The sequence below is a fragment of the Hamadaea sp. genome (assembly GCF_013362815.1).
In the GTDB taxonomy this organism is placed as follows: domain Bacteria; phylum Actinomycetota; class Actinomycetes; order Mycobacteriales; family Micromonosporaceae; genus Hamadaea.
In genome coordinates this window covers 1-55,529 of the sequence record NZ_JABFVK010000059.1, presented here as the reverse complement: position 1 = coordinate 55,529, position 55,529 = coordinate 1, and the positions used below count along the sequence as shown (strand labels likewise).

Genomic DNA, 55,529 nt, shown 5'->3' with positions numbered 1-55,529 from the left:
GCCGGTGGACCTTCCCCGAGCCCTCCAGGAGCCCGGCGGGGTCGGGGAGGTTCGCACCACCGGCGATGCCCAACGTGACATGCGACGTATGCGGAGTGACCACAAAGGACAGTCCTTTGTAGCCGGTACCGCTGCCGAAGCCGATGTCGCCGCCGTCCACGGTCACCACGGCGTCGGGGTAGACCCGGCTGATCTGCGCGATGATCCGGTGCGCCACCGCGGCGACGTCCGGAGTATGTCGAGCCAATAGGTCGTCAGCGTCGGTCATGGCGTTCATTGTCCCCGCCGTCCCGCCCGCCCGGGTAGGCTCCGGCGATTATGACGGGGCAGATTCCGGACGAGGTCCGCTACCACCGCCGCCGGTACGCCATCGCGGCGATCGACGGAGCCGGCCTGTTCGATCCGGCCGACCACGGGCTGGAGCCGTCGCCGCTGAGCACCGGCTGCTGGCGTGGCTACTGCTGCCGGTACGTCGTCAAAAGCGGCCGGTTGGTGCTCAACCGAGTCGAGATCTCCGTCCACGACACGCAGCTGTACGGCCGCTCCCGTACACCGCAGGCGCGCCCGTGGAACCGGGGAGCGGCCGTCTACGACGTGCCCGACGTCGTGATGCCGTTCACCGGGCGGCTTCTCATCGGGGCGGAGGTCGCCGACATCGCGTACCTGAACATGGGGTTCTGGCCGGCGTGGGGATTCCTCGACGTCGTGGAGCTCATCATCGCGGACGGAGAGGTGACGGCCACCCACGATCGGTCGGTCGATCTGGCGGCTGTACGCGACCGCATCGCCGCGACGGGCACTCGGCCGGAGGCGGGCGAAGCGTCGGCGGACTGGATCAAACGCACCTTCTCCCTCGCGTACGCCTATAGCTGGCCGGACTCCTGACCCGAGCGGACCCGGCGAACGGGCAAAGCCCCCCGAAGGAGCAGCGCCGCCAGCAGCCGTTGTTCGGGATCGGCCAACTCCAGCCCGGCGATCTCCGCCGCCCGGCGTACGCGATGCCGCACGGTGTTGGGATGGACGTGCAGCCGGGTGGCGACCACGGCGACGTCGCCGAATGCATCCAGATAGGACGACAGCGTGGTGGCGAGTTCGCCGTGGTGGGCCGCGTCGTGCGCCAGCAACGCGTCGAGCCCCGGATGGCGCAGCCCGGCCGTGGCGTCGAGCGCCTCCTGCAGGAGGACTGCTGCGCGTACCTGGGCCATCGTGCCGACCGGTCGGTCGGGGGAGCGTAGGAGCACTTGAAGCACCTGGTCGGCTTCGGCTCGGGCATGATCCAGTGCGGCCGTGTCCGCGGTGACGATCGCCGCTCGCACCGGGAAGCCCGACTCCCGGCGTACCGCTTCGGTCGTCTCGGCGGCCCACGTCTGGGCCTGCGCACCGGCGGGGTCGACGTCGAGGCCGGGCAGCATCGCGTACACCCGCGGTCCGACCTGAGCCGTGACCGCACTGCGCCGGAACGCCGCCGCGTGGACGGCGATGATCTCGGCCGCGCGCGCCCGGCGCTACGCGGCACCCGCCGGCTCGCCGTCACCGGGCTGATCCCGGATGTCGCACGCCACGAGCAGCGCCGGACCGGCCGGCAGGCCGAGGTCGGCGGCGACGAGCGCGCCGGGAACCCGGCCGGTGAGCCCGTCGGCGAGCAGGCGCGATCGGGAACCGCGGCTCGTCGCGCCGTGCGCCTGCGCGACGACGTCCTGCGCCGCGAGCCGGGCCGCGCCGATCAGCACCTCGGCCGCGGCGTCGGCGAGGGACCGTCCGCCCTCCTGGACCCAGATCGAGCCCAACTGCCGGCCGCCCGCGTGCAGCCCGATCGCCAGTCGCCGCCGGATGCCGAGTTCCGGATGGTCGGGCACGGTGACGACGTGATCGGGGTTGCGCAGTTCGTCGTAGACGCCCCACTCGCGCAGCAACGCCAGATAGCGCTCAGGCCCCCGGCGGCCGAGAATCGAGCGCAGACGCAGGTCGTCGACCTCGCCCGCGACCGCCGAGTACGCCAAGACGCGACTGCCGACGTCTTCGATGCTCACACTGCCCCCGGTCAGCGTGGCGATCGTCTGCGCGAGCGCGAACAGGTCGCCCGTCTCGTTGGGCAGCGGAACGGGCTCGGCGGTGGCCAGCCCGGAGCGCAGCAACGTCTGCACCTGGTCCCAGCGCGCGTCGGCGTCGACGGTCAGCAGCGCGACTCCGGCGTCTCGGGCCGCCTCCTTCAAGGTGACGCCGCCTTTGACCACGACGGCGGCGGCGCCACGGGCTCCGGCCTGCACGAGCAGCGGACGGGCGTCGGCGCCGCGCGCTCCGACGACGAGCACGACGTCCCCGGGCCGCAGCGCCGGATCGTCATACGGATCGGCCACCACCACGTCGCGTACGCCGACCGCGAGGCCCTTCGGGGCGATCACGACATCGACGAGATGCCCACCCAACGCGGTGATCATCTCCCGGAGCGTTGTCCGTTGCTCCAACCCATCGGCGCGTACGTTGTCCATCAGCACAAACAGTAGCGCCTGTCAGCCGCCTAGCGTGATCAGCGTGATGCGTACCCTCCTGCTGGCGGCCGCCCGTTCCGGCCGTACGCGCCGGGTCGTCGAGCGCCTGCGCCCGACCCGCGCGATGGTCAACCGGTTCGTCCCCGGCACCGCGACCTCCGACGCCCTCGCCGTCACCGGCGAGCTGATCCGCAGCGGCCGGGCCGTCACGCTCGACTACCTCGGCGAGGACACGCTCGACCGGTCGCAGGCCGACGCCACCGTCGAGGCGTACCTGGCGTTGCTGGGCGGGCTGTCGTACGGGGCGCTGGCCGAGGTCTCCGTCAAGCTGTCGGCGGTCGGTCAGGCGCTGCCGGGTGACGGCGAGGAGATCGCCCTGGCCAATGCCCGCCGCATTTGCGCCGCCGCGGCCGACGTCGGCACGACGGTGACCCTGGACATGGAGTCGCATACCACCACCGACTCGACCCTGCGCATCCTGCACAAGCTGCGTACGGAGTTCCCGTGGGTCGGTGCAGTCGTGCAGGCGGCGTTGCATCGCACCGAGGCCGACTGCCGCGAGCTCGCCGCTGCCGGGTCCCGCGTACGGCTGTGCAAGGGGGCTTACAAGGAGCCCGCGACGGTGGCGTACCAGAAGAAGGACGAGATCGACGCGGCCTACCTGCGCTGCCTCGACATCCTCATGGCCGGTTCCGGCTACCCGATGGTCGCCTCGCACGACCCCGCGATCATTGCGGCCGCGCAGCGCATGGCCGGCCAGTACAGGCGCTCGGCCGACACGTGGGAACACCAGATGCTCTACGGCATCCGCGTTCCGGAGCAGGAGCGCCTCGCGGCCGCCGGCTACACGATGCGCGTCTACGTGCCGTACGGCGGCGAGTACTACGGCTACTTCATGCGGCGGCTCGCCGAGCGTCCCGCGAACCTCACGTTCTTCCTCCGGGCGCTCGTCTCGCGGTCGTGAACTGCGGCCCACGAGCGACGGATCTTGTCGCGGTAGATTCTGAACGATGAGCACCATCTTCATCACGGGGTCCACCGACGGTCTCGGTCGCGCACTCGCGTTCCGGCTCGCGGCCGACGGCCACGAGCTCATCCTGCACGGCCGCGACGCCGACCGGCTCGCCCAGGTCACGGACGAGGTCGCGCGGCGCGGGAAGCCGGCCCGGTCCGTCGTGGCCGATCTCGCCGATCTTCAACAGGTACGCCGTCTCGCTGCCCAGGTCCGCGAAGTGGCCGACGGGCTGGACGTGTTCGTCAGCAACGCGGGCATCGGCAGCGGGGAGCCCGACGGCGTGGACCGGCGCGTCAGCGCCGACGGCTACGAGCTGCGGTTCGCCGTGAACTACCTGGCCGGGTTCGCCCTGACGATCGAGCTGCTTCCGCTGCTGCTCGCCGGTCCGCCCGCCCGGATCGTCAACGTCGCGTCGCTCGGGCAGCACCCGCTCGACTTCGACGATCTGATGCTGGAGCACCACTACGACGGCTCGCGGGCGTACGCCCAGAGCAAGCTCGCCCAGATCATGTCCGGATTCGAGCTGGCCGACCGGCTGCCCGCCCGGGAACTGACGGTCAACAGCCTGCACCCGGGCACCTACATGCCGACCAAGATGGTCCTGCAGTCGATCGGGCGGTCGGTCGACAGTCTGGAAGTCGGTGTCGAGTCGGTCCGTCGGCTCGCGATCAGCGGCGACCTCCAGGGAGTCACCGGGCGGTTCTACGACCGGATGCGCGAGGAACGCGCCGCTGATCAGGCGTACGACCGGAAAGCCCGCGCGGAGCTGTGGCGCCGCAGCCTGGAGCTGACCGGCCTGAGCGACCCCTTCTGATCTTGTGGGCTTTGTGGGCCCGGGCGTAGCGTGGGGGTGATCGCCTTCGTGAGGAGGTCCGAGATGCGACGGACCACTTTGCTTGGCGGGCTACTGATCGGCTTGGCGGCCATGATCATCGGCACGCCCGCCCACGCCGCAACCGAGACGGCGACGGTCAAGACCGGCAGCAATCTGCGCGCCGAGCCCAACACCACCTCGCGAATCCTCGCCGGGCTGCCGGCGGGAACCAAGATCGAGGTCGTGTGCTGGGCCTACGGCGAGCCGACCTACGGCACCGACGCCTACGGCTCGATGTGGCTCTACACCAGCCTGGACGGCTGGATACATTCGTTCCTGGTGACGCCGGTCGATGTCGGACCGTGCGCGAGCTCGGGGAATCACGTTGGCCGAGCGCCGGCCACAGGCCCGTTCGTGAACTGCGATCAGGCCATTCTGGCCGGCGCTGCCCCGCTGTTTCGGGGCGAGCCCGGCTATGCGCCGCACCTCGATCGCGACAACGATGGCATCGCCTGCGAATGGGACGAATGATCGGCTAGCCTCGCCGGCGTGAGCCTGGAGCACGTCTATTGGATCGGCGGGGGCAGCGGCGGCGGGAAGTCGACGGTGGCCCGCCGCCTCGCCGCCGATCACGGCCTGCGGTTGTACGCGACCGATGACGTGATGGCCGACCACGCGAGCCGGACCACCGCCGCGGAGAGCCCGTATCTCGCGCAGTTCCAGGCGATGGACCTGGACCAGCGCTGGCTGACGCGCTCGCCGGAGACGATGCTCGCCACCTTCCACTGGTATCGCGGCGAGGCGTTCGGCCTGATCGAGGACGATTTGCGCGCCGAAGCGGGCAAGGTGGTGGCCGAAGGCTTCCGGCTGCTGCCGCACCTCGTCCGGCCGCTGCTGCCCGATGTACGCCGGGCGGTCTGGCTGCTGCCGACCCCGGGGTTCCGGCGAAGCGCGCTGGAGCAGCGCGGATCGCTGTGGAGCATCGCGAGCCGCACCAGTGATCCGCCGAGGGCCCTGGAGAATCTGCTCGCCCGGGACGCCATGTTCACCGAGCGGGTCCGGGCCGAGGCGACCGGCCTCGGGCTGCGCGTGATCGAGGTGGACGGCACGGCGACGCAGAACGAGCTGGTGGCGGAGGTCGCGAGCTGGTTCGGTTTCGCCGGTGGAGATCGGGCCGACGTAGATTGGGCGGTGTGATCCGGCCCGGCCCCCTGGTGCAGAGCGTCCTCGTCTTCCTCCTCGTCGCCCCGTTGATCGTCTTCTGGGCCTGGATGCTCGACGACATGCTGCAGAACCCGCTGCTGACCCGCAACGCGCGTACGGCATGGCTCGCGGCGTTCCTCGCGCTGAACGTCTTCGGGGCAGCCGGGTATTACATGATCCTCTACCGTGGACCGCGCAACTATGGTGGACCACGCAACGGACGGGGCCTTCGATGACGCGGGACGAGTTCGTCGAGCGGCTGACCGCTCAGCTGCGCGCCGACGGCCGCGTACGGGCGGCCTGGCTCGGTGGCAGCCTCGGGCGGGGCACCGCCGACCAGTTCAGCGACGTCGACGTGGTGATCGCGACGGACGACCCGAAGGCGTACGCGGCAGACTGGGACGCCGTCGCCGACCGGATCGCCCCGATCGTGCACCGCCAGCGGATGGGCGACGGCACGAGCACGGTGGTCACCCATGTCACCGGCGACTGGCTGCGCTTCGACGTCACCATCACCCCGCCCGACCGCGTACGCGGAAAGCTGGTACCGCTGTTCGGTGAGCTGGAAGTGCCGGGCGACGAGCCGGTGGCAGTCGATCCGGGCCGCATCGAGCACCTGATCCGGGAGTTCCTCCGGGTGCTGGGCCTGTTGCCGGTCGTCCTCGGCCGGAGCGAGTACGCCGTCGGCGCTTCCGGCGCGGGCCTGCTGCGGACGCTGATCCTGCAACTGATGCTGGAAGACGCCGTCCGCACCGGAGCCGAGCGAGGCGGCGCGCTGCGATTGAAAGGCGTTCTGCCGGACGACCGGCTTTCGGCGTACGCCGCACTGCCGGCCATCGAGGCGACCCGCACCTCCGTGGTGTCGGCGCATCTGGCCTGCTCACGGCTGTTCTTCGCGATCGCCCGGGAGCTGGCCGAGCAGGTCGGTGCGGAGTGGCCCGAGGCGATGGAGAAGGCGTTGCGCAGTCACCTGCGCCGGGAGCTAGGCATCGAGATCGGAACCTGACGGTACGCTGACCGCGTGCCCCCGCCCCCGTTGCTGCTCGCCGTCGACGGCAACAGCCTGCTGCATCGGGCGTACCACGCGGCTCCGATCGGCCGGCTCGTCGACGGGGCGGACCGCCCGGTCTGGGCGTTGCACGGGCTCGTGTTGTCGATCGCCCGGGCGGCGGCGAAGATCCGGCCCGACGCGGTGGTCGTCGGCTTCGACTGCCCGACCGAGTCCGCCCGGCGAGTGGAGTACCCCGGTTACAAGGCCCATCGCCCGGACAAGGCGGCCGACCTGACCGAGCAGCTGGCGACCGCGCCGGAGCTTCTGCGGGCGGCCGGCCTCTGCGTGGTCACACCGACCGCGTACGAGGCGGACGACGTGCTCGCCAGCTCGGCCGAGCAGGCTCGCCAGGCCGGTTGGCGGTCCATTCTCGTGACGAGCGACCGCGACGCGTTCGCCTTGCTCGACGAGACGACGTCGGTGCTGCGCATCCGCAACGGTGGATTCGACGAGGCGGTCGTCGTGACGCCGGAATCCCTGATCGAGGTGTACGGCGTCACCCCCGGCCAATACCGGGACTACGCGGCGCTTCGCGGCGACCCCTCCGACAACCTGCACGGCGTACGCGGCTTCGGCTCGGCGACCGCCGCGCGCCTGCTCGCCGCGTTCGGCAGCGTCGACGCAGCCTGGTCGGCCTGGGACGACGGCGGCGCGGAAGCCGTCCGCAGTGCCGTCGGCGACCGGGCCGCCACCCACTTCGGTACGCCCGAAGCCCGCGAGATCGTCGACCGGAATCGCCGGATCATGGCGATGCGGCACGACCTCACGATCCCGGCGCTCGACGGCGTGCGCCTGCCGCTGGATCTGGCCGTGATGCGGCGGGCGCTGTCCGGCCACGGGATCTCGCTCGGCCCGTCACTCTGGGCGCTGACCGGCCGGGCCGACCCGAACGGAGCTGCGCAGACGGCGTACGTGCCGAATCAGTGGCGGCGGCGCAACCGGCGCGACCCGATCCCAGGTCAGCTGGCGCTCTTCTGAACCGCCGCCTTCTTCGCTCGCGGCTGCCTCGGCGCGGCACGCTTCTTCGGGGCCAATCCCAACGCCTCCAGATCGGCCGGCGTGAGTACGCGTTTCCCGGACGGCGTGGCCAGATGCGGTGGCAGCGCGGCGGGTTCCTTCTTCGGCTTGGCCGCCTTCGTCGCTTTCACCGCCTTGGCCGGCCGGGCCGCCGCCTTGACGCGCTCGGCCTCACCAGCTGCAGTGACCAGCTTGCGGACCTTCGGCTCGGTCGCGAGATTCGTCTTGGCGGCCACCTGAGCGGCCGGCATCCCGGCCACCAGGAGATCGGCCAGCGCCCGGCCCCGTTCGCGCCGGATCGCCTCGACCATGCCCTCGAAGAGCACCTGCTGCTGGGTCAGCTCGACATAGCGCTGCATCGGGTCGGGCTCGCTCAACGCGTACGCGCAGAGGTTGCGCACCATGCCGTCGACCTCGGCGGCGGTGGCGGCATAACCTTCGGTGGTCGGGTCATTCATCAGGTGAAATATTAGCCCCGTACGGCCTGCAGGGTGTAGGTCAGCGGCACCCGTTCGCGGTGCTCGGCCAGCCGCCACTCACCGTGCTCGTCTTCCACCATGCCCTGGAGCAGCGCCTTCCACGGAACGCAGTCATGCTCCTCCAGCATGGTCAGCCGCATCCCCTCGGCGAGCAGCGCCGAAACGATCTCGCCGAGCCCGTGGTTCCAGCTGTGGCTGACGTTGTGCTCGAACTGCGTCTCGGTCTCCACATAGGTTCCCGGTTCGTCGAAGACCAGCGGCTCCGGCGTTTCGAAATACGGATAGCTCACCTTGAGGCCTTCAGTGGTGTCCTCGTGGAGCGCCCAGAGCATCGGGTGCCCCTCCCGGAGGAACAGTCGCCCGCCCGGTTTGAGCAGGCGGGCCACCACCGACGCCCAGCGGCGGATGTCGGGCAGCCAGCACAGTGCGCCGATCCCCGTGAAGACCAGGTCGAACTCGCCTTCGGGCAGGACGTCGGCCGCGACGTACACGTCGGACTCCACGAAGTCGACCTCGACCCCGGCGGACTTCGCCAGCGCGCGGGCCTCGACCAGCGCGGCGGGGGAGAAGTCGAGACCGGTCATCCGGGCGCCGAGCCGGGCCAGCGAGACGGTGTCGGTGCCGATGTGACACTGCAGGTGTACGCCGCGCAGGCCGGCGATGTCGCCGAGCCGGGGCCGGTCGAACCGGACGACCTCGGACAAGTACCCCGGATCCGCGGCGAAGTCGGCGACGTTGTAGCCGGGGGACTTCGCATGGGCCGGTGCCCGTTCGTCCCAGTTGGCCCGATTGATCGCGATGCTGTCGGAGCTGCCTACGGTGCTGGTCACGTCCGGAAAGATCGCACGGCGGCCGCAGCGGCACAACCGATTTGCCGGGCGTCCCTTTCGGCGGAACCGCGCGTCGGATCGGCGGCTTCGTCCTAGGCTCAGGGGCGACACCGCTCAGGGCTCCGACTGAGCTCAGCGATCGAGGAGGATCCGATGAGCACGCGCTTGAACCCGTATCTGAACTTCCCCGGCAACGCCCGCGAAGCGATGGAGTTCTACCAGGAGGTCCTCGGCGGCGACCTGAAGCTGAACACGTTCGGCGAGTTCGGCTCCGACGACGCCGCGACCAAGGACCAGATCATGCACGCCCTGCTGGACACCCCGGCCGGCTTCACCCTGATGGCGTCGGACCTGCCGCCCGGCATGGCGCACCAGCCCGGCCAGAACATCTCGATCAGCCTCAGCGGCGAAGACGCCGACGCGCTGCGCGGCTACTGGGACAAGCTCGCCGCCAAGGGCAACGTCACGATGCCGCTCGAGAAGCAGATGTGGGGCGACGAGTTCGGCATGGTCGTCGACCAGTTCGGCGTCCCCTGGATGGTCGACATCGTCCACCCCCAGTAGCGCCGGGATTCTTGCGTGATGGCTCTACCGTGAGTCCACATCTCTCACGGGGAGCATCCATGGACATCGCTCACAGACCCCGCCCACTCGCCGTCACCGTCGCCGTCACGTTGATGGTCGCTGTCGCGATCGGCTGGTTCGCCGACGCGATCGGCCTCGTGGCCGGGGCGGGGGCGTACCACGACCAGGTCGCCGAGGCGGCTCGCGACTCGGGCGTCGAAGGCTTCGGCGGAACGCTCGGTGGATTTGCCCGCGGCATGTCGATGATCGCCATCGTCATGACGATCATCGCCGCGATCGGCATGATCGTCGTCGCGCTGCTGAGCGGCCGCGGCAGCTTCGGTGCCCGCGTCGCGGCTTGGGTGGTCATCGGCCTGACCGTCTTCTGCGACCTGACCGGGCTCGCCTCCGCCCTTTCCGGCTTCAGCGGCAACGCCTATGTCAACGCGTACAGCACCGACACCAGTGGCACGCCGCACAACTTCGGCCAACGGCTGCCCGAGGGCTATCCAGACTGGTACCAGCCGCTCAGTGGCGGCATCGCGGCCTTCGCCGTGCTCGCGCTCGGTGCCGCGGCGATCCTGCTCGCGCTGCCCTCGGCCAACGCCTATTTCCGGCGGCAGCCGGTGGTTCCGGCCGTTCCCAACTGGTACGCACAAGGCCCGAACCCACAGTGGACAGCCGACCAGGCGGCGGCGCTGAGCGTACTGGCCGGACGGCGTCAGCGCGGCGAGATCTCCGAGGAGCAATACCTCGCTGAGTACCGCCGCATCCTGCGCGGCTAAGGCTGTCCTTTTTGGAGGGTGGCGCGGGCGGTCGAGCGCAGCTCGCGGATGAACGTGCGGACGGCCAGGGACTGCGCCATCGCCGGGGTCGTCACGTAGCCGACCTCCCGCCGGGGCCGGCTGTCACCGAGATCCTCGATCGCCAGCCCGGGCGGCGCGCCGAGCAGGCTTAGCTGCGGCGCCACCGCCATGCCCATGCCCTGCGCGACCATCGACAGCACCACGCTGTCGTCTTGCGCGGTGATCGTCGCGCGCGGCAGCCACTCCTGGGCCGACCACCAGTGGCGCGTGTAGGAGCCGCAGTTCTCGTCCCAGTCGATCAGCGGCAGGCCGCGCGGTTCGCGATGACCCAAGGGGTACGCGAGGGCGTACTGCTCCTCGAAGAGCCGTCCGGACAGCAGCCCGGCGGGGATCGGCTGGTTCCCGCCGAGGGTGGCGATGCCGATGTCGGCCCGGCCGTCGGCCACCTCTCCGGCGGTGCCTCGGCCGACCTCCCGGACGATCGCCACCTCGGGGCGTACGCCGGGCAGCCGGGCGGTCAACCGGGCGAGCGCGGCGGGCAGCAGATGCGCGGCCGCGCTACGGAAGGCGGCGATCCGGAGCGGTCCTTCGACGGTGCCGGCCGCGGCTCCCCGGGCCTCCGCGCCCAGCGTCTCGAGCAGTCGCAGGATGCGGCGCGCGTGCGCGACCGCGCGTACGCCGGCCGCCGTGGGGCGAGCGCCGTGCCGACCGCGCTCGAACAGCACGACGCCGATCTTGCGCTCACAGGCCCGGACGGCGTGGGACACGGCCGACTGGGTGAGCCCGAGCTCGACGGCGGCGGCGGTGAACCCTCCGGCGGCCTCGACCGCGACGAGGATGCGCAGCTCATTGGGGGCGAGGTCGGCGGCCGAATCAACGGCTGGATCAACGGGCACGCTGACGAAGATACATGAGCGGCGTTCATGGAAGGCGGTCCAGCCATGCGGCGTACGCCCTGCCCGGAGCGCCCGCCGCTGCCTAGCGTCGAGCGCATGACGACATCGCTCACCGTGCACCAGGTACGCCGCCCGCAGGGCATGCCCACCGCCGCCGACTTCGCCCTGGTGGAGGAGACGCTGCCCCGACTGGCCGAAGGGCAGGCGCTCGTCGAGAACGCGTACCTGTCGGTCGATCCCTACATGCGGGAGGCGATGGCGGACAACGAGCTCCACGCCGCCCTGGAGGGCCGGGCGGTCGGCCGGGTGGTCGCTTCGCGTACGCCGTCGCTGGCGGTCGGCGACGTCGTGTTCCACCGGCACGGGCTGCGGTCGCACGCGCTTGTGCGATACGACGAGGTGCGCGTTCTCGCTGTGCCGGACCGGGTGCCCCTTTCGGCGTATCTGGGCATCATGGGTGGCACTGGCCTGAGCGCCTATGTGGGGCTGAAGCGGACCGCGGACCTGAGGGCGGGCGAGACGCTGTTCGTCTCCGCGGCGGCCGGGGGAGTGGGGACCGCGGCCGGGCGGCTCGCGCGGCTGCTCGGCGCGCGGCGAGTGATCGGCAGCACGGGCTCGGCGGTGAAGGCCCGCCACTTGACCGAGCACCTGGGCTTCGACGCGGCCTTCGACTATCACGACGGCGTCCTGGCCGGGCTGCGCGCCGCCGCCCCGGACGGCATCGACGTCTATCTCGACAACGTGGGCGGCGAGCATCTGGAGGCGGCGATCGAGGTGCTCCGCGAGCGCGGGCGCATCGCCTGGTGCGGTGCGATCGCCCAGTACAACGACCCGCAGAACCCGCCGCCCGCCCCGCGCAACCTGTACGCCGTCGTCGGCAAGCAGCTGCGGCTGGAAGGTTTCCTCGTGCGGCAGAACCTCGACCTACGCGACGAGCTGGAGGCGCTCGTGGTGCCGGAGATTCAGGCGGGACGCCTTGTGTCCGACGAGACGATCTTCGCGGGAGTGGAGCGCACCGTCGAGGCGTTCCTGGCGGTTCTGCGCGGCGAGAACGTGGGAAAGATGCTGGTCCGCGCATAGTCGTTGGCGGCGTGTTGGCGGCGTTGTTGGCGGCGTTGTTGGCGGCGTTGTTGGCGGCTACACGATCGTGTAGTACGCTATACATGTGTGTAGCGAACGAGCGCCCGACGACCTGACCGCCCGCGCCCGCATCCGGGACGCCGCGATCCGGCTGTTCGCCGACCGGGGCATCGCGGGCGCGTCCGTGCGGGACATCGCCCAGGCGGCCGGGGTCTCGTCCGGGCTGCTCCGGCACCATTTCGGGTCCAAGGAAGCGCTGCGGGACTACTGCGACGTTTACGCGAAGGACCGCACGGACCAGTTCCGCGAGGAGGTCTTCGCCGGCGGCAAGATGACCGACCCGGGCTTCCTCGTCAGCCACAGCCCGGAAATGCGCCTGTTGCAGCGCTACCTCGTTCAGTCCATCAAGGATGGTTCGCCGGCCGCCTCGGCGATGTTCGACAAGATGGTCGACCTCGGCGAGGAGTGGACGATCAAGACCGGAGTGGCGACCCGGGACCCAAGGGCGTATGGCGCGGCGATCTGCGCCATGCAGCTCGGTTTGTTCCTCTTCGCCGACCAGTTGTCCCGGGTGCTCGACGTCGACCTCGGCAGCACCGAGGGGTACGTCCGGCTGAACCACGCCCTCATCGACGTCGCCGCCACCACGATGCTCTCGCCCGAGCAGGCCGGATACCTGCACGAGGCGATGGATCGAGTACTCGACACCTCTCCTAAGGAGTGACGATCCCCATGTCCGACGCTCTCACGCACGCGATCCACGTCGAAGGCCTGGTGAAGTCGTTCGGGCGTACGCGGGCTCTGGACGGCCTCGATCTGGCCGTCCGCACCGGCGAGGTCCACGGCTTCCTCGGCCCCAACGGCGCGGGGAAGACGACGACCATCCGAGTTCTGCTGGGACTCCTCCGATCCGACGGGGGCACCGCGCAGCTGCTCGGTGGTGACCCGTGGGCGCAGGCCACCGAGTTGCACAAGCGGCTCGCGTACGTCCCCGGCGACGTCACGCTGTGGCCCAACCTGTCCGGCGGGGAGGTCATCGACCTGCTCGGCGACCTGCGCGGCGGGCTGAACAAGCAGCGGCGCGACGAACTGCTCACCGCGTTCGACCTCGATCCCCGCAAGAAGGCCCGCACCTACTCCAAGGGCAACCGGCAGAAGGTCGCCCTGGTCGCCGCGCTCGCGTCCGATGTGGAACTGCTGATTCTCGACGAGCCGACCTCCGGGCTCGACCCCCTCATGGAGGAGGTCTTCCGGGAGGTCGTGCGGGCCGAGGTCCAGCGCGGCGGGCGTACCGTCCTGCTGTCGAGCCATATCCTGTCCGAGGTGGAGGCGCTCTGCGACCGGCTCACCATCATCCGTGACGGTCGCGCCGTCGAGACCGGTACGCTCGCCGAACTGCGGCATCTGACGCGTACCACGATTCGGGCCGAACTGGCCGGGCCGGTCGACGGACTCGCCGGGCTGGCGGGCGTACACGATCTGCGGTCGCAGGACGGGCAGGTGAGCTTCGCCGTCGACAACACCTCGCTGGAGCAGGCGCTGCGGCTGCTCGCTGAGGCAGGCGTACGCGGGCTGGTCAGCCAGCCGCCCACGTTGGAGGAGCTCTTCCTCCGCCACTACAACCGGCCGGCCGCCGCAGCGGGGGTGACCCGATGAAGGGCACGCTTCGGCTGACCCGGCTAGCGTTGCGGCGCGATCGCGTGCAGCTGCCGATCTGGCTGGTCGCCGCCATGATGCTCCTGTACGCCGGAGCCGCCGCCGTGAAGGACGAGTTCCCGACCGAGGCGGACGCGGCGACCGCGCTCAAGGGCGCTGTCACGAGCCCGGCCGTGCTGCTGATGCGGGGCATCCCGGTCGGCGTCACCCAGGGCGCGCTGGTCAACTTCCGGAACTACGCCTCGTTGCTGGTCCTGGTCGCGCTGATGAGCACGTTCCTGGTCGTCCGGCATACCCGGCAGAACGAGGAGACCGGCCGATCGGAGCTGATCGGTTCGGCCGCAGTCGGCCGCCATGCCAGCCTCGGCGCGGCTCTGACGCACGCCGTCATCGCCAACGTCCTCATGGGACTGCTCTCGACGCTCGCCCTGCTGGGCGCGGGTCTCCCGGCGGCCGGCTCGCTCGCCTGGGGAGCTGCGTCCCTGCTCACCGGCCTGTCGTTCGCCGGAATCGCTGCGGTGGGCGCGCAGGTCTTCAGTACAGCCCGCGCCGCCAACGGGTTCGCCGCCGCCGCCATCGGAGTCGCGTACTTCGTGCGGGGGGTCGGTGACGCGCTCGGCGAGGTCGGGCCGGACGGCATCAAGGTCACGAGCAACTGGCTCGCCTGGGTGTCCCCGCTCGGCTGGGGAGAGCAGGTACGCCCCTACGGCGACGAACGCTGGTGGGTTCTGGTCATTCCGCTGCTGTTCTTCGTCGCCTGCGCCGCCGGTGCGTACGCCCTGGTGAACCGCCGCGACCTCGGCGCCGGCCTGGTGCCCGCCCGGCTCGGCCCGCCGGCGGCCGCGCGGTCGCTGCTCAGCCCGACCGGCCTGGCCTGGCGGCTGCATCGGGGCACCGTGATCGGCTGGCTGATCGGCGGAGTCCTCTTCGGATACGGCATCGGCACCCTCGGCACGACGGTGAACGACGCGTTCGAGGAGAACAAGGGCGTGGCCGACCTGATGGGTCAACTCGCCGGGGGAGCCTCGGGCGGACTCGTGCAGGTGTTCTACGCCGCCATGATGGCGATCTTCGGTGTGCTCGCGGCCGGATTCGCGGTCCAAGTACTACTGCGCCTACGCAGCGAGGAGACGGCCGGCACCGCCGAAGCCGTGCTCGCCACCGCGACCGGGCGCATTCGCTGGGTCGCCTCCCACCTGACCATCGCGGTCGGCGGTGCGGCGCTCCTGCTGGCCGCGTCGGGTCTCGCGATGGGTCTCGGCGACGCCTCGACCGGTGGGCAGACCAGCATCGGCACTCTCGTCGGGGCCGCCCTGGTCCAACTGCCGGCCGCGTTGGCGGTGGCGGGATTCGTGGTGCTCGCCTTCGGGTGGCTGCCCCGGATCAGCGTGGCGCTCGCGTGGGCCGGGCTGGTGGTGAGCATCGTCTTCGGTATGCTCGGCGACCTCTTCGGCCTGCCCCAAGCCGCTCGCGACATCTCGCCGTTCAGCCACGTTCCCGCTGTTCCCGTCGCTGACGCTGCCGCTTTGCCGCTCGTCGCTTTGGGTGCTGTCGCGGTTGGACTGGCTTTCGGGGGGTTGGCGCTGTTCCGGCGGCGGGATCTCACGTCCTGACCCCCGTGTCTTCGCTCGCTCGCGTTTCGTCCGCCGCTCCGCCCGTCTGGGGCGTGGCCGGACCATGATCGTCGGCAGCCGACAATCTTGGAGATTTCCTCCTCCTTGATCGTCGGCTGCCGACATTCTTGGGCCGTTTAGTGCATTGATCGTCGGGAGCCGACGATCTTGGCGTACTGCAAGGCCCGTCCGACACGGACGGCGGCATGCGTTGCCGCATTAGGAACGATCTCGGCCTAAAGGCCCCGTAGCGTCGGGGTCATGACTGAAATCGTGCCTTTCCGGATCGACATTCCGCAGGCGGACCTGGACGACCTGACCGCCCGGCTCGCGGCGACTCGGTGGCCGGACGAGATCCCCGGCGCTGGGACGGCGTACGGGATGCCGACGGCGGTTGTGCGACGGCTGGTGGAGCGGTGGCGCGACGGTTACGACTGGCGCGCGGCCGAGGCCGGGCTCAACGAGATTCCACAATTCAGCACCACCATCGACGGGCAGCACGTCCACTTCCTCCACGTACGCTCACCCGAACCGGATGCGACGCCGTTGCTGCTGCTGCACGGCTGGCCCGGGTCCGTTGTGGAGTTCCTCGACGTGCTCGGCCCGTTGACCGACCCGCGGTCGCACGGCGGTGATCCGGCGCAGGCGTTCCACGTGATCGCTCCGTCGTTGCCAGGCTATGGATTCTCGGGAGCGCCGACCGAGCCGGGGTGGGACAGCGCCCGGATGGCCCGGGCGTTCGCCACGCTCATGGCCAGACTCGGCTACGAACACTGGGGAGCGGCAGGCGGCGACGCGGGCGCACTCGTCGGTCGCGAACTCGGCATCCTCGGCCCAGAGGGGTTGATCGGCGTACACCTGCTGCAGATCTTCGCCTTCCCGTCCGGGGATCCGGCCGAGTTCGCCAAGCTCTCCGAGGCGGACAAGGCGAGCCTGTCCGGGACCACCGCCGACTTCCAGAGCAAGGCGGGTTACCAGAAGATCCAGCAGACCCGGCCGCTGACCTTGGCGTACGGGCTGACCGACTCGCCGGCCGGGCAGCTGGCCTGGAACGCCGAACTCTGGACGGGCTGGGGCGACTTCGCGGACTATCTCGACGTCGACAACTATCTGACCCACGTCAGCATCTATTGGTTCACGCGTACCGGCGGTTCGAGCGCCCGGCACTACTACGAGGACGCCCAGAGCGGCGCGGGTTACCGCGAGGAGCCCAACGAGGTGCCAACCGCGGTCGCGGTGTTCCCGCAGGACTTCCGCACGATTCAGACGTTCGCCGGGCGGTCGAACAACATCGTGCGCTACACCGAGTTCGAGCGGGGTGGGCATTTCGCGTACACGACCGATCCGGACCTGGTCGTCGCGGACCTGCGAGCCTTCTTCGGCAGCCTGTAGTTGCATACCGTACGTTCGTACTGTTAGATGGTACGCGTGACCGACTTCGCTGAGCTGCCCACGACCACGCTGGCCGATCTGCTCGACCGAGCGCAGGTCATGGATATCGGCATCCGGCCGTTGTGGTCGCCGACGCCGCGGGTGGCCGGCCCGGCGTACACGGTCCGGTGCCGGCCGGGCGACAACCTGATGCTGCACGCGGCGATTCACCTCGCCGGGCCGGGCTCGGTGATCGTCGTGGAGTCCGGCGACCTCGAGTATGCGCTGGCGGGCGGGAACGTCTGCGCGGTCGCACAACGGCGGGGGATCGCAGGATTCGTCCTCGACGGTCTGATCCGCGACCTGGCCGAGGTACGCGACGCTGCCTTCCCGGTCTTCGCGCGGGGCGTCATCCCGATCCCCGGAGCGAAGGCCGGACCTGAGCCGCTGAACACTCCGGCGACCTGCGGCGGTGTGACCGTCCACCCAGGTGACATCGTCGTCGCCGACGAGGAAGGCGTGGTCGTCGTGCCGGCCGCGCAGCAGGCCGAGATCGCGGTACGGGCGAAGGCGAAGCTCGCCAAAGAGGCGGCCGAGACATTGGACGACTGGGAGTCGGCGCACCGCGCGAAGATCGCCGGCATCCTGCGTACTGCCGATCACGAGGCGGCCGCCGCGCTGTCTCGCTAGCTGCTACACCCCTGGGCCCGTCGCGCCGCACTGTCTCGCTTGCACCCGCTGTACGCGCTCGGCCCGGCGCGTTATCCGGGATAACGTCCCCTCGAACACTGTGCGAGACCGCGTTATCCCGGGATATCGCCCGACGCGGCGCCCGGGTCAGCGCGCGGCGCCCGGGTCAGCGCGGCGCCGGAGGGCCCCGTGTGACCGGCACCCTAGGGAGCAAGAGAAACAAGTGTGATACTGCGCGACAGACGTGCTCCGGGGTCGGTGAAAGTCCGAACCGGCGGTGAAAGTCCGCGACCCGACCGCAGCCAGCGGCCGGTTGACCCGGTGAAACTCCGGGACCGACGGTGAAAGTCCGGATGGGAGGCAGCACGCGACGAACGGGGTCAGCCGTGGGCTGACGCCGTCGTCTCGCGTCCCCCGGGGTCCATAGTGGAAGGGGACCCTGCGATGAGTGTTCTGCACGACCTGTTCGACGCCCAGCTGTCCGTCTTCGGCCAGCACATCCTGTGGCGCGAGGTCGTCGGCAACGCGTTCGGCTTCGCCTCGGCCATCGGCGGTCTGCGCCGCCGGGTCTGGGCGTGGCCGGTCGGGATCGCCGGCAATCTGCTGTTGTTCACCGTGTTCTTCGGCGTCGCCTTCGACAATCCGCAGGCGATGACCCTGTTCGGCCAGGCGGGCCGGCAGATCTTCTTCATCATCACGAGCGTCTACGGCTGGTGGCGCTGGTACGGAGTGTCGAGGGGCCGGGGTACCAGCGGCCCGGCGATCACGCCGCGCTGGGCGACCGCGCGGGAACGGCTGGCGTTGGTCGCCTTCTGGGTGATCGCGGTGGCCGTCGTCCAGCAGGTGTTCGCCGGATTCGGGGCGGGCTGGCCGGCCCCGCGGTGGTACTTCTGGTGCGACGCCTGGATCTTCGTCGGCTCCATGGTCGCCACGTACGCCATGGCCCGGGGCTGGAACGACTTCTGGCTCGCTTGGCTGGCCGTCGACGCGGTCGGCGTACCACTGCTGATCAAATCGCACTTCTATCCGTCGGCGGTGCTGTACGTGGTCTACGGCGGGCTCGTGGCCTACGGGTTCTCGGTCTGGCTGCGTACGTCGCGGGCGGCGGTCGCCGCTCCCGCCAGTTCGACAGCAGTCACCGTCTAAAGATCTTGGCTGCCTGACACAACCTTCGGCGGCGAGCCCGGGTCGTGTCAGGTAGCCGGGCGCGCCGACCGAGGTCGTGCCCGGATCGCCGAGGGAGCACGCCGATGCCGAGTGAGGACGGGTTCCGCGAATTCGTGGAGGCTCGCTATGTCGAGCTGCTGCGGATCGCGTACCTGCTCACCGGTTCGACGCACGAGGCCGAGGATCTGGTGCAGAGCGCGCTGGTCCGCACCATGCGGGCGTGGTCGCGGGTGGACGAGCCCATGCCTTACGTCCGCCGGGTCATGGTGAACCAGCACATCAGCGTCTGGCGGCGCGTCCGGCGGCGGGAACTGGTGACGGACTCGCCGCCGGACGTCGGGTTCACCGACGCCGCTGAGGCGATCGCGCAACGGCACGCGGTTCGCGACGCGCTGCGCTCGCTGCCGCCGCGTACCCGGGCAGTGGTCGTCCTGCGCTATCTCGGTGACATGTCCGAGGCTGAGGTGGCCGCTGCGCTGGGCTGTTCCCTAGGCAACGTCAAGAGTCACGCCAGCCGGGGACTGGCTCGGCTCCGGGCCGTCCTCGACCCGGTCGATCTGGAAAGGATGCCGCTGTGAGCGTCGACGAGAAGGTCGGCCGCGCTCTGCGCGATCTGGCCGACGAGGTGCGCCCGGAACACGATCCGTACGGCCGGATCCGCGCGCGGCACCGCCGGTCGCGCCGACGCCGGACCGCTGCGGTCGCGACCACGGTCGCGGGCGCGCTGGCGGTAGCCGTCGTAGTCATGCCGGAGCACGGTTCGCCGCCGCCTGCAACGGGCTTCGACGCCCAGCGCGTCTGGGAGCAGCGGCTCGCGAACACTCCGGTCCGCGGCCGACTCGCGGCCTCGGACCCCGCCTACCTCGCCGACGTGGCCAAGCTGATCGGGGAGCATCGGCAAGGGGGGGTCTATCTCACCCGCTATGCGGTACGCGAGACGCACATCCTGTATTTGGATGACGTCGGTCCGTGGCGGATCGCGATCGTGGCGTTCGCCTTGACCGACCCGGGGGCGTCGGCGTGGACCCAGGCGTCGGCGGTGTTCAAGGCGCCGAAGGGAGCGAGCGCGGCGGAGCTGACCAGGATCGAGGCGCTGAGCAGTTACAGCGACGGACTCGGCCCGTTCACGCACGTCGAGTTCCCGGACGCGTACGGAGCTGGGACGGCGGCCGTGGTGGCGCTCGCCCCGGCCGGGTGCACCCTGGAGTCGGCCGCCTGGCCGGAGGTGAACCACTGGCAGGCCGAGCCGACCGGGTCCTACCTCGTACGCGACGCGACGACAGCGCGAGCCGAATGGTGGCGCGTCGACTGCGGTGGCCGGGTCCGGGAGAAGACGCCCGCCCCCTACGACACCGGCATCCTCGCCATCACCGATCAGATCGCCGGCCAGGAGCTGCGGACAGCGCGCGGTACGCCGGACGCCCGGCTCGCCCGGGAGGCGCTCGAGGACGAGCGGGGACCGCTCGGCCCCGCGATGCTGAGCGGATTGCCCCGTCTCGTGTGGGGCGGCCGGATCACCTGGCCCGACGGTGAGGCGGCGGGGAAGGCGGGGATCACGACGGTCGTCGCCGCGCCCCGGGTCGCCGGTGGCTGGGCGGGCACCGTCTCGATCCGCTACGACGACCAAGGCGGGTCGGATTCCGGCAGCGGAACCGGGATCGGCCGGGGATTCGCCACGGAGACGAATCCTGCTGATCCACATGCGACAGTCGCCGTACGCCTGGACGACAGCGGCACCGGAGTTCTCGTTATCGCGCCGGGCAACGCGGTCGGCGTACGCGCCGTCGCCGGTGGCGTCACCGTCGGCGAGGCGGCGGTCGCCGACGACGCGGCAGTGCTGACCGTCGCCGATCCGATGACCGCCGAGTTCCAAGCGCTCGACCAGAACGGGCAGATCGTCGGGCGTACGCGCATCTCCCAGCCGAAGGCGACGGAGCCGATCGACGGCTGGTCGACCCTCTGAGCTGATTCGGAGCCGGTCCGAGGCTAGCCCTGCGTGGGCGGCGGGCTCTGTCCGCCGCCCTTGCCGTTGCTGATCTGGATCGCCACGGTGCTGTTCTTGCTCGTCGAGCCGCTCGGCGACGTTCCGGCGACGGTGCCCTTCGGGCAGGTCGAATTCACCTCGCCGGACTCGACCGTCACGCTGAAGCCCTTGTTCCGCAGGATGCTCGTCGCCTCGTTCACGGACTTGCAGGTGACGCTCGGGATGGAGGTCTTCGTCCCGTGCACGATCTTCGTGCCGTCCGGCTTGGGGAACTGCTGGGAGGGCTTTCCTGTCATGCCGTCGCGCAGCGTGTCGGCGACGGCCGGGTTGACGACGTCTCGGTGCGCGTCCTTCCCGCCGAGGTTGCCGTCGCTGACGTCGTTGAGGGTCCAGTCAGGGTCGGCGACGATGCCCGCCACCGACAGCTGCCGCGTCGTGGCCACCATCGCCGCGGTGCGGTCGTTGTCGGTGGTGCCGGTCTTGCCCGCCACCGGCTTGTCCACGATGCCGTGGACGTAGGGGGCCGTGCCGCCGTTGGCGCATCCGCCGAGCTGGGACCGGTCGCCGAGCGGGCAGCGGGCCATGTCGATCGCGGCCCGGGCGACGTCGGTGTCGATCGCCTTCCGGCAGCGCGGCTTCGCCGCGTCCAGCTCGACCCCGTTGGCGTCGGTGATCGACTCCACCGGGATCGGCTCGCAGTACGTGCCGTCGGCCGCCAAAGTGGCGAAGGCGTTGGCCATCTCCATCGGCGTGTTCTGCGTGACGCCGAGGGTGAAGGTGCCCCAGGCGTCCGGATGCGCCGCGAAGTATGCGTCGGTGCCCTGGACCTTCGGGTCGCCCCGGAAGGTCAGGCCCATCTGGCGGGCCGCCTCGACCGCCTTGCCCGGTCCCACCCGGGCGATGAGCTGCGCGAAGTACGTGTTGACCGACCGGCCGAACGCCTGCCACATGGTGTGTACGCCGGTCATCGACTGCGACGCGTTCTTCGGGCACCACTTGTCGCCACAGGACGCCGGGCCCGGCGCGGTGACGAACGGCGACACCCACTGGTACGGGGAGTTGATCGTGTAATCCAGCGGATAGCCGTTCTCCAGCGCCGCGACGGCGGTGAAGATCTTGAAGGTCGAGCCGAACTGATAGCCGTACTGGTCGCCGCTCATCAGCGGGTTCACGGTGTTCGGGTACGTGCCCCGGATGTTCTTGGCCGCCTTGGCGGGGTCGGTCGACAGGCCGTTCTTCGGATTGGCCGCGTCGTCGATCTTGAAGTTGCGGTTCACCGCCATCGACCGGACCTTGCCGGTGCCCGGCTCGACCGCGACCACCATCAGCGCGTGTTTCTTACCGGTCTTGAGGTACTTCTCGACGTTCGCCTTCGCGGCGTTCTGCGTCGGCACGTCCAGCGAGGAGACGATCTTGTAGCCGCCGGTCTTCAGCGCCCGTTCGCGCTCGTAGGAGTTCGCGCCGAACGCCGGTTCGTTCATCCACCAGCGCTGCAGGAAGTCGCAGAAGAACCCGGCGCTCGCGATCGCCGTCGCCGTGCAGCCGTTGGGAGCCGGCTTGCCGCTGATCTTCAGCTCCTTGGCCTTGGCCGCGGTCGCCTGGTCGGCCGTGATCGCCCCGATGTCTCGCATCTGGTCGATGACCCAGTCGCGGCGGCCCTTGCCGTCCGCGGCCGCCTGCTCGTTGACGCCGCCGTCGTCCTGGATCGGGTTGTAGCTGCTCGGCGACTTCACGAGGCCGGCCAGGAACGCCGCCTCCTCGATGGTCAGATCCTTGGGCTCCTTGCCGAAGTAGACCTGCGAGGCCGCGTAGATGCCGAACGCGTGGTTGCCGAAGTACGCGATGTTGAGGTAGCCCTCCAGGATCTGGTCCTTGGTCAGCTTCTTCTCGATCGCCAGGGAATACCGCACCTCACGCAGCTTGCGCGCCGGAGTGTCGACCGAGGCGTCCAGGACGTCGTTGGGGTTGTCGGCGGCATACGTGATCGACAAGCGCACGTATTGCATCGTCAGTGTGGACGCGCCCTGCTGCGTCTCCCCGGAGTTCTTGTTCGCCACGAACGCGCGCGCGATGCCCTGGACGTCGACCCCGTTGTGCTCGTAGAACTTGTGGTCTTCGGCGGCGATCATCGCTTGCTGCATCACCTTGGGGATCTGGTCCATGGTGATGTCTTGCCGGTTCTCGTCATAGATCGAGGCCAGCAGCGTCTTGCCGTCGTTCGCGTAGATCTTGCTCATCTGCGGCGAGCGTTTCACCGTCAGTTCGGTGGGCAGATCGGCGAAGGCCTGGGTGCCCGACTTGGCCGCCAGTCCCGACATCGCGATCGCCGGGAACGCCGCCGCCGCCACTACTACACCCGCGAGGACACCGCAGATCAGCAGCGACGCCACGTTCACGAGAGGGTTGCGATCGCCTTTACGCATGAGGGCACCACCGGGGTCGAAACGGGCGGGTGATCTGAGCACCTTGACGCAAGATCACCCGAAGCCGTTGCCCGGCCCCGGCCGGGCATGTCGTGGATCACATCATCCAGTAACTTGAATGCAAAGGGCTGCGACGAACGGACGATCCGATATCCGCAGCTCGGGAGCCATTTCGGGTCGGCATTCCGGCCGGGCGCCCCGGCCGCGCTAGTCGCTCGTGCCGGCGTCGTCGGTCAGCAGGTCGATGAGCTGCTTCGCGTTGCGCTGGGCGTAGTCGGAGTAGCAGTTGTTCATGAGCACGTGCGTCTCGCCGGTGCTGTCGGCCAGCTTCTCCAGCTTCGGGGCCCAGTCCTTGAGCTCCCGCTGGGAGTACAGGTAGCCGAACTTCTCGTAGATGTCCCGGCTGGTCCATTTGTCGCTGTGCCCGTGGAAGCGGACCACCGCCCGGTCGGCGGTCGCCTCCACCACGGGCGGGATCGAGGACTTGTGGCCCTGCGGCATGTCGACGCAGACGAACGGCAGGTGGTGGCGGCGCAGGAAGTCGAGGGTCTCGGCCCGATTGTCGCCGGCGAACCAGGACTCGTGCCGGAACTCCACGGCGATGGGCAACGGACGGCAGCGCTCGGCGGCTTCGAGGACGTAGTCCTTGTTCGACCGCCGGATGGTGAACCACGGCGGGAACTGGAACAGCAGTACGCCGAGCTTCCCGGCATCGCTGAGCGGCTGCAACGCCGACAGGAACCGTTCCCAGATCTCGTCGGTGGTCTTCGGGTCGAGGTCACGTGGGTAGACGGAGGACTTGTCGGTCTCCGGCCGCAGGTCCTTGAAGATCGAGGAGACCTTCGTCGGGTGTCCGGTGAGCAAACTGAACGCCTTGATGTTGAATGTGAAATCGGCCGGGGTGCGTTCGGCCCAGAGCTTGACGGTCTGCTCGGCGGGCGGGGAGTAGTAAGTGGCGTCGACTTCGACGAGCGGGAACTGCCGGGCGTAGTACGCCAGGCGCTTCTCGGCGGTGTCGGCCGTCTGCGGATACCACCCGGACGCGAGCAGGGTCTTGTCGGTCCACGAGGCGGTGCCGACCCGAATGCCGCCCATGGGCCCAGGTTACCGGCTGGCTCCGTTCCCATGGACCGGTACAGCGAACACACAGCTGACGAATAGCGGTTCCCGAGGGGCCTCCCGCATGATCGAGGGCATGACGAACGCAGCCACGGTGAGCGCCAAGTCTTCGCAGCGCGGGCAGTTGCGCCGCGCGGACGGCAGCCCGGTCCGCATGCTCGTGGTGGACGACGAGCCGACGCTGGCCGAGCTGCTGTCCATGGCGCTGCGTTACGAGGGCTGGGAGGTACGCAGTGCCGCCGACGGCGGCAGCGCTGTGCGTACCGCCCGGGAGTTCCGGCCGGACGCCGTCGTGCTCGACATGATGCTGCCCGACTTCGACGGTCTCCAGGTACTCCGCAAGCTGCGGGCTGAGGCTCCGGAGCTGCCCGTGCTCTTCCTCACCGCCAAGGACTCCGTCGAGGATCGGGTGGCGGGGCTCACCGCTGGCGGCGACGACTACGTCACCAAGCCGTTCAGCATCGAAGAACTCGTGGCCCGGCTGCGTGCCCTCGTACGCCGATCGGTACGGGCCGACGCGCAGTCGGAGTCGATGCTGGTCGTCGGCGACCTCGTACTGGAAGAAGACAGCCGGGAGGTACGCCGTGGCGGTGTATCGATCGAGCTGACCGCGACCGAGTTCGAGCTGCTGCGCTACCTCATGCGCAATCCGCGGCGTGTGCTGTCGAAGCGGCAGATCCTCGATCGCGTCTGGAACTACGACTTCGGCGGCCAGGCCAACGTGGTCGAGCTGTACATCTCGTACCTGCGCAAGAAGATCGACGCCGGGCGAGTGCCCATGATCCACACGATGCGTGGCGCCGGGTATGTCCTCAAGCCCGTCGCGTAGGCGGTTCCGGCCGCACCCGTCCACCTGGACGCTACGGGCCCGGCTGGTGGCCGCGATGACGGTGTTGCTCGCCGCGGCCTTCCTCGCGGTCGGCGTCACGACGATCGTCGCGCTGGACAAGACGCTCGACGCGCAGATCGACCGGCAGTTGACGGCGGCCGCCACCCGGGCACCCAAGGGGTACGACAGCCACAAGCCCAAGCCCGCCGGCACCTCTTGTTCCGCAGGTTCGGACCAGGACGGCTGGGTGCTCGGCCAGAGCATCGGCACTCTCAACGCGCGCCTCTGCGACGGCGAAGTCACCTCGGCCTCGGTGTTGACCGAGCAGGGCCAGACGTCGCCCGACCTGGCCGACGCGTACGCGAATCTGCGGGCGGTCCCGCTCGACGGGAAAGCGCACACCATCGAACTGTGCGACCAGGGTGCGTACCGGGTCGTCGCGCGGCAGATGGACGACGGCGCGATCCTCATCACCGGACTGCCCCTGGAGGAGACCCGGGAGACGGTGCTGCTGCTCACGATCGTCGTCGGAGCCGCGACCGTGCTCGTGCTCGGCTCGGTGGCGGTCGGCGGCACCGTCATCGTCCGCCGGGCGCTTCGTCCACTGTCGAGGGTCGCCGCCACGGCTACGCGAGTCTCGCAGGTACGCCTCGACCGCGGTGAGGTCGAACTGCCGCAACGCGTCGACGAGCGCGACACCGATCCGCGTACGGAGGTCGGCCAGGTCGGCGCGGCGCTCAACCGGATGCTGGACCATGTCGGGGAGGCGCTCGAAGCCCGGCACGCGAGCGAGACCCAGGTACGCCAGTTCGTCGCCGACGCCAGTCACGAACTGCGGACGCCGCTCGCCTCCATTCGCGGGTACGCCGAACTCAGCCGCCGCCACGACCTCCCCGACGATGTCGGGCACCTGCTCGACCGGATGGAGTCCGAGGCGCGCCGGATGAGCGGCCTGGTCGAAGACCTGCTGCTGCTGGCCCGCCTCGACGCCGGACGTCCGCTGGAGTACCAGCCGGTCGACCTGACCTCGCTGGTGGTGGACGCCGTCGGCGACGCGCACGCCGCCGGGCCGGGACACGTGTGGCGGCTCGACGTACCCGAGGAACCCGTCGTCGTCACCGGCGACCGCGCCCGGCTGCACCAAGTCGTGGCGAACCTCCTCGGCAATGCGCGTACGCACACTCCCGAGCGCACGGTCGTCACCGTCGCGGTCGCGCCCGCCACCGCTGACGCGGTGCTGACCGTGACCGACGCCGGCCCCGGGATCCCGGCTGAGCTGCTGCCGCACGTCTTCGAGCGGTTCGCCCGCGGCGACGGGTCGCGTTCGCGTACCGCCGGGAGCACCGGGCTGGGCTTGGCGATCGTGCAGGCCGTCGTCGCGGCTCATCACGGCGAGGTGTCCGTCAGCAGCGAGCCCGGCCGGACGACGTTCACCGTCCGCCTTCCGTTGGCGGATTAGCGGTTCGTATCGGGTCGGCGGAAGTTGCGGCGACGATTCAGGATGGGGACCAGCCGAATCCCCGGAGGGCCGAGATGAGCCCGTCCGACGTCTGTCCGCGTCTACACGCGGTCGCACGGCGGGACCAGCCGCGAGTTCTCGCACTACGAGACGTACGGCGAGGCCATCTCGACCAAGCACGGCGGTGAAACGGCTGATGCCTTGAGCGCTGGATCCTGGATCTGGGTCGAATCACGACCCAAGATTCGACCGGGAACCCTGATCCAGCGCCAAAACATGACGCGCTTAGCAGGCGAGGTCAGCGGGCGGCGGCGACGAGTTCGCGAGTCGCCGGAGCGACTTCGGCGGCGTACCGCTCGATCGTGGCGGCGTCGTCGCCGGCGAGGATGAAGGTGCTCACGCCGTGCTCCAGGGTCAGCCCGGCGAGATCTTCGGCCCACTGATCGGGCGGCCCGTTGAGGAAGCCTTGAGCTTGGGCGGAGAACTGCCCGCCGACGTTCAGCAGCCGCCGGATCGCCGACGGCGACCGTCCGGCACCGGCGGCGGCCTCGTCGATCTCGGCGTTGAGCGGGGCCAGCTCGGCCGGGCCGCCGGGCAGGTAACCCAGCGACGGCAGCCAGCCGTCGGCCTTCCGCCCGATCAGGCGCAGCATGCGCGGCTTGTACGCACCCAGCCAGATCGGGATGTCGTGGGCCGGAGCGGGTCCGCGCTTCGCTCCGCGTACCTGGTAGAACTCGCCTTCGACGCGTACGCCGCCACGTTCGGCCGGGTTCCAGATCTCGCGGAAGATCGTGATCGCCTCTTCGAGGGCTCGCACGGACTGCCCGGGGCTGAGCCGCCGCCCGCCCATCGCTGCGATGGCGTCCCAGAACCCGCCCGCGCCGATGCCCAGCTCGAACCGGCCGCCCGAGAGCAGATCCAGGGAGGCGGCGGCGCGGGCGAGAACGGCGGGCTGCCGCAGGGGCAGGTTCAGTACGTTGCCGCTGACGTGCACGCGCGACGTACGCGAGGCGGCGTAGCTCAGCAGCGTCCAGGTGTCGTGGAAGTGGGGCTGATACGGGTGGTCCTGGAAGGTCACCAGGTCCAGCCCGGCCCGGTCGGCGGTCACCGCCAGGTCGACGGCGTGATGCGCGGGCTGGGCCGCCGGGGTGACGAACACCCCGAACTGGAGGTCGTGTCCGTAGTCGGTCATCGGTCGTCCCCGAGGTAGAAGTTGTCGCGGAAGACGCCGTCCGGGTCGTAGCGGCGCTTGAGGTCGCGCAGCCGGGTCAGGTGCTCCGGCGGCCACGCGTCGTGCAGCCGCTCGGGCCGCCGGTCGGTGTCGAAGTTGAGGTAGGTGCCCTGGAAGTGGTGGTGCAACCGGTCCCAAGCCGCGTCGACGCGGCGCTGGCTCAGGCCGAGCGCGGTCACGGAGAAGTTCGCCGACCGGTTCGCGTACGCCGTCGCCATCGGGTCGACGTCGGCGACCGCCCCACCGACCGACCGGAGCTGGAAGAAGTGCACGGCACCGCTGCGCAGCAGTTCTTCGGCGTCGGCCGTGAACGCCGGCGTCAGGTGCTCGATCAGCCCGGACCGCCCGGCCGGCTCGCCTTGGCCGTCGTGGTGGGAGTTGCCGTCGGTGGCCATGAGCCCGGCGTACGGGGTGAGGACGACGCGCTGGTCGACCAGCGGAGCGATCTCGGCCAACGGTTCCAGCAGCGAGACGATCGTCTCGGGATCGTCGCTGTCCACGACCGCCAGAATCGACGCGTACGCACCTCGCCGGGGCGGGCCCATGATGAGCGAGGCGGTCAGCTCCCGGGGTGCGGCTTCGACGGCGGCCCCGAACCGCTCCAGCAGCCCCGCCGGATCGCTCGCGTCCACGGCCAGCTGGCCGAATCCCACGTCACCCACTTCGTCCACGTCGAACTCGAAGTCCGTCACGATCCCGAAGTTGGCACCGGCTCCCCGGATCGCCCAGAACAACTCGGCGTCGTGCGCCGCGTCTACGCGTACGACTTGGCCTGAAGCGAGAACGACCTCCGCGGATCGCAGGTGATCGAGGGTGAGCCCGTGCTTGCGGGCGAACCAGCCGACGCCGCCCGCGGTGGTGAGCCCGCCGACGCCGACGCCGCCGTAGTCACCCGAGGTGAGCGCCCACCCGTGCGGTGCGAGCGTGCGGGCGATGTCGGACCAGCGCGCGCCCGGGCCGACGCGGACCCGGCGGTCGCCGACGACCTCGATGTGGTTGAGCCGCGCGACGCTGAGCACGATGCCACCGTCGTTGGTGGACCGTCCGCTGACGCCGTGCCCGCCGCTGCGGATGCCGAGCGGGACGGTGCGATGGCGGCGAGCGAACGCCAACGCCTCCACCACCTCGGCGGTCGTACGCGGCCGCAGGATGATGCCGGGGTTGCCGCCCCGGAGATAGGTGGACTTCAGCCGGGGGAAGTCGATGTCGCCGGGCTCGACGGCATCCGCCGACCGCGGTACGCCGTCGTAGTCGATCCCCGGGCGCCGCTTCGCTCGCGCCCAGCTCGGCCGGGTCGGCCGCCGGTTCGTCGCCCGCAGGACGGGCATGACCTCCCGGGCGAACCGCTCCATCTCGGACACGTCGTCGGTGTAGAGGATGAGCGTGTCGGCTTCCAGGGTTTGCAGCACTTCGAGCGGAACGTCCGGTGTCACGTTGACGAGACGCCGGATGTCCGCCGGATCGCGCCCGGCGGCGACGGCAGCCTCGTCGATGAGTTTGTTCCCGGCCCGCAGGCCGTCGACGCCCACCCGGCCGAGGCTCGGCAGCCAGCCGTCCGCCTTGCGGCCGATCAGGCGCAGCATCCGGGGGCCTAGCGCGCCCAGCCAGATCGGGATGTGGTGGGCGGGCAGGGGACCGCGCTGCGCGTTCGGCACCCGGTAGTGGGTGCCTTCAGAGCGGAACGGCGTCGGATCACCAGCGTGGTGCAGCCCGCGGATGATGTCGATCGCCTCGTCGGTGGCCTCGACCGCCGCGCGCGGTTCACGCCGGGGCCCGCCCATCGCCTCGATCGCGTCCCAGAATCCGCCCGCGCCCAGCGCCAGCTCCAGCCGACCGCCCGAGAGCAGGTCGAGGCTGGCGGCGCTGCGCGCGAGCAGGGCCGGATCGCGGAGGGGGAGATTCAGCACGTTCCCGGCGAGCCGGACGCGCTCGGTCTGCCCCGCGACCCAGGCCAGCAGCGTCCAGGTGTCGTGGAACCGGGGCTGGTACGGGTGGTCCTGGAAGGTGACGAGGTCGAAGCCCAGCTCCTCGCTGCGGCGCGCGAGACCGACCGGATCGCCGCCGTTCGCCGGCGTGATCGACGTGCCGAACTCCATGCGTACCTCCCAAGATCTGTTGCAGAGCAGATCGTATGTCGCGCAGATGATAGGTGCAACCGCACTTCGGCCGGTATGATTCCAGGCATGAATCGGGAGCACGACGACTTCGGGTGGGCGCTCGGTGTGCTGCTGCGCGCGTACCAGAGCACGGTCGTGGTCGAGCTGGGCGAGTTCCCCCACGGCCCGCGCGGCTACCAGACGCTGACCGAGGTCGTCCGCGGCGAACACCCGAGCCAGCTCGCGCTCGCGGCGTACCTGGGCATCGACCGCACCGTCATGACGTATCTCATCGACGATCTGGTCGCTGCCGGGCTCGTGGAGCGCCGGCTCAACCCGGCCGACCGCCGTCAGCGCAAGGTGGTCGCCACGGCGGCGGGCCGTCGCGCCCTGCAGGATCTTCAGAAACGGGTACGCACAGCGGAGGACACGGTGCTCGGCACGTTGTCGCCGGCCGAACGGGATGCGTTTCGCGCCCTGCTCCGGCGGGTGGCGTGCGCCGTACGCGACATCGACGAGGTGACCGATCCCTGCGACGTCGTCGCGTCCGCCCTCGCCGGCTCCGCCGCCACCCCCACGCGTTCCGCGGCCGGATGACGGGCGGCGCGCCGGGGAGGCAGGGGTAGCCGGGAGCCCCGATCTTGGGCACGATGGCTGAGTGAGCGATTCCGACGGCTCGGCCGACGCCGACGAGGTTGTGACCCTCAGCGTTCCCGAGATGGTTCAGGCGACCTACGTCGTCACCACGTCGTCGCCGCCCGAGGACGTCGACGTGGCGGCAGCGCAGGCCGCGTTGCGGCTGCCGGAGCCATTGCGCTCGGGCGCCCTGCAGATGCTGGCCGGTCCGCTGCTGACGCTGGAGGTCTGGCCGGTCGAGGAAGCGCCGCCGTTGCCGTTGGAGTACCTGCGGATGTTCGGGGCGACCCCGGCCGAGCTGGGCGCAGCCGAGTCCGCCACGCATGTCGTGATCTGCCAGGCGGCGTTCCGGCCGGGGTGGCCGCCCGCCCACGAGTGGCACGCCCGGGGCGTCGCCGCCGCGTTGGCGCAAGACCTGCCCGGTACGCTCATCGACGCGTTCATGCCGCAGATCCTGAATCCGCAACAGGCCCTGGAGACGTTGCCGGACAGCGAGGGGCGGGTCACGCTCACGCGTTGGGTGCTCGTACCGCAGTCGCCGGACGATCGTGGGATCTGGATGACCACCAAGGGTCTCGATCGGCACGGCTTACCGGAGTTGCAGGTGCTCGACGTGCCGCCGACGCTGGCCGGGCCGTGGACCGCCACGCTCAGCGCCGCCGCCGTCGTCCTGCTGCGGCACTGGTCCAGGGCGGTCGACGCGGCCGACGATCCGGCGTTCGTCAGTGTGCCGCGCATCCTCACCGTGACCGGCGTCGACGTCGCGGAGGCGTACGGGGATCACGTGGGCGGCGACCCGGGCGTCTCGGTCGAACTGCCCCTGCGCCTCGATCCGCCCGACCAGTTCGACGAGCAGACCTTCCTGACGGTCGTCCCCCCGGAGGACTATCCGGCGTCGTCCGGCGAGTTCCTCGCCCAGGTATGCGCGGTGCTGTTCGACACGCCGTCCACGAGCATCCTGCGCTCTCAGCACACGGACGAGATGGATGCGGCCATCGCGACTGCTCGCGCTGCCCTCCCGTCGGCCCGCGTACGCTTCCTCGCGGGGGAGATCGAACCCCCGGCTCACCTGCTCGTGAAACACCATCTGCAGACCGACGAGGCCGACGAGTTCGTCTGGTCCACGGTGACCTCGTGGGCCGACCCCGATCGGGTGCACGGCGTGAGCATGTCCGACGCGGAGACCGATCCGGCGGTGCGAGCCGGGCGGCCGGCGTACATCGAAGTTGAGGACATCGTCGACTGGGGCATCTGGATCGACGGCGAAGGCATCATCGAGGGCGGCTGGACGAACCGGCTGCTGCAATGATCCCGCCAGTGATCGTGACGGCCGAATCCCGCCAGCAGCCCGGTTCGGACCGCGCCAAGATCGTGATGTGCATCAGACAACCGACCTGAAAGTCCTGTACTTCGGCACTCCCGTCGTGGTGATCAGCTCCCGCAACCCCGACGGATCGACCAATCTCGCGCCCATGTCGTCGGCGTGGTGGCTCGGCCAGGAGTGCGTCCTCGGCCTCGGCGACTCGTCGCAGACCTCCGCGAACCTCCGGCGGGAAGGCGAGTGCGTGCTCAACCTCGTACCATCCACATTGGTCGCCGCGATCGACCGGCTCGCGCTCACCACCGGCCGCCCCGACGTTCCGCCCCACAAGGCGGACATGGGCTATCGCCACGTCGCGGACAAGTTCGGGGTCGCGGGGCTCACTCCGCAAGAATCCCAGCTGGTACGCCCACAGCGCGTGGCGGAGTGCCCGATCCAGCTGGAGTGCACGGTGACGGCGGCGCACCCGTTGAGCGATCTCAACGCGACCGCGTTCCACGCCAAGGTGCTGCGGGCGTACGTCGAGGAGACGGTCGGCATACCGGGGACGGCGTACGTGGATCCGATCGCCTGGGATCCGCTGATCATGAAGTTCTGCGACTTCTTCGGCGGCGGCGAGAACCTGGCGGAGTCCCGGCTCGCCGAGGCCTGGCAGATGCCCAGCCCGGTCGGCCCGGCCCGGCGCTAGGGTCTGTCTCCCGGATCCGGGAGACAGACCCTAGGTGAGGCACTCGGTGAGCTGCTGGGTGGCGGCGAGTTTGGCGTGCCAGTTCACGCCGGACTCGCCGTTGCGCAGCGCCTCGCCGAGCCGGAACTCGCACAGGCTCAGCATCGCCGCGTGCCGTTGCGGCCACGGCGGCACGGTGCCGTACGCCTCGTAGAGCGCGGGGATGCCGGAGACGGCGGCCGGGTAGTGGTGGCGGACCACCCATTCCAGCCAGGCGATGTCGGTGATCGGCGGTCCGGGGTGCGCCCACTCCCAATCCAGCAATGCGACCACCGATCCGGTGGGGGACAGCAGGAAGTTCTGCGGGCCGCAGTCGCCGTGCACCAGGATCTGTCCATTGTGGGCGTCGGCGTACGCGCGCTGGAAATCGCGTACGCACGCGCCGAGCGTCCCCAGAACTGGCAGCGGCGAGGATTCGAGCCGGGCCACTGCGTTGACTCCGGGGACGAAGGCGAGCCGCAGGACCGGGGGATCGTCGTCTACGCGTACCACTTGGGGCACCGGAACGAACGGCGCGGCGGTGCGCAACGCCGCGAGCTCGGTGTCCCGCCGCTCGCGGGCGGTGACCCCCACGTAGGTCTTGACCACTTCGTCGCCGGTGCGGGCCGTCTCGTTGAGAAATCCGTAGGGGAGCCGGGCCATGAGATCGATCGTAGGCGGTCGGGCGTGAATCGCATCTCCTATAAATCCGATAGGAGATAGTGACTTTCGGCCGAACCCCTGTTACGGTCCTGACATGACGATCACGGCGGAACCCGTGGGGCTGGACCCTCATCGGTTGCGGGAACTCCTGCGGCGGCAGGCGGCGACGGTGACCGTCGTGACCGCCCCCGGCGTCGCGGGCGGGCCTCCGGCCGGCTTCACGGCAACCTCGTTCACCTCGGTGTCGCTACGGCCGCAGCTCGTCTCGTTCTGCCTGGATCGGGACTCGACCAGCTGGCCGGCGGTCGAACAGGCCCGGCACGTCGCCGTCCACCTGCTCGCCGCGGGACAGCAGCACCTCGCCCGGACTTTCGCCACGAGCGGGATCGACCGGTTCGCCGACCCGTCGGCGTGGACGCCGGGGCCCTACGGAATGCCGTTGCTGCACGGCGTACTCGCCACGCTGGTCTGCGAAGTGCAGGCCCGGGTGCCGGCTGGAGACCACGCGATCGTGCTCGGCACGCCGATCCACGCCCGCCACCGCGACGGGGAGCCGCTGGTCTACCACAACGGCGGCTACCGGCGACTCGATCCGGGGACGGACGCGTGACTCAGGCGCTGGACACGAGTGGGCTGGTCCTTTCGCGGGAAGCGCAGGACCTGCTGTTCCGGCAGGCGCGTACGGCGAACGAGTTCACCGACGAGCCGGTGACCGCCGAGCAGATCCGGGCGATCCACGACTTGATCCGGCTCGGCCCGACCGCGCTGAACTCGCAGCCGTTGCGCATACTGCTGATCCGGTCGGCCGAGGCGAGGGCGCGTCTCCTGCCGCACATGAGCGACGGCAACCGGGCCAAGACGGGAACCGCGCCACTGGTCGCCGTGCTGGCGGCCGACACCGGGTTCCCCGAGCACCTGCCGACCGTCTTCCCGCACAAGCCGCAGGCCGCCACCTGGTTCGGCGATTCGGCGTACCGGGCGGAGCAGGCCCGCTTCAGTGCGACGTTGCAGGCCGGCTACTTCCTGCTCGGCGTACGCGCCGCCGGGCTGGCCGCCGGCCCGATGGCCGGGTTCAGCCGCTCCGGGGTGGACGCCGAGTTCTTCCCGGACGGGCGGTGGGCTTCGCTGCTCGTCGTCAACATCGGCCGGCCCGGACCGGCGGCGTATCGGAACCGGCTGCCCCGCTTGTCCTATGAGGACGTCGTGCGCGAGGTGTGACCGGTCAGAACAGGTCGGCCTGCTCGGCGTCGCCGAGGTCGGTGGCGCTGTGCGACGGCACCGGCAGCTCCGGGCGGCGGGAGTGCAGTCCGCGGCTGGACGTGACCGAGAGGGCGACCAGGCGAACGGGGGCCGGTGGCTCGGCGATCGCCCGGCCGCTCCAGCGCACCCAGACGGCGATCCGCCCGGCCGCGGCCTCTTCGAGCAGCTTGTCCACGGTACGCCGCCGGTCGGTGTGGTCGATCTCGATCACCACCGGGCGGCCGTCCGGCCGGGCGAGCGCGACGTCGACGTACGAGTGCTGCTTGTCCATGGGCGGGGGCAGCTTCGCCACGCTGGCCGCCCGCCGGTACACCCGCCAGCCGCGTTCGCGGCCCCACGCGACGATCTCCTCCAGCACCAGCTGGGTGACCTCGTCGGCAGAGCGCTCGGCGAAGGTCAGCGCCGCGAGCCGCTGCTCGAGCGAAGCCACCAGAGCGTCAGCGGTCTGTTCCACGCCCCAAGGCTAATAGGCTCGTGAGCCATGGACACGACTAAGGACGCACGCATCGCCGCACTCGGCGACGAGTACTTCCGGGCCCGCAACGAACACGACCCGTTCGGCGCCACGGTGTTCGGCGTGGCGGGCTACGACGCCGAGGTGCCCGACCCCAGCCGGGCGGCCGCGGAACGGGCCGCGACCCGGCTCGGCGGCATCGCGGCGAAGGTCGCCGAGATCGACCCCGCGACGCTCGGCGAGGACGACCGGATCAGCCACGCCTGGCTCACCCGGGTGCTGGCCGACGAGCAGGACGTGCTCCGGGGCGGGCTGGACGAGGTCGCCGTGAACGCCAGCATCGCCGGGGTGGTTCCGCTGCTCGTCGGCACGATTCCGACGGCTTCGGTCGCCGAGCCGGCTGCGGCTGAGGCGTACCTCGCCCGGCTGGAGCGCCTCGGCGGATTCCTGGACGCCCTCGGTGCGCGGCACCTCGACGCGCTGGCCGATGGGCGTACCCCCACAAAGCTGGGTGTCGAGCAGGCCGTCGCGCAGCTGGACGCGTACCTGTCGAGCGATCTGGAGAGCGACCCGCTGATCGGCCCGCGGCCGGGCGCGGAGGTGGACGGCACGCGCTGGCTGGCCCGCGCGGAGGACCTGGTCCGCGGCACGGTGCGGCCCGCGCTGGCCCGGTACCGCGAGCTGCTCGCGGACCGGCTGCTGACGGCGGGCCGCGGCGACGGCGAGGTCGGGGTGGGGGGTCTGCCCGGCGGCGAGGCGGCCTACCTCGGCCTGGTCCGCGCGCACACGACCACGGAGCTCACGCCGGCCGAGATTCATGAGACAGGGGTACGCCTTGTGGCGAGCCTGCGTGCGGAATTCTCCGAACGGGGTGCCAAGGTGCTGGGCACGAGCGACCCCGACGAGGTGATCGCCCGGCTGCGCGACGATCCGGCGCTGCGCTTCGAGACCAGTAAGCAGATCGTCGACACGGTCACCGGCGCGCTCCGCCGAGCCGAGGAGGCGCTGCCGGACTGGTTCCGGGACTATTCGCTGGCCCCCTGCGTGGTACGCGAGATGGACGCGGCCGAGGCGGAGAACTCGGTGCTCGGCTATTACCAGCCGCCGACCGGCGACGGCTCCCGGCCGGGCGCGCACGTCATCAACACGCTCCACCCGCAGACCCGTACGCGGTTCGAGTACGAGGCGCTGGCGTTCCACGAGAGCGTCCCCGGCCACCATCTGCAGATCGCCCTGGCGCAGGCGCAGCGGGAGCTGCCCGAGTTCCGCCGGTACGCCTACATCACAGCGCACGGCGAAGGTTGGGGCCTGTACGCCGAGCGCTTGTCCGACCGCATGGGCCTCTACACCGACGACACCGCCCGGCTCGGCATGGTCTCGTTCGACGCCTGGCGGGCCTGCCGGCTCGTCGTCGACACCGGTATGCACCAGTTCGGCTGGTCGCGGCAGCAGGCGATCGACTACATGCGGGCCAACACGGCGCTGTCGATGAGCAACATCACCAACGAGGTCGACCGGTACATCGCCGTGCCCGGGCAGGCTTTGGCGTACATGATCGGGAAGTTGCGGATCGAGGAGCTCGGCGAGCGGATGCGAGCCGCCCGGGGAACGGACTTCGACATCCGGGACTTCCACCACGCGGTGCTCGGCCACGGACCCCTTCCGCTGTCCACTCTGGAGGATGTGGTGCTGCGCTCGTGAAACCTCAACATAGTTGGCATTGACAGCGTTAAGGTTGTTCATCACCATGCGTCCATGACTCTTCGATTGCGCGCCTTCGGCGCGGTGGTGGCGGTGACGCTGGGAACCCTGGTCGCGATCGTGCCCGGGGTTCCCGCCGCGGCCGGCTCGTCAGCCTCGGCGGTCATCGGCGGCAAGCCGGTGTGGGCCCACTTCTCGAACCCGAGTTCCGGACGCGACTACACCATCCACACCGAACTCCAGCGCCTGATCGACAAGACTCCGGCCGGTGCGACCATCCGCGGCACCATCCACTCGCTGAGCATCGACTCGGTCGCGGACGCCCTGCTGCGCGCCCAGAACCGGGGCGTCGCCGTCTGGGTCGTCGTCGACGGGAAGAACGAGGCCTCGGCCGATCCCGCCGTGGCGACGATCAAGCAACTGGCGCACTACAAGTTCTGCCAGAACACCAGCGGCGGGCACGGCTGCATCAGCACCAGCGCCGACGGCGACATGCATACGAAGATGTTCACGTTCAGCACCACCGCCGACCCGAACGGCGCGACGCGGACGAACGTCGTGTGGTTCGGCTCGGCCAACCTGACGTACGCGACGGGCCCGGACGCGTTCAACAACGCGATCACGGTGTACGCCGACTCCGACCTCTACTCGGGCTTCGTCGCCAACTTCACCGACATGTGGAATCGCAGGCACTTCACCGGGGACGACTACTACGACGCCGCCTCCGGGCGGGGCTACTACCTCGGGACCGCCGCTGACGCGTACGCGTCTCCCGAGGGGGAGGGGCAGACCGACACCATCGTGAACCGGCTCAACGACATCACCCCGAACGCAGACTGCCGCCTGCGCGTCGGCATGGCCAGTGTCACCGGCGGACGCCCGGAGCTGGTCAACCTCGTCCTGCGCTTCCGAGCGAGCGGCTGTGCGGTGTGGATGGTCGTCGGAACCGACGCGGCCGGGGGCATCTCGATGGACAGCGGCGTGTACGCCCAACTCCTCGGGGCCGGGGTGAAAATCCGTCGCCAGGACAACGTGCACGACAAGTTCTTCCTGCTCCGCGGGCTGAACGGGTCGGCGCTCCAGTACCGGGTCTACACCGGCTCGCAGAACTGGACGCAGGACGCGCTCAACGAGAACGACGAGATCTTCGTGAAGATGGGTCCGGAGACGGACGCGTCGCATCCCCTCTACGACGCGTACTACACGCACTTCAACGACGCGTACAACCCGGGTGTCACCTGCTCGGCGTCGAACTATCCCTGCAAGTAGGGACCATGTAGGGAGTTACGACCGGACCCGGCCGTCGAGCATCAGGCGGCCGGCCCGGTCGAGGTGGCCGAGATCGCCGGTCGCGACGAGGCGGCCCCGGGGAAGCCAGCCTCCGACGTGCACGACGCCGGTCTCACCCGGCAGCGCCGGCCGGCCGTCGTCGGTGAGGACGTGGAGGCGTACGCCGGCCGGCGCGCGCCCGACCGTCCCCGGTGCGGCCTTGAGATCGGCCGGCGTCGCCATCGCCGCCCAACCTGCCTCGGTCGAGCCGAACAGGTTGTAGACGCGGTCGCCGAACACTTCCAGCAGCCGTTGCGACAACTGGGGATCGAGCGGTTCAGCGCCAGTCACGATGCGTACGCCGCGCGGCAGCTCGGCCGCGTCGGGGTGGGCCGCCAGTCCGGCGAGGTGTTCGGGCAACGCGAAGACGGCGGTCGGCCGGTGCTCCTTGGCGGCGGCCAACACTGCGGCCGGGTCCTTGCCGGGCACCAGGACGACGGGCGCGCCCAAGGCCAGGCCCGCCGCCAGATAGCTCAAGCCATAGCCGTGGTACGCCGGGACGGCCACGATGATCGGGCGGCCGGTCCGGATCGGGATGTGCTTCAGATGCGCCAACGCCGGGCCGAGCAGCGCTCGCCAGGTGAGCTTCCGGCGTACCGGTCGGGGGGTGCCGGTGGTGCCGGAGGTCAGCACGGTGAGCCGGCCCCGGATCGGCGGACGGCCTCGCAGGGGAGTGCCGGGCTCGCTGATGAGGGTGGTCCACGAGGTTCCCCGCGCGTCGTCGCCGATCAGCACGGTCAGGGTGTCGGCCGGTTCGGCGTGCGGTGGCAGCAGCACGGTGTCGAGGCCGAGCAGGCCGGCCGCGGTCGCGGTGATGGCGAGCCCGCGATGGGTCGCGCAGCGGATGCCGATGCGGTCGCCCGGCTGGACGCCGCGGTCCCGCAGCGCGCTCGCGCAGGACTCGGCCGCCGCCTGCAGTTCGCCCCGGGTCAGCGGGCCGGTCCGGTCGATGAGGGCGACGTCCCCGGTACGCCCACCGGCGGTGGCGGCCGCGAGCGTCCAGCCGTACCGTCGGCTCGCCCAAGCCAACCGGATCAGCCGCAGCGGGTCCATCGACGACACCGCAACGAACGGCAGCAGCCGGGCGCCGGCCGCCATGCCCCGTTCGACGGGTCCCTTGCCTGCGGTGGCCAGCACCTCGCCCGGCCGGGACCACCAGGGTTGCAGCGTACGCGGGCGGCGGGCGACCGCCCGGCACACCGTGCTCGCCGCCTCCTCCGGATCGGCGGCCGGATAGCGGCGGAAGAACTTCGTCGGCGCGCTCATCCGGGTGCGTACCAGTCCACTGTAGAAGCTGCTGACGGTGACGCCGTCGAGTCGCAATTCCGGGGCGGCACAACGCAACCACATGTCGAAGGCCGCCTTGGAAGCGAGGTACGACGACCAGTTCTGGGCCGGCGAGAGGACTCCGGCCGTCGACACGTTGACGATGTGCCCGCCGCCGTTGGCCCGCATGGCCGGAAGCAGGGTCAGCAAGAGGCGTACCGGGCCGAGATAGTTGAGGTCGGTCGTGCGTACGACGTCGTGGAAGCGGTCGGCGGTGTCGGCGACCGACCGCCGGATCGACCGGCCTGCGTTGCAGACCACGGTGTCCACCCGGCGATGCTCCCGCAGGATTTGCTCACCGAGCCGTTCGGCCTGCTCGGGATCGGAGAGGTCGGCCGGATACACGTACGCCTGACCGCCCGCGCCCTCGATCGTCGCCTGCACTTCGCGGAGGCGGCTCTCGGTACGCGCGGCGAGCAGCACGGTCGCCCCGGCCGCACCGAGCCGGACCGCCGTCGCGGCGCCGATGCCCTCCGACGCCCCCGTGACGAGCACGACGCGACCGGCCACCCGGCGTCGCAACGCGCCGTCGCCGATGCCCGGCACGACGATGCCGCCGATCACCTTCAGCCAATGTGTCGCACGTTCCACGCCGGTGAGGCTATGCCTGCCGACGGGTTCAGAGGAAGCGGCCGATCAGCTCCGCCCAGCGCAGCAGGTGCCGATCGCCGAGGTACTCCCGATGCACGAACTCGTGTGCGGCGATCCCCATCCGGGACGCCTCGGCCGGGTCGTCGATCAAGCGCCGGACCGCCCCGGCGAACCCGGCGGCGTCGGCCGGTTCGACGAGGACTCCGCGCCCGTCGGCGAGCTGGTCGAGGATGCCGCCGACGGCCGAGCCCACGACCGGGCGGCGCTTCCACATCGCCTCCGCGACGGTCAGCCCGAACCCTTCGGCCAGGCTCTTCTGCGCGATCACCACCGAGTGCCGCTGGAGGGCGTTCACCATCACGGCGTTCTCGTCGAGGTCCTCCATGGGCAGGCTCGCCAGCACCGCCCGGCGGCGGCTCTGGCGGGGCAGCGCCTGCCAGACCGCCTGGCATTCGGCGTACACCTGGGCGCCTTCGGGATCGTCGCCGACCTCGTCGACCTGCGGGCCGGCGAGGACGAGACAGCCAGGCCCGCCCGGGGCGATCCGCTCGGCGAAGGCGGTCAGCACACCGGCCATGTCCTTGAGCCGGTCCCAGCGGGAGATCTGCACCAGCATCGGCTCGTCGAGGGCCGGCAGCTCGTCGGCGAGCACCTTCGCAGTGTGGGTGACCTCGCCGGGGCGGCCGTCGCGCCGGAGGAACCGGGCCGGTCCGTCGGGCCCGCCCGCGATCACTCCGCAGGCCCGGAGCACGGCCTCGACCGTGCCCGGATCGAGCTCGGCGTTCTTGGGGGCGATCGGATCGATGGAGGGCGGGATGACGACCGTCCGCTCCTCGGGCAGGAAATCGGGCCGATAGTGCGCCAGCGAGAACACGTACGCCGAGGCCGACAGCAGATGCGGGCGCAGGAACTCCCAGGCCTCGTCGCCGACCGGCGTACGCCGATCGGCGCCGATGTGACAGCGCCAGATCACGGTGATGCCGCGGCTGGCCAGCAACGGAGCCATCCCGGCGGTCTGCGGATCGTGCAGCACCACCAGGTCACCGGGCTTGGCGAGCTCGGCCACCGCGGCGGCGTTGACCGCCGTCGTCCGGGCGTACGCCGCCGCGTCGGCCTCGGTCAGGGGCGGGCCGGACGACGCGCCGTGCATCCGGTTGTGCAGCCGCTTCGTGATCTCGAAGAATTCCCCTTCGCCGCCGACGACCAGCCATTGCGTAGGGAGTTCGGCGTCGGCGAGGTAGCCCATCAGCACCTGGAGCATCTCGGCCACGCCGCCGCCGGTGGCGGTCGAGTTGATCTGCCAGACGGTGCGCCCGTTCAACCGGCGGCGCAGATCGTCGGCAGCGGCCCGGAGGATCCGCAGCCGCTCCGCTCCGATCACCTCGCCGAGGTCGGCCAGCGCGCGGCGGGGTGGGGTGATCAGCTGTGGCGTCATCGGGCTCCTTTCACCACCTTCGATCTTTCCACGTCCCACGCCTGTCGGACACCCGCAATCGGGGACGCGCCGGGACATGCCGACGATCCCCGTGTGCCACAGCGGCGAAACATCGGGCAGGATCATGGGCATGAGATGGGACCTGGTGCTCCGCGGCGGCGACGTCCTGGACCCCGCTCGGCCCGGTGGGCCCCGCCGTGCCGACGTCGCGATCGCGCGCGGTCGGATCGCCGGGGTCGGCCCCGGGCTCACCGCCGAACCGGCCGCCGCCGGAGCCCAGACGATCGACGTCTCCGGCCGCCTCGTCACGCCGGGCCTCGTCGACCTGCACACCCACGTGTACGCCGGAGCGACGTACTGGGGCATCGACCCCGATCCGACCGCGTGGCATTCGGGGGTCACCACCTGGGTGGACGCCGGATCGGCGGGCGCCTTCACCTATCCGGCCTTCGACCGGGATCTGCGGCGGTACACCGTGGACGTTCCTGTGCTGCTCAACATCTCGGCCGTGGGACTGGCGGCGTCCACTGGGGAGTCCCGGGCACTGGAGAACTGCGACGTCGACCTGGCGGTCGCGACCGCCCGAGCGTTCGGCGATCGCGTACGCGGGTTCAAGGTGCGCGTCGACCGGCACGCCGTCGGCCCGAGCGGATTGGAGCCGCTGCGCCGCGCGATCGAGGCGGGTGAAGCGTGCGGCCTGCCCGTGATGGTCCACATCGGAGCGGCCCCGCCCACGCTCGGCGAGATCCTGCCGTTGCTGCGCGCAGGCGACATCGTCACGCATTGCGCCAGCGGAATCGCGGCCGCGGCGCTCCCGGGCGGACTCGACCCGGCCGCGAAGGAGGCGTACGCGTCGGGTGTCGTCTTCGACATCGGCCACGGATCGGGCGGCTTCGCCTTCGACATCCTGGAGGCGCAGCTGGCCGCGGGCCTCAAGCCGCACACGGTCTCGAGCGACCTGCACGCCCGCTCGCTGCACGGGCCGGTGTTCGACCTGCCCACCACGATGGCCAAGATGCTGGCGGTCGGCTGGCCGCTCGCGGAGGTCGTCGCAGCGGCGACCCGGCGACCGGCCGAGGTGCTCGGGCTGGACGCGGGCACGCTCGCCGTCGGGGCCTCGGCCGACCTCGCCGTCGTCGAGATCGTCGAAGAACCCTGGACGGTCGCCGACGTGCACGGCCAGGTACGCACAGCGCCCGTGCGGCTGGTGAACGAAGCCACCTACCGCGCCGGACGCCGATTGCCCGCCCGGCTGCCCGAGCCGCCCGCGCCCTGGATTCCGCTGACCGACGCGCAACGAGCCGCCCTGGCCGCCCGCGACTCGGCAGTCCGCGCGATGATGACTCGTCCGCTCGTGAACCCGGATGAGCTCGCCGAACAGTTCCCGCGTACCGGAGGTTGACCCATGCCCAAGAAGATCGTCCAGGCCGAAGACGTCGCGCCGTCGCCCGCCCCGCTGTCCCACGCGGTCGTGGCGGGGGAGTTCGCGTACTTGTCGGGGCAGGTGCCCACGCGGCCCGACGGCACCTGGGTGAAGGGCGACTTCGCGGAGCAGGCGCGCGCCGCGTTCGACAACCTCGCCAACGTTGCCCGCGCCTGCGGCGGTGACCTCGGCCAGGCCGTACGCGTCGGCGTCTACCTGCGCGACTGGGCGGACTTCGCCGAGATGAACGAGATCTACCGCGAGTACTTCCCCGCCGACGCATTTCCGGCGCGGACGACCGTGCCGGTGGCGCTCAACGGGTTCGACATCGAGGTCGACGCCGTCCTCTACCTCGGCTAACGCGTCCGCAACCTGCGGCTAGCGTGCGCGCAATCGGCGCAGGCGGCGGTGGATGGTCAGCCGCCTGCGTGGCCGGACCGGGGCGTCGAGGGTCGCCGCCCAGCTCAGCGCCTCGTCCACCATGGACCGGGTGAGTCCCTCGGCCGGGTCGGCCGCGATCAGCAGCGTCGGCTCGGCCCGCCGATCGGCCCACGCGTACGCCTGTGGAGTCAGCATGTCGTCGATCCACACCGCCGGACGACCGGCGGCGAACTCGGCGATCGCCGGAACCTTGTCCTCGGGCCGGAACGGCGCGGGCGGAAACTGCACCACCGGCAGCTGCGCCAGCCCGAGGAACGGGGCGAGCAGCCGGTTGGCGTTGACGCCCCACCCGGTCGCCCAGATCAACTCGAACATGCCGCCGAGGTCGGCCAGCCACGAGCCGTGGTCCTCGCACAGGCGGACCGGCTCCTCGGCCGGGAAGAAGGCGTACTCGCCGAACCCGGCGGGGCAGCTGACGGCGGCATAGGGGTTGAGGACGCCGTCGACGTCGAGCAAGAGCATCGGACGGGGCACGGACTTCGATGCTACACGTTACCCTCCGCGCCCGACCTCCCGCTTTCGGCCAGGGGTTGGCGAGATCAGCTGACCTTCTTCGCCGAGGTCAGGGCGTTGGCGAGTTGTTCCAGTACGCCGGCGCTGCCGGCGTAGGAGAACCGGGGCTCGCTGTTCCAGCCGACGATCTGCCCGGCCTTGACGGCGGGCAGCTGGTTCCAGGTCGGCTTGCCGGTGAGGTCCTTGGGCTGCAACGTGGAGCTGCGGTTGTCGAGCAGCAGCACGTCGGCGGCGTACTTCCCGGCGTTCTCCCAGCTCAGGCTCTCGAAGTAGCCGAGGTCGTCGAGCTTGTCCGGGACGATGACGTCCACACCCAGCTCCTTGAAGTACATGATGTCGCTGTTCATGCCGGGGTTCGACGCGTAGAACAGGTCGGCCGCGGCCGAGCAGGCGAGCACCTTCAGCCCGGTGGACTTGCCGGCCTCGCCGAGCTTCTTCGCCGTGGCCTCGAACCGGGTCTTCGCGTCGGTCACCTTCGCTGCGGTCAGATCCGCGCCGAGCGAGCCCGCCAGATCGGCGTACCGCTCGATGATCTTGTTGAGTGGGGTGCGCGCGGCGTTGATGCCGACCGTGGGCGCGAGGGGGACGATCTTGTCCTTGCTCTCGTCCGGGACGTACCAGAGGGCGTCCTTGGAGTACATGTTGGTGATCAGGACGTCGGGGCGCAGCGCGGCGTATTTCTCCACATTGAACTCTCCCCAGACGTTGCCGAGGATCTCGGCCTTGTCGACGGGGAAGTCGCCGGCCTGAACGTCGGGCTTGCCGTCCGCGGTCTTGGTCGGGCCGAACACGCCGACGATCTGGTCGCTGACGCCGAAGTCGTACAGTGCGGCGGCCGAACCGATGAACGTGACGATCTTCTGCGGCCGGCTCGGGGTGGCCGCCTGCTGACCGCGGTCGTCGGTGAACGACCAGGCCCCGCCCCCGCTCGGCGTCGAGCTGGGCTGGTCGTCGGAGCCGCAGGCGCTGGTCAGGGCGGCCAGGCCGAGGGCTCCGGCGGCCGAAAGCAGGCCGCGGCGGCTGAAGGTGTGCGTCATCGTTCTACTCCTGCGATGGGGATGGGGGTCGGGCTTCCGCCCTAGCTGTGGTTAGGCTAGCCTTACCTGAGTCAGTGTTGTCAAGTGAAGCTCGCATGCCGGGCGTGTCACGTCTTTTTCGGAGATATCCCCCGTGAAATCCCGACCCCCCAACCGCTCCGCCGTCCTGCTGGGGTCCGCGGCCCTGCTGGTCGTCGCGGCCGTGCTCAGCCTCGCGGTGGGCGCCCGGCCCATGGCGCTGTCCGAGGTCTGGTCCGGCCTCGTCGACCCCCACTCCGCCGCCTATCCAGTGGTACGCGAAATGCGCCTGCCGCGTACGCTGCTCGGCCTCGAAGTCGGCACGGCCCTGGGTCTCGCCGGTGGCGTGATGCAGGCGCTGACCCGCAATCCGCTGGCCGATCCGGGCCTGCTCGGCATCAACGCCGGAGCCTCCGCCGCCGTCGTCACGGGCATCACCGTGCTTGGCATCGGGTCGCTCAGCGGCTACGTGTGGTTCGCCTTCCTCGGTGCGGCAGCGGTGTCGGTGCTCGTCTGGGCGGTCGGCGGCGGGCGTACCGCGACACCGGGGCGGCTCGCGCTGGCCGGAGCTGCGATCAACGCCGTGCTGTACGCGTACGTGTCGGCGGTGCAGCTGCTCGACACGGCTTCGTTGGACGCGATGCGGTTCTGGACGGTCGGCTCGCTGGCGGCATCCGGTGCGTCGGCCACCGTGTTCATCGCGCCGTTCATCGCCGTCGGGCTGATCGCCGTCGCGGTGCTGGCCCGGCCGTTGAACGCGCTCGCGCTCGGTGACGACTCGGCCCGGGCGCTGGGCGCTCGACCGGCGCTGGTCCGGGCGGGCAGCATCGTCGCCATCACGCTGCTCTGCGGTGCGGCGACCGCCGCCTGCGGGCCCATCGTCTTCGTCGGGCTGCTGGTGCCGCACCTGGTCCGCCCGCTCACCGGCCCGGACATGCGCTGGCTGCTCGCGGTGAGCGCGTTGGTCGCCCCGTTCGTGCTGCTCAGTGCGGACGTGCTCGGCCGTGTCCTCGCCCGGCCCGCCGAAGTGCAGGTCGGCATCGTCACCGCGGTCGCCGGAGGCGCCTTCTTCATCTGGGCGGTACGCCGCACACGGGCGGTCGCGGTATGACGGTCATTCGCACTGGCACCGTGTCGGTCCGGCTCCGCCCGCGCTCTGTCCTGGCCGGAGTCGTCGTGCTCGCCGTCGCGGTCGGCTGCGCCCTGCTCCTGCTGAGCACCGGGGACTATCCGCTCAGCCCGGACGCGGCGCTCAAGGCGGTCCTCGGCTCCGGTACGCCCGCCGACGCGTACATCGTCCAGGAGTTGCGGGCACCCCGGGTGGTGACGGCGTTGCTCGCCGGAGCCGCGTTGGCCCTGGCCGGCGCGATCTTCCAGGCGTTGACCCGCAATCCGCTCGGCAGCCCCGACGTACTCGGCTTCACCCAGGGGTCGGCGGCCGGTGCGCTGCTCGCGATCGTCGTCGCGGGCGGCGGCAGCCTGACCTTGGCGGCCGGAGCCCTGGTCGGCGGGATCGTCACCGGCGCGGGGATCTACCTGCTGGCCGTCCGGCACGGTACGCACGGCAACCACCTGGTGCTGGTCGGCATCGGCGTCGCCGCCGTGCTCACCGGAGTCAACGGGTACTTGTTCACCCGGGCCGAGATCACCGACGCGTCGCGGGCGATGCTGTGGCTCACGGGGAGCCTCGACGGCCGGGGCTGGGAGGACGCGTTGCCTCTGCTAGGAGTGCTGGCCGTCGTCGGCCCGATCGTCCTGTTCGGACTGTCCCGGCCGCTGTCGGCGCTGGCGCTCGGCGACGACCAGGCTCTCGCGCTCGGCGTACGCGTCACCCCGGTACGCGTATCGCTGCTCGGCGCTGCGGTGCTGCTCTGCTCGGCCGCTGCCGCAGCCGCCGGCCCGGTGGCGTTCGTCGCGTTGACCGCACCGCAGGTGGCGCGGCGGATCACCGGCGATCCCGGGCCCAACCTGCTGTCCTCGCTTCTGGTGGGGGCGGCGTTGATGACCTCGGCCGACCTCGCCGCCCAGCGGCTGGTGCCCGGCCGGGACCTGCCCGTCGGAGTGCTCACCGGCATCCTCGGCGGCGCTTATCTCGTATGGCTGCTCGCGGCGCGTCGCCGCTTCGCCGGAGGGGGACGTTCATGACGCGGCTTGCCGCAACGGGATTGCAGCTCGCGTACGAGCGCCGGGTCGTCGCCGAAGATCTCGGCGTGGAGATCCCGGACGGCTCGTTCACCGTCATCGTCGGGCCCAACGCGTGTGGCAAGTCCACGCTGCTCAAGGCGCTGGCCCGGACGCTGCGGCCGCGGTCCGGCAGCGTACTGCTGGACGGAAAGGACATCCGGGAGGTGCCGGCCAAGACGGTCGCGCGCACGCTCGGTCTGCTGCCGCAGAGTTCGATCGCGCCGGACGGCATCACCGTCGCCGACCTGGTCGCCCGCGGCCGCTACCCGCACCAAGGCCTGCTACGTCAGTGGTCGGCGAACGACGAGGAAGTCGTCCAGCAGTCCATGCTCGCGACCGGTGTGGCCGACCTCGCGACCGCCTTCGTCGACGAACTGTCCGGCGGTCAGCGGCAGCGCGTCTGGATCGCCATGGCGCTCGCCCAGCAGACCCCGTTGCTGCTGCTCGACGAGCCGACGACCTACCTGGACATCGCCCACCAGCTCGACGTGCTCGACCTGTGCGCGCGCCTGCACTCCGACGCCGAGCACACCTTGGTCGCCGTGCTGCACGACCTCAACCAGGCCGCCCGGTACGCCACCCACCTGATCGCCATGCGCGACGGCCGGATCGTCGCGGAGGGCAAGCCGGCCGAGATCGTCACCGCCGCGCTGATCGAGGAGGTGTTCGGGCTGCCGTGCCGGGTGGTCGAGTGCCCGGAGACCGGGGCTCCGTTGGTGATCCCGGCCGCCCGCCGCGCCGTCCTTTCGGGGCACCCTCTGGTGGCGCTGGATCACGGATCCGGGTCGAATCTTGCCCCATGATTCGGCCCAGAACCCTGATCTGGTGCCTTACCGGCCGCCCTATGCTGGGCGGATGGATCTCGTCTTCCGCTTCGCCGCCGAATCCGACGTGCCGGCCCTCGTCGAGCTCGTGGAGTCGGCGTACCGGGGTGACGCCAGCCGGGCCGGGTGGACCACGGAGGCGGACTTCCTCGACGGCCAGCGTACCGACGCCGACGAGGTCGCCGGGCTCCTCGATGACGACGACAGCCGCGTGCTGGTCGCCGCGGTCGCCGATCGGCCCGGCGACCTCGTGGCCTGCTGCCACCTCGAGAACCGCGGCGACTACGCGTATTTCGGGATGTTCGCCGTGCGCCCGGGTCTGCAGGGTGGCGGCGTCGGCAAGGCGGTCATCAACGAGGCGGAACGCGTGGCGCGCACGGATTTCGGCGTACGCGAGATGCACATGACCGTCATCTCCGTCCGGGAGGAACTGATCGCCTGGTACGCCCGCCGGGGCTACACGCGTACCGGCAAGACGAGCCCGTTCCCGTACGGCGACGAGCGCTTCGGGCTGCCGAAGCGCGACGACCTGGAGTTCGAGCTGCTCATCAAGCCGCTGACCTGAGCCGAAGGTCCAGTGTGGACGTACGGACTTGTCGTAACTGATGCGGATTCACGGCGAAAGCTGTAGGTTATTCGCGTGGTACCGAACGTCGCTGCGCTGTGGTTTCTGCTCGTCCTCTTCGCCGTCTACGCCACCGGCTGGCTGATCGTCCCGGGCGTGCGGCGGTGGACGCGCGACACCGCGAGGCTGCGCACGGCGACGGTGCTGCGGCGGGAGCGCCTGTCCACCTTGGCCGTCGAGTCCACCCGGTACGCCGGTGAGGTGACCGTCGCGGCCGACCGCGCCGCCGCCCGCGAGATCCGGCTGCGCGAGCTGTGGCACACCGCGCAGGCGGAGCTGGACCAGGCCGAACGGGCCTTCGACGCGGCCGACGAGCGGTGGCGTCGCCTGACGCTGGCGGCCGCCGTCACAACTGAGACGGACGAGCACGAGGACCTGCCCACCCGCGTACGCCACCTGCGCCGCATCGTCACCGAGGCGGCCCTGCGCGGTCAGATCTCCCCGCTGGCCCTCGGCGACGCCGTAGCCGGGCGCGACGGCTGGGATGCCCAACGCCCCCTCGCCGATCAGGAACGCCAGCTGAGCCGGGTCGTACGCCAAGCCCGCGAGACGGCGTACCGGGCCGTCGCCCAGCGCGAACGCAACGCCTGGGACGCCTATGTCGCCGCCGCCGACCAGGCGCGCAGCCTACGCCGGGAGGCCAACGCCGCCGCCGAACGGGCGCAGCACGCGCTTTCGCTGCTCGCCCCGGCTCGCGTACAGCCGCAGCCGCTGACGACGGCCGCGTGGAACGCACCGACGCAGGTGCTGACCGTCGCGCGCCGCCAGCCCTGAGCCCCTCGCCACCCATCGCCCGCTCCCGTAGGCTGCCGATCAGTCCGTTCGGGGAACGATCAGGGCGCTGTGGACACGACACGCCGGTCGATGATGGCCGAAAGTTCATGATCGCGCGGAAAGCAACCGGGGGGCGCGCGGAAAGCAACCGGGGGGCGCGCGGAAAGCAACCGGGGGGCGCGCGGAAAGCAACCGACGGGAGGGGCGCGATGGCGGACGAGTGGCTGCTCTACGGCGCGTACGGGTACACGGGTGAGCTGATCGCCCGGGAGGCGAAGTCCCGCGGGCTGCGCCCGATCCTCGCGGGACGCGACGAGGCCAGGCTCAAGCCGTTCGCGGAGGAACTCGGCCTCGAAATGCGCTCGTTCCCGCTCGACGATCCGGCCCGGCTCGACGACGGCCTGCGCGGCGTCAAGGTCGTGCTGCACTGTGCCGGCCCGTTCTCGCGTACGGCGAAGCCGATGCTGGCCGCGTGCCTGCGCGCGAAGGCGCACTACCTCGACATCACGGGCGAGATCGACGTCCTGGAACACGCGTACGCGCTCGACGAGCAGGCCAAACAGGCCGGGATCGTGGTGTGCCCGGCGGTTGGCTTCGACGTCATCCCGACCGATTGCGTCGCCGCCACGCTCGCCGCCGAACTGCCGGACGCGACGCAGCTCCGGCTCGGCTTCGACACCCGTTCGGCGTTGTCACCGGGGACCGCGAAGACCACTGTGGAGGGCGCGGTCGGTGGCACCCGGGTACGCCGCGGTGGCCGGTTGACCAGGGTGCCGATGGGCAGCCTCACCCGCACCATCGACTTCGGCCAGGGGGAGAAGCTCGCGGTCGCCATCCCGTGGGGCGACGTCGCCAGCGCGTACCGCACGACCGGCATCCCCGACATCGAGGTCTATCTGCCCACCTCGCCCCGCCAGGTCCGCGCGCTGCGCTTCACCGAGTTCGCGCGGCCCGTCCTGCGACTCGGTGCGGTGCAACGCTTCCTCCAGTCCCGCGCGGGCAAGCGTCCCGGCCCGACGCCCGAGACCCGCGCGAAACGCCCGATGCACGTCTGGGGCGAGGCGATCACACCCGGCGAGCGCCGCGTCGCCCGCATCACCACGGCCAACGGCTACGACCTCACCGTCACCGGCTCACTGCCCATCGTGGTCCAGCTCCTTTCCGACGGATACGCCGAAAGCGGTGCCCGGACACCGTCACAACTGATGGGGGCGGACTACGTCACGAAACTCCCCGGCTCCTCCCCGATGATCCTCACCAATCATGGAGGGCTTTGATCGCCTGGATGATGAGCCTGGCGGTCTCCAGACCGAGTCGCTTTCTCCCGCCCAGGCTGGAGGCAAGTTCTGCCAGCCGCGAATGGTCGTCGGTCAGGGCGAACGCGTGCAGGAGGAGACGTAAGTGGTCGTCGTAGTACAGATCGAGATCCCAAAGCCATGCCACCTCGTCGAGCAGATCCGGATGTATGCCCACAGCCAACGCCAGCGCGACCGGGTCGATCGCGGTGTACCGACGCGCTTGCCCCAGCCACTCGACATAGTCCCGCACATCGTGCCGGGAGAGATCATCGACGCGTGTGACGAGGACCCGCTTCACCAGCTCGACGGCGGTCGAGAGCTGGTCGCCGGGCACGTCACTCGTGGGCGTCGGCAGCTCTGGGACGTCGACTGACAAACGGGTTCCGACGAGATCGGGAATCAAGGCGCTGATCGTGGACTCGTCCCAGGGGTCGCCCGGTAGGTAGTACACCTTGCCTTCGACGGCGTGGCCGTACCGCAGTCGCGTTTCGGCTTGCGCGTCGCCGATCAGCCGCGCGAGCCGGAGGTCCACGTCATGAGCAAGGACATTCCGGAAGTAGTAGACCGGCCGGATCTGCGTGCCTGCCCGGCTGATCAGGCCGAGGATCGCGGTCAAACCGGACTCGTCGAGCCCCGCCTCCCAGAGTTTGACGATCGATCGCCAGTTCGTCATCGCCTCGTCGGCGGGCCACAGGTTCGCCAGGTCGAGGAAAGGCGTCGCAGGACTTGGCAGGGCGACCCGAAGCATCAGGAGGTTCGCCGTGTACGCGGCCAGCCGGCGTACCTGGTCGGCCGGCGTCGGGCGGTACTCGGGATACAAGGGCGTCCCGGAGCGCTGCCGCACCCGGAGGAACAGATTCTCGAGCGTACGCAGGGTCCGGTCCTGCTGGTCGGCCGGATACTCGCCGAAGATGTCCGCCGCGAAATCGAGGATCGACCCACGAGTCGCGAGTGGGTGATGGGCGAGCATCGTGGACAGCTCGCCGTCGTCCGGCTCCCGTTTCGAGCCACGCCCGGAGGTGAGGACCAAGTCCTCGACCAGTTCCATCGTCCGGTGAGCGATCAGGTACTCGCCGAAGGTGGCGTGCAGGAATTGGTAGGCCCGCTGGGCGGGCACTCCCGGGGCGGTGCGGGCCTGGTCGGCGTGGACGAACAAGAACCGCCCGACGATCCGGAAGGCGATTTCCTCCGGCCGCTCGGTCTGGCCGTCGGCGAGGCGTAGCCCGATCGTGTCCGAGGCCAGTTCGAGATCGCTGACGTTCTGCCGACCGCGATTGAACATCGCGAACGCGGCCAACGCCAGCCGTTGCAGTTGCTCGGCGATCCGCTCGTCGTCGGCTTCGACGCGGGCCCGTCCCTTCGTCTTCGACAATTCCCGGCGGATGAAGTTGTCGAACAGCCGCCGATAGAGCCGGGCAGCCGACAAGTCCGCGTCCAGCGGTATCGCCGTCGGATCCGCCGAGTACAGGGTTAGCATCAACAGCAACAGTGGCTGCCGGGCCAGCTCCGGCTGCGTCAGCACATCCGCGGCGGCGACGTCCCGGACGTCGCCGGCGGTGATGCCGGGTGCATTGGCCCGCCGCCATCGGTCCAGCCACGCCACGATCTGATCGCCGTCGAAGTCTTCGAGTTTGACCACGACGGTGCCGGGCGGCAGGTTCACCCGGTCGGCCACGAGAGTGCGCGAAGTGACGATGACGAACACCGGGTGCCCGAGATCGGCCTCGCGGCGTTGGAACTCGGCGACGTCGTGCAGATAGCCGCTGCGATTGTCTGTGGTGGCCTGGAGGAGCTCGTCCAGCCCGTCCAGCAGCACGACGCGAATCGTGGCGGCGGCTTCGTCGCTGAGCCGGGACCAGCTCACCCGCCCGTGCGTGCCGAGGTCGAGCGCCTCCTGAATCTGATCGTGTACCCGGAGGTTGGCGTTGACGGCGCGCAGCGACACCCGCACGATCGTGTACGCCTGTGGCGGGAACCGCCCGGCCAGCACCTTGGTGAGCAGGGACTTCCCCGCGCCGGGGTGGCCCAGGAGCAACATCGGAGCCTGCGCGCCGTCCGCCGAGGTCACATAGGTGGTGAGCAGAAGGTCGAGGTTCGATCGGACGGGCTGTTGCCGCCACCAGGTCTCGTCGGCCGGGCGGGCGTCGGCGTCCGGTGGTATCAGCCGATAGCGCGGGTCGATGAAGGCGTCCTCGACGGTCGGGAAGGCAACTGCTGTGTGATACCGCTCGGCGTGGTCAGGAACGATCGGCTCTCGCAGCACTCCCTGGTTGAGCCGATGCACCGCCTCGGCCAGTGGCCCGTACGCCGCCTTCGCCGGGGCGAGTTCGGTCAGCAGCCGCTCGACGCGTACCAGGCCCTGCAGCCGGTCCTGCACATCGTCTAGGCGGCTGTTGATGGCGGCGGTCTCGGTGAGCATCGCCCAGATCCGGAATTCGGGTACCGTCGCGGCCAATTCGAGGTAGCGCGAGCGGTAGCGGGCGACCGCTCGATCGACGACGGAGGTGTCCACCTCTACCTGGCCGGCCAGCCCATCGAGGAAGGTCTGCGTCCGGATGGTCAGAAAGAAGTACCAATTGGTGAGTTCGCTGAGGTTCGCCGCGAAGCCGCGGGCGGCGGAGGGCGCGGGCACGGCGACCTCGTACAACGCGTCGAAGGCTCCAGCTGCGCCGCGGCCCCCTACGAGCCGGAGCCGGTCCTTAGCTGTGAGCGCGACGAGTGCGGAGTTCCGGTCGCCCAACTCCTCCTGCAGCACCTCGAAATACGCGGACACCGCGAGCACAGTATGCGCGGCGATCACGAGGTGGTGGCGTTCTGGTCCCCGAGTCCCGTGAATCCGGCCCTGGACAGCACGGGACACGGACCGCAACAGATCCATCGCCTCGTTCTTCTGGTCGATCCAGCCCCACACTGCGGCCAGCACCACGGCGGCCGGGACCGCTGCGGCACCGGACGACAAGGCGAGGGCCGCCCCGGCGGTCAGGGCGAGCCCGCCGAGCGCCTTGCTGAGCCGCTCGATGCTCTTGTGCTCGTAGTGTCCGAGGATCCGCAGGGCGCCGGCGTAGGACAGCGCCGAGTCGTAACGCATGGAGGCGACGATAGCCACTTCGTCCAATGACGACCGTCAGCATCGGGACAGTAGACTCACTCAGGGTGACCGCCGAATTCGACGTCGACTCCAGCGCCCCGGTCTTCTATCTGAGCTACGCACGACCGCGACCGGTCCTCGGTGACACCCGGCGCGACCGCCCGGAGCACGTCCGCAACCTCTTCTTCGACCTGAGCGAGCAGGTGGCCGAACTCGTCGCGCCGCAAGCAGGACAGGAGCCCGGGTTCATGGACGCGTCGCTGGAGGGCGGCGGGCGGTGGGACGACGCCATCTTGTCGGCGGTCGGCCGTTGTCAGGTCTTCGTCGCGCTGTTGTCTCCGGCGTACTTCCGAAGTCAGTGGTGCGCGATGGAATGGAATGCGTTCGCTCGGCGTCGGGTGCAGCCCCATTATGCCGGAGCGGCCGGCCACGACACGAACATCGTGCCGGTCCTGTGGACCCCCCGCGTAGGTGACGTCCCCGAACCGGTGAGCCGGGTCAGCGCGTTTGTGCCGACCGGGCTGCCAGGGGACTACGCGGCTCGATATCGCGAGAACGGGCTGCTCGGCCTCCTCCATACCCATCAGGCCGATGTCTACCACGCGGTCGTCTGGAAGCTGGCGCTGCGAATCCGGCAGCAGGCTTCGGCGTCGCACGTGGAGCCGGAGGTACTGCGAAGCACCGAAGGGCTGGCCCGGAGCTTCGGGGGCGACCGGTGACCACGCCGTTCTTCGTCAGTTATGCGTCGCCGGTACCGTCCAACGCGGACACGCGTTCCCCCTGGCCCAGTCACGGCGTCGCGCCGTTCTACGCCGACTTGTGCCGGCTTCTGGGTGTGCTGACGGGCGGTCGCCGGCCGGTTCGGGGCTTCCTCGATCTGGACCTGCCCGACGGCGTCGATCTGGACGACGCCCGGCGGCGCGCGATGGACAGTGCCCGAGTCTTCGTGCCGTTGTACTCGCCGGTCTACTTTCGGCGTCTGCCCGCCGAATACGCCGTGTTCCACCAGCGCGAAGTGGCAGTGCTCCCAGTGCTGTGGACCGCCTTCGGCACCGGTGAGCACGCCGCGGAAACCGAGGCCGCGCTGGAGGTCGTCGACGATCCCCAGTACGCCGAGAACGGCTTGCGGGCGCTGCGGATGCTCAAGGCGTACGACGAGAGCTATGCCGTAGTGATGGAGGCCCTCGCGGTTCGGCTCGGGCAGCTGCTCCGGCCGGCGCTCACCTGATCGGCTTCGAACCGCGAATTGAGGAGTGTTGATGTCGGTGAGGCTTCCCCGCTCGGTTCTTATCACCCTGGTGACCCTGGGCACGCTGCTGCTCGCGCTGAGCGTCTACCTCGAGCTGTGCCATCTGGAGCTGCTGTCGCGCCACCCGATCCTGGTGAACCTCCTATCGGGCATGGTCGGGTTCTGCTTCGGCGTCGTGGCACTGTCCGCAGTGCTGGCGAGCGTGCTGGACGGGGCTCAGCGGCGGGAAGCCAACGCGGCGCTCAGCGCTCAGCTGACGCAATGCACGGCCAAGCTGCAACGCATGCTGGGCAGCCTCGACGCCGGCCCGTCCAAGGGCCATGGCCTCGGCAGACTCTATCCCGCGACCGCTCGTATGATCGGCCAAGTCTGGCTTTACTCCGACGGCGTCGGCCCGTTCGCCATGTCTCTCCATCCCCAGGCGCTGGCGGCCGCGTCGGACTGGGTCGGGGTCTGGGAGGGGCTCGTTTCGCGCGGCGGAGTGCCCGTCGCCAGCGAGGCGCGGGGCGAAATCGAGCGATGCCGGGCGTCGTTGAACGCCTCGACGCGGCAGCCGACCGGGGCGATGGCGGCCAAACTGCTCGACGACCTCGGTGCCCTGGCCGACCGCTGTCCCTGAGGGAGACCGCATTACCTGGGAGGTAATCGACGTCATGACGTCGGGCCGCGACAGTAGGCGCATGAATCTTCTGCGTTTCGCGTTGCGACTGGACGCCGGGGCCTCGGCCGGGCTCGGCGTCGTCATCCTCGC

56 protein-coding genes and 1 riboswitch (1 of these 57 running past the window's edge) are annotated in these 55,529 nt (G+C 70.3%); of the genes, 39 read left to right on the top strand and 17 right to left on the bottom strand.

Features of this window, described 5'->3' with window-relative positions; genetic code table 11:
- Positions 1 to 268, bottom strand: the 5' portion of a protein-coding gene (locus HOV77_RS25585; protein ID WP_290865914.1) for a DUF1801 domain-containing protein. 83 nt of this gene lie to the left of the window's left edge; 268 of the gene's 351 nt are visible here — the first part of the coding sequence; the start codon lies at positions 266 to 268; its stop codon lies off the left edge, out of view.
- Positions 269 to 318: 50 nt separating this feature from the next.
- Between HOV77_RS25585 and HOV77_RS25580 the strand changes: the two genes are divergently transcribed.
- Entirely contained in the window at positions 319 to 885 is a 567-nt protein-coding gene (locus HOV77_RS25580; RefSeq protein ID WP_290865912.1) for a hypothetical protein, read from the top strand.
- Here the strand turns inward: HOV77_RS25580 and HOV77_RS25575 are convergent.
- Positions 864 to 1,412, bottom strand: coding sequence for a helix-turn-helix domain-containing protein (locus HOV77_RS25575; protein ID WP_290865910.1), 549 nt, complete (start codon positions 1,410 to 1,412; stop codon positions 864 to 866). The two genes, HOV77_RS25580 and HOV77_RS25575, sit on opposite strands and share 22 nt — an antisense overlap.
- A gap of 93 nt (positions 1,413 to 1,505) precedes the next feature.
- On the bottom strand, positions 1,506 to 2,489 hold the full coding sequence (locus tag HOV77_RS25570) for a hypothetical protein (protein WP_290865908.1): 984 nt from the start codon (positions 2,487 to 2,489) through the stop codon (positions 1,506 to 1,508).
- Positions 2,490 to 2,532: 43 nt separating this feature from the next.
- Here HOV77_RS25570 and HOV77_RS25565 point away from each other — a divergent pair, with 43 nt between their 5' ends.
- The 7 genes from HOV77_RS25565 to HOV77_RS25535 all read left to right on the top strand — a co-directional run bounded on the left by HOV77_RS25565 (position 2,533) and on the right by HOV77_RS25535 (position 7,550).
- Positions 2,533 to 3,453 (top strand): proline dehydrogenase family protein, encoded by a 921-nt coding sequence (locus HOV77_RS25565; RefSeq protein WP_290865906.1) that lies wholly within the window; start codon positions 2,533 to 2,535, stop codon positions 3,451 to 3,453.
- 46 nt (positions 3,454 to 3,499) lie between these two features.
- On the top strand, positions 3,500 to 4,318 hold the full coding sequence (locus tag HOV77_RS25560; protein WP_290865904.1) for an SDR family NAD(P)-dependent oxidoreductase: 819 nt from the start codon (positions 3,500 to 3,502) through the stop codon (positions 4,316 to 4,318).
- Positions 4,319 to 4,381: 63 nt separating this feature from the next.
- On the top strand, positions 4,382 to 4,849 hold the full coding sequence (locus tag HOV77_RS25555) for an excalibur calcium-binding domain-containing protein (RefSeq protein WP_290865903.1): 468 nt from the start codon (positions 4,382 to 4,384) through the stop codon (positions 4,847 to 4,849).
- Between the two features lie 18 nt (positions 4,850 to 4,867).
- Entirely contained in the window at positions 4,868 to 5,515 is a 648-nt protein-coding gene (locus HOV77_RS25550) for a hypothetical protein (protein ID WP_290865902.1), read from the top strand.
- The gene (locus HOV77_RS25545) at positions 5,512 to 5,757 is read left to right on the top strand and encodes a hypothetical protein (RefSeq protein WP_290865901.1); all 246 of its coding nucleotides are present in this window, start codon (positions 5,512 to 5,514) and stop codon (positions 5,755 to 5,757) included. The genes HOV77_RS25550 and HOV77_RS25545 overlap by 4 nt, the downstream gene beginning before the upstream one ends.
- Positions 5,754 to 6,527, top strand: coding sequence for a nucleotidyltransferase domain-containing protein (locus HOV77_RS25540; RefSeq protein ID WP_290865900.1), 774 nt, complete (start codon positions 5,754 to 5,756; stop codon positions 6,525 to 6,527). Before HOV77_RS25545 ends, HOV77_RS25540 begins: the two co-directional genes overlap by 4 nt.
- A 15-nt stretch (positions 6,528 to 6,542) precedes the next feature.
- Positions 6,543 to 7,550 carry a 5'-3' exonuclease gene (locus HOV77_RS25535; RefSeq protein ID WP_290865899.1) on the top strand — a complete coding sequence of 336 codons (1,008 nt, stop codon included), beginning with the start codon at positions 6,543 to 6,545 and terminating at the stop codon, positions 7,548 to 7,550.
- On the opposite strand, the gene HOV77_RS25530 is transcribed toward HOV77_RS25535, so the two are convergent.
- Both HOV77_RS25530 and HOV77_RS25525 read right to left on the bottom strand, forming a co-directional pair.
- The gene (locus tag HOV77_RS25530; protein ID WP_290865898.1) at positions 7,532 to 8,047 is read right to left on the bottom strand and encodes a hypothetical protein; all 516 of its coding nucleotides are present in this window, start codon (positions 8,045 to 8,047) and stop codon (positions 7,532 to 7,534) included. The two genes, HOV77_RS25535 and HOV77_RS25530, sit on opposite strands and share 19 nt — an antisense overlap.
- Positions 8,048 to 8,058: 11 nt before the next feature.
- Positions 8,059 to 8,898: a class I SAM-dependent methyltransferase gene (locus HOV77_RS25525; RefSeq protein ID WP_290865897.1), complete on the bottom strand. Its 840-nt coding sequence runs from the start codon at positions 8,896 to 8,898 to the stop codon at positions 8,059 to 8,061.
- Between the two features lie 153 nt (positions 8,899 to 9,051).
- Between HOV77_RS25525 and HOV77_RS25520 the strand changes: the two genes are divergently transcribed.
- Complete coding sequence (locus tag HOV77_RS25520; RefSeq protein ID WP_290865896.1) at positions 9,052 to 9,462, top strand: VOC family protein; 411 nt, start codon at positions 9,052 to 9,054, stop codon at positions 9,460 to 9,462.
- Positions 9,463 to 9,521: 59 nt separating this feature from the next.
- Positions 9,522 to 10,247, top strand: a complete 726-nt coding sequence (locus tag HOV77_RS25515; protein ID WP_290865895.1) for an SHOCT domain-containing protein — start codon at positions 9,522 to 9,524, stop codon at positions 10,245 to 10,247.
- On the opposite strand, the gene HOV77_RS25510 is transcribed toward HOV77_RS25515, so the two are convergent.
- On the bottom strand, positions 10,244 to 11,164 hold the full coding sequence (locus HOV77_RS25510; protein WP_290865894.1) for a LysR family transcriptional regulator: 921 nt from the start codon (positions 11,162 to 11,164) through the stop codon (positions 10,244 to 10,246). The genes HOV77_RS25515 and HOV77_RS25510 overlap by 4 nt on opposite strands.
- A gap of 96 nt (positions 11,165 to 11,260) precedes the next feature.
- Here HOV77_RS25510 and HOV77_RS25505 point away from each other — a divergent pair, with 96 nt between their 5' ends.
- The 9 genes from HOV77_RS25505 to HOV77_RS25465 all read left to right on the top strand — a co-directional run bounded on the left by HOV77_RS25505 (position 11,261) and on the right by HOV77_RS25465 (position 20,704).
- Positions 11,261 to 12,244, top strand: a complete 984-nt coding sequence (locus tag HOV77_RS25505) for an NADP-dependent oxidoreductase (protein WP_290865892.1) — start codon at positions 11,261 to 11,263, stop codon at positions 12,242 to 12,244.
- Between the two features lie 85 nt (positions 12,245 to 12,329).
- Positions 12,330 to 12,968 (top strand): TetR family transcriptional regulator, encoded by a 639-nt coding sequence (locus tag HOV77_RS25500; RefSeq protein ID WP_290865890.1) that lies wholly within the window; start codon positions 12,330 to 12,332, stop codon positions 12,966 to 12,968.
- A gap of 8 nt (positions 12,969 to 12,976) precedes the next feature.
- The gene (locus HOV77_RS25495) at positions 12,977 to 13,900 is read left to right on the top strand and encodes an ABC transporter ATP-binding protein (RefSeq protein ID WP_290865888.1); all 924 of its coding nucleotides are present in this window, start codon (positions 12,977 to 12,979) and stop codon (positions 13,898 to 13,900) included.
- Positions 13,897 to 15,513, top strand: a complete 1,617-nt coding sequence (locus HOV77_RS25490) for an anibiotic ABC transporter (protein WP_290865886.1) — start codon at positions 13,897 to 13,899, stop codon at positions 15,511 to 15,513. Before HOV77_RS25495 ends, HOV77_RS25490 begins: the two co-directional genes overlap by 4 nt.
- Before the next feature lie 261 nt (positions 15,514 to 15,774).
- On the top strand, positions 15,775 to 16,905 hold the full coding sequence (locus tag HOV77_RS25485) for an epoxide hydrolase family protein (RefSeq protein ID WP_290865884.1): 1,131 nt from the start codon (positions 15,775 to 15,777) through the stop codon (positions 16,903 to 16,905).
- A gap of 36 nt (positions 16,906 to 16,941) precedes the next feature.
- The gene (locus tag HOV77_RS25480) at positions 16,942 to 17,574 is read left to right on the top strand and encodes an RraA family protein (RefSeq protein WP_290865882.1); all 633 of its coding nucleotides are present in this window, start codon (positions 16,942 to 16,944) and stop codon (positions 17,572 to 17,574) included.
- 240 nt (positions 17,575 to 17,814) lie between these two features.
- A riboswitch (FMN riboswitch) is annotated at positions 17,815 to 17,945 on the top strand.
- A 73-nt stretch (positions 17,946 to 18,018) separates the two neighbouring features.
- Positions 18,019 to 18,720, top strand: coding sequence for a nicotinamide mononucleotide transporter family protein (locus HOV77_RS25475; protein ID WP_290865880.1), 702 nt, complete (start codon positions 18,019 to 18,021; stop codon positions 18,718 to 18,720).
- Between the two features lie 104 nt (positions 18,721 to 18,824).
- Positions 18,825 to 19,319, top strand: a complete 495-nt coding sequence (locus tag HOV77_RS25470; protein ID WP_290865878.1) for a SigE family RNA polymerase sigma factor — start codon at positions 18,825 to 18,827, stop codon at positions 19,317 to 19,319.
- A complete protein-coding gene (locus HOV77_RS25465) occupies positions 19,316 to 20,704 on the top strand; it encodes a hypothetical protein (RefSeq protein WP_290865876.1) in 1,389 nt (462 codons plus the stop codon). The genes HOV77_RS25470 and HOV77_RS25465 overlap by 4 nt, the downstream gene beginning before the upstream one ends.
- Before the next feature lie 23 nt (positions 20,705 to 20,727).
- On the opposite strand, the gene HOV77_RS25460 is transcribed toward HOV77_RS25465, so the two are convergent.
- Both HOV77_RS25460 and HOV77_RS25455 read right to left on the bottom strand, forming a co-directional pair.
- Complete coding sequence (locus HOV77_RS25460; protein WP_290865874.1) at positions 20,728 to 23,148, bottom strand: transglycosylase domain-containing protein; 2,421 nt, start codon at positions 23,146 to 23,148, stop codon at positions 20,728 to 20,730.
- Between the two features lie 207 nt (positions 23,149 to 23,355).
- Positions 23,356 to 24,243 carry a DUF72 domain-containing protein gene (locus tag HOV77_RS25455; protein ID WP_290865872.1) on the bottom strand — a complete coding sequence of 296 codons (888 nt, stop codon included), beginning with the start codon at positions 24,241 to 24,243 and terminating at the stop codon, positions 23,356 to 23,358.
- Between the two features lie 100 nt (positions 24,244 to 24,343).
- Between HOV77_RS25455 and HOV77_RS25450 the strand changes: the two genes are divergently transcribed.
- On the top strand, positions 24,344 to 25,096 hold the full coding sequence (locus HOV77_RS25450; protein ID WP_290865870.1) for a response regulator transcription factor: 753 nt from the start codon (positions 24,344 to 24,346) through the stop codon (positions 25,094 to 25,096).
- Between the two features lie 55 nt (positions 25,097 to 25,151).
- Entirely contained in the window at positions 25,152 to 26,555 is a 1,404-nt protein-coding gene (locus HOV77_RS25445) for a HAMP domain-containing sensor histidine kinase (RefSeq protein WP_290865868.1), read from the top strand.
- Between the two features lie 298 nt (positions 26,556 to 26,853).
- Here HOV77_RS25445 and HOV77_RS25440 read toward each other — a convergent pair whose 3' ends face one another.
- Together HOV77_RS25440 and HOV77_RS25435 are read right to left on the bottom strand one after the other, a co-directional pair.
- Positions 26,854 to 27,747, bottom strand: a complete 894-nt coding sequence (locus HOV77_RS25440; protein WP_290865866.1) for an LLM class flavin-dependent oxidoreductase — start codon at positions 27,745 to 27,747, stop codon at positions 26,854 to 26,856.
- Positions 27,744 to 29,882 (bottom strand): LLM class flavin-dependent oxidoreductase, encoded by a 2,139-nt coding sequence (locus HOV77_RS25435; RefSeq protein ID WP_290865864.1) that lies wholly within the window; start codon positions 29,880 to 29,882, stop codon positions 27,744 to 27,746. The genes HOV77_RS25440 and HOV77_RS25435 overlap by 4 nt, the downstream gene beginning before the upstream one ends.
- 87 nt (positions 29,883 to 29,969) lie before the next feature.
- On the opposite strand from HOV77_RS25435, the gene HOV77_RS25430 reads away from it, so the two are divergent.
- From HOV77_RS25430 to HOV77_RS25420, 3 genes are all read left to right on the top strand, one after another.
- Positions 29,970 to 30,479, top strand: a complete 510-nt coding sequence (locus HOV77_RS25430) for a MarR family winged helix-turn-helix transcriptional regulator (protein WP_290865862.1) — start codon at positions 29,970 to 29,972, stop codon at positions 30,477 to 30,479.
- Positions 30,480 to 30,540: 61 nt separating this feature from the next.
- Entirely contained in the window at positions 30,541 to 31,827 is a 1,287-nt protein-coding gene (locus HOV77_RS25425) for a DUF2314 domain-containing protein (protein WP_290865860.1), read from the top strand.
- 67 nt (positions 31,828 to 31,894) lie between these two features.
- Positions 31,895 to 32,527 (top strand): flavin reductase family protein, encoded by a 633-nt coding sequence (locus HOV77_RS25420; protein WP_290865858.1) that lies wholly within the window; start codon positions 31,895 to 31,897, stop codon positions 32,525 to 32,527.
- 30 nt (positions 32,528 to 32,557) lie between these two features.
- Here the strand turns inward: HOV77_RS25420 and HOV77_RS25415 are convergent, their stop codons facing one another.
- The gene (locus HOV77_RS25415; RefSeq protein WP_290865856.1) at positions 32,558 to 33,208 is read right to left on the bottom strand and encodes a phosphotransferase; all 651 of its coding nucleotides are present in this window, start codon (positions 33,206 to 33,208) and stop codon (positions 32,558 to 32,560) included.
- A 94-nt stretch (positions 33,209 to 33,302) separates the two neighbouring features.
- Between HOV77_RS25415 and HOV77_RS25410 the strand changes: the two genes are divergently transcribed.
- Both HOV77_RS25410 and HOV77_RS25405 read left to right on the top strand, forming a co-directional pair.
- Positions 33,303 to 33,818, top strand: a complete 516-nt coding sequence (locus HOV77_RS25410) for a flavin reductase family protein (RefSeq protein WP_290865854.1) — start codon at positions 33,303 to 33,305, stop codon at positions 33,816 to 33,818.
- Positions 33,815 to 34,426, top strand: coding sequence for a malonic semialdehyde reductase (locus HOV77_RS25405; protein ID WP_290865852.1), 612 nt, complete (start codon positions 33,815 to 33,817; stop codon positions 34,424 to 34,426). Before HOV77_RS25410 ends, HOV77_RS25405 begins: the two co-directional genes overlap by 4 nt.
- Before the next feature lie 4 nt (positions 34,427 to 34,430).
- Here HOV77_RS25405 and HOV77_RS25400 read toward each other — a convergent pair whose 3' ends face one another.
- The gene (locus HOV77_RS25400; RefSeq protein WP_290865851.1) at positions 34,431 to 34,922 is read right to left on the bottom strand and encodes a hypothetical protein; all 492 of its coding nucleotides are present in this window, start codon (positions 34,920 to 34,922) and stop codon (positions 34,431 to 34,433) included.
- A 27-nt stretch (positions 34,923 to 34,949) separates the two neighbouring features.
- On the opposite strand from HOV77_RS25400, the gene HOV77_RS25395 reads away from it, so the two are divergent.
- Together HOV77_RS25395 and HOV77_RS25390 are read left to right on the top strand one after the other, a co-directional pair.
- On the top strand, positions 34,950 to 36,623 hold the full coding sequence (locus tag HOV77_RS25395; protein ID WP_290865849.1) for a DUF885 domain-containing protein: 1,674 nt from the start codon (positions 34,950 to 34,952) through the stop codon (positions 36,621 to 36,623).
- Between the two features lie 54 nt (positions 36,624 to 36,677).
- A complete protein-coding gene (locus HOV77_RS25390) occupies positions 36,678 to 37,892 on the top strand; it encodes a phospholipase D-like domain-containing protein (RefSeq protein WP_290865847.1) in 1,215 nt (404 codons plus the stop codon).
- 15 nt (positions 37,893 to 37,907) lie between these two features.
- Here HOV77_RS25390 and HOV77_RS25385 read toward each other — a convergent pair whose 3' ends face one another.
- Together HOV77_RS25385 and HOV77_RS25380 are read right to left on the bottom strand one after the other, a co-directional pair.
- On the bottom strand, positions 37,908 to 39,869 hold the full coding sequence (locus HOV77_RS25385; protein WP_290865845.1) for an SDR family NAD(P)-dependent oxidoreductase: 1,962 nt from the start codon (positions 39,867 to 39,869) through the stop codon (positions 37,908 to 37,910).
- A gap of 28 nt (positions 39,870 to 39,897) precedes the next feature.
- Complete coding sequence (locus HOV77_RS25380; protein WP_290865843.1) at positions 39,898 to 41,304, bottom strand: glycosyltransferase; 1,407 nt, start codon at positions 41,302 to 41,304, stop codon at positions 39,898 to 39,900.
- 130 nt (positions 41,305 to 41,434) lie between these two features.
- Here HOV77_RS25380 and HOV77_RS25375 point away from each other — a divergent pair, with 130 nt between their 5' ends.
- On the top strand, positions 41,435 to 42,706 hold the full coding sequence (locus HOV77_RS25375; RefSeq protein WP_290865841.1) for an amidohydrolase/deacetylase family metallohydrolase: 1,272 nt from the start codon (positions 41,435 to 41,437) through the stop codon (positions 42,704 to 42,706).
- Between the two features lie 3 nt (positions 42,707 to 42,709).
- Positions 42,710 to 43,087, top strand: a complete 378-nt coding sequence (locus HOV77_RS25370) for a RidA family protein (protein WP_290865839.1) — start codon at positions 42,710 to 42,712, stop codon at positions 43,085 to 43,087.
- A gap of 18 nt (positions 43,088 to 43,105) precedes the next feature.
- Here the strand turns inward: HOV77_RS25370 and HOV77_RS25365 are convergent, their stop codons facing one another.
- Both HOV77_RS25365 and HOV77_RS25360 read right to left on the bottom strand, forming a co-directional pair.
- Positions 43,106 to 43,642: an HAD domain-containing protein gene (locus HOV77_RS25365; RefSeq protein ID WP_290865837.1), complete on the bottom strand. Its 537-nt coding sequence runs from the start codon at positions 43,640 to 43,642 to the stop codon at positions 43,106 to 43,108.
- Positions 43,643 to 43,707: 65 nt separating this feature from the next.
- Positions 43,708 to 44,718 carry an ABC transporter substrate-binding protein gene (locus tag HOV77_RS25360; RefSeq protein WP_290865835.1) on the bottom strand — a complete coding sequence of 337 codons (1,011 nt, stop codon included), beginning with the start codon at positions 44,716 to 44,718 and terminating at the stop codon, positions 43,708 to 43,710.
- 166 nt (positions 44,719 to 44,884) lie between these two features.
- Here HOV77_RS25360 and HOV77_RS25355 point away from each other — a divergent pair, with 166 nt between their 5' ends.
- The 6 genes from HOV77_RS25355 to HOV77_RS25330 all read left to right on the top strand — a co-directional run bounded on the left by HOV77_RS25355 (position 44,885) and on the right by HOV77_RS25330 (position 50,420).
- On the top strand, positions 44,885 to 45,847 hold the full coding sequence (locus tag HOV77_RS25355; RefSeq protein WP_290865956.1) for an iron chelate uptake ABC transporter family permease subunit: 963 nt from the start codon (positions 44,885 to 44,887) through the stop codon (positions 45,845 to 45,847).
- Positions 45,844 to 46,881, top strand: a complete 1,038-nt coding sequence (locus tag HOV77_RS25350; protein ID WP_290865833.1) for an iron chelate uptake ABC transporter family permease subunit — start codon at positions 45,844 to 45,846, stop codon at positions 46,879 to 46,881. The genes HOV77_RS25355 and HOV77_RS25350 overlap by 4 nt, the downstream gene beginning before the upstream one ends.
- Entirely contained in the window at positions 46,878 to 47,723 is an 846-nt protein-coding gene (locus HOV77_RS25345) for an ABC transporter ATP-binding protein (RefSeq protein ID WP_290865831.1), read from the top strand. The genes HOV77_RS25350 and HOV77_RS25345 overlap by 4 nt, the downstream gene beginning before the upstream one ends.
- A gap of 52 nt (positions 47,724 to 47,775) precedes the next feature.
- Entirely contained in the window at positions 47,776 to 48,309 is a 534-nt protein-coding gene (locus HOV77_RS25340) for a GNAT family N-acetyltransferase (protein WP_290865829.1), read from the top strand.
- Between the two features lie 75 nt (positions 48,310 to 48,384).
- On the top strand, positions 48,385 to 49,143 hold the full coding sequence (locus HOV77_RS25335; protein WP_290865827.1) for a hypothetical protein: 759 nt from the start codon (positions 48,385 to 48,387) through the stop codon (positions 49,141 to 49,143).
- Between the two features lie 209 nt (positions 49,144 to 49,352).
- A complete protein-coding gene (locus HOV77_RS25330) occupies positions 49,353 to 50,420 on the top strand; it encodes a saccharopine dehydrogenase NADP-binding domain-containing protein (RefSeq protein WP_290865825.1) in 1,068 nt (355 codons plus the stop codon).
- Here HOV77_RS25330 and HOV77_RS25325 read toward each other — a convergent pair.
- Positions 50,398 to 53,529, bottom strand: a complete 3,132-nt coding sequence (locus tag HOV77_RS25325) for a hypothetical protein (protein WP_290865823.1) — start codon at positions 53,527 to 53,529, stop codon at positions 50,398 to 50,400. The two genes, HOV77_RS25330 and HOV77_RS25325, sit on opposite strands and share 23 nt — an antisense overlap.
- Positions 53,530 to 53,594: 65 nt before the next feature.
- Here HOV77_RS25325 and HOV77_RS25320 point away from each other — a divergent pair, with 65 nt between their 5' ends.
- Genes HOV77_RS25320 through HOV77_RS25310 form a run of 3 tightly spaced genes read left to right on the top strand, consistent with a single transcriptional unit; the run spans position 53,595 to position 55,397 of the window.
- Entirely contained in the window at positions 53,595 to 54,248 is a 654-nt protein-coding gene (locus HOV77_RS25320) for a TIR-like protein FxsC (protein ID WP_290865821.1), read from the top strand.
- Positions 54,245 to 54,757, top strand: a complete 513-nt coding sequence (locus HOV77_RS25315) for a hypothetical protein (RefSeq protein WP_290865819.1) — start codon at positions 54,245 to 54,247, stop codon at positions 54,755 to 54,757. Before HOV77_RS25320 ends, HOV77_RS25315 begins: the two co-directional genes overlap by 4 nt.
- A 31-nt stretch (positions 54,758 to 54,788) precedes the next feature.
- Positions 54,789 to 55,397 carry a hypothetical protein gene (locus HOV77_RS25310; RefSeq protein ID WP_290865817.1) on the top strand — a complete coding sequence of 203 codons (609 nt, stop codon included), beginning with the start codon at positions 54,789 to 54,791 and terminating at the stop codon, positions 55,395 to 55,397.
- The last annotated feature ends 132 nt before the right edge of the window (positions 55,398 to 55,529 follow it).

Excerpts from the sequence above, each read along its gene's own strand:
- HOV77_RS25580 (WP_290865912.1), top strand. The coding sequence starts at position 319 with ATGACGGGGCAGATTCCGGACGAGGTCCGCTACCACCGCCGCCGGTAC.
- HOV77_RS25575 (WP_290865910.1), bottom strand. The coding sequence starts at position 1,412 with ATGCTGCCCGGCCTCGACGTCGACCCCGCCGGTGCGCAGGCCCAGACG.
- HOV77_RS25570 (WP_290865908.1), bottom strand. The coding sequence starts at position 2,489 with ATGGACAACGTACGCGCCGATGGGTTGGAGCAACGGACAACGCTCCGG.
- HOV77_RS25560 (WP_290865904.1), top strand. The coding sequence starts at position 3,500 with ATGAGCACCATCTTCATCACGGGGTCCACCGACGGTCTCGGTCGCGCA.
- HOV77_RS25555 (WP_290865903.1), top strand. The coding sequence starts at position 4,382 with ATGCGACGGACCACTTTGCTTGGCGGGCTACTGATCGGCTTGGCGGCC.
- HOV77_RS25540 (WP_290865900.1), top strand. The coding sequence starts at position 5,754 with ATGACGCGGGACGAGTTCGTCGAGCGGCTGACCGCTCAGCTGCGCGCC.
- HOV77_RS25530 (WP_290865898.1), bottom strand. The coding sequence starts at position 8,047 with ATGAATGACCCGACCACCGAAGGTTATGCCGCCACCGCCGCCGAGGTC.
- HOV77_RS25520 (WP_290865896.1), top strand. The coding sequence starts at position 9,052 with ATGAGCACGCGCTTGAACCCGTATCTGAACTTCCCCGGCAACGCCCGC.
- HOV77_RS25515 (WP_290865895.1), top strand. The coding sequence starts at position 9,522 with ATGGACATCGCTCACAGACCCCGCCCACTCGCCGTCACCGTCGCCGTC.
- HOV77_RS25505 (WP_290865892.1), top strand. The coding sequence starts at position 11,261 with ATGACGACATCGCTCACCGTGCACCAGGTACGCCGCCCGCAGGGCATG.
- HOV77_RS25495 (WP_290865888.1), top strand. The coding sequence starts at position 12,977 with ATGTCCGACGCTCTCACGCACGCGATCCACGTCGAAGGCCTGGTGAAG.
- HOV77_RS25490 (WP_290865886.1), top strand. The coding sequence starts at position 13,897 with ATGAAGGGCACGCTTCGGCTGACCCGGCTAGCGTTGCGGCGCGATCGC.
- HOV77_RS25485 (WP_290865884.1), top strand. The coding sequence starts at position 15,775 with ATGACTGAAATCGTGCCTTTCCGGATCGACATTCCGCAGGCGGACCTG.
- HOV77_RS25475 (WP_290865880.1), top strand. The coding sequence starts at position 18,019 with ATGAGTGTTCTGCACGACCTGTTCGACGCCCAGCTGTCCGTCTTCGGC.
- HOV77_RS25470 (WP_290865878.1), top strand. The coding sequence starts at position 18,825 with ATGCCGAGTGAGGACGGGTTCCGCGAATTCGTGGAGGCTCGCTATGTC.
- HOV77_RS25460 (WP_290865874.1), bottom strand. The coding sequence starts at position 23,148 with ATGCGTAAAGGCGATCGCAACCCTCTCGTGAACGTGGCGTCGCTGCTG.
- HOV77_RS25455 (WP_290865872.1), bottom strand. The coding sequence starts at position 24,243 with ATGGGCGGCATTCGGGTCGGCACCGCCTCGTGGACCGACAAGACCCTG.
- HOV77_RS25450 (WP_290865870.1), top strand. The coding sequence starts at position 24,344 with ATGACGAACGCAGCCACGGTGAGCGCCAAGTCTTCGCAGCGCGGGCAG.
- HOV77_RS25445 (WP_290865868.1), top strand. The coding sequence starts at position 25,152 with ATGACGGTGTTGCTCGCCGCGGCCTTCCTCGCGGTCGGCGTCACGACG.
- HOV77_RS25440 (WP_290865866.1), bottom strand. The coding sequence starts at position 27,747 with ATGACCGACTACGGACACGACCTCCAGTTCGGGGTGTTCGTCACCCCG.
- HOV77_RS25435 (WP_290865864.1), bottom strand. The coding sequence starts at position 29,882 with ATGGAGTTCGGCACGTCGATCACGCCGGCGAACGGCGGCGATCCGGTC.
- HOV77_RS25430 (WP_290865862.1), top strand. The coding sequence starts at position 29,970 with ATGAATCGGGAGCACGACGACTTCGGGTGGGCGCTCGGTGTGCTGCTG.
- HOV77_RS25415 (WP_290865856.1), bottom strand. The coding sequence starts at position 33,208 with ATGGCCCGGCTCCCCTACGGATTTCTCAACGAGACGGCCCGCACCGGC.
- HOV77_RS25410 (WP_290865854.1), top strand. The coding sequence starts at position 33,303 with ATGACGATCACGGCGGAACCCGTGGGGCTGGACCCTCATCGGTTGCGG.
- HOV77_RS25395 (WP_290865849.1), top strand. The coding sequence starts at position 34,950 with ATGGACACGACTAAGGACGCACGCATCGCCGCACTCGGCGACGAGTAC.
- HOV77_RS25390 (WP_290865847.1), top strand. The coding sequence starts at position 36,678 with ATGACTCTTCGATTGCGCGCCTTCGGCGCGGTGGTGGCGGTGACGCTG.
- HOV77_RS25380 (WP_290865843.1), bottom strand. The coding sequence starts at position 41,304 with ATGACGCCACAGCTGATCACCCCACCCCGCCGCGCGCTGGCCGACCTC.
- HOV77_RS25375 (WP_290865841.1), top strand. The coding sequence starts at position 41,435 with ATGAGATGGGACCTGGTGCTCCGCGGCGGCGACGTCCTGGACCCCGCT.
- HOV77_RS25370 (WP_290865839.1), top strand. The coding sequence starts at position 42,710 with ATGCCCAAGAAGATCGTCCAGGCCGAAGACGTCGCGCCGTCGCCCGCC.
- HOV77_RS25360 (WP_290865835.1), bottom strand. The coding sequence starts at position 44,718 with ATGACGCACACCTTCAGCCGCCGCGGCCTGCTTTCGGCCGCCGGAGCC.
- HOV77_RS25350 (WP_290865833.1), top strand. The coding sequence starts at position 45,844 with ATGACGGTCATTCGCACTGGCACCGTGTCGGTCCGGCTCCGCCCGCGC.
- HOV77_RS25345 (WP_290865831.1), top strand. The coding sequence starts at position 46,878 with ATGACGCGGCTTGCCGCAACGGGATTGCAGCTCGCGTACGAGCGCCGG.
- HOV77_RS25340 (WP_290865829.1), top strand. The coding sequence starts at position 47,776 with ATGGATCTCGTCTTCCGCTTCGCCGCCGAATCCGACGTGCCGGCCCTC.
- HOV77_RS25330 (WP_290865825.1), top strand. The coding sequence starts at position 49,353 with ATGGCGGACGAGTGGCTGCTCTACGGCGCGTACGGGTACACGGGTGAG.
- HOV77_RS25325 (WP_290865823.1), bottom strand. The coding sequence starts at position 53,529 with ATGCGTTACGACTCGGCGCTGTCCTACGCCGGCGCCCTGCGGATCCTC.
- HOV77_RS25310 (WP_290865817.1), top strand. The coding sequence starts at position 54,789 with ATGTCGGTGAGGCTTCCCCGCTCGGTTCTTATCACCCTGGTGACCCTG.